This window comes from Pseudomonas sp. H1h, from assembly GCF_000633255.1.
Taxonomy (GTDB): Bacteria; Pseudomonadota; Gammaproteobacteria; order Pseudomonadales; family Pseudomonadaceae; genus Aquipseudomonas.
In genome coordinates, this window is sequence record NZ_AYMJ01000029.1 from 114181 (window position 1) to 171851 (window position 57671).

General features: G+C 60.9%; 40 protein-coding genes and 2 riboswitches (2 of these 42 only partly in view). Of the genes, 17 read left to right on the top strand and 23 right to left on the bottom strand.

The window, feature by feature from the left end; all coding sequences use genetic code 11:
• The 6 genes from U862_RS0122820 to cobW all read right to left on the bottom strand — a co-directional run.
• Positions 1-1270 carry the 5' portion of a TerC family protein gene (locus U862_RS0122820; protein WP_025112534.1) on the bottom strand. Its footprint begins 290 nt before the window's first position, so the window shows 1270 of its 1560 coding nt (coding positions 1-1270); its start codon is at positions 1268-1270; its stop codon lies beyond the left edge, outside the window.
• Between the two features lie 414 nt (positions 1271-1684).
• Positions 1685-3331: a phospholipase D-like domain-containing protein gene (locus tag U862_RS0122825; protein ID WP_025112535.1), complete on the bottom strand. Its 1647-nt coding sequence runs from the start codon at positions 3329-3331 to the stop codon at positions 1685-1687.
• A gap of 172 nt (positions 3332-3503) precedes the next feature.
• Positions 3504-4139 carry a VWA domain-containing protein gene (locus U862_RS0122830; RefSeq protein WP_029977795.1) on the bottom strand — a complete coding sequence of 212 codons (636 nt, stop codon included), beginning with the start codon at positions 4137-4139 and terminating at the stop codon, positions 3504-3506.
• Between the two features lie 23 nt (positions 4140-4162).
• Positions 4163-5161 (bottom strand): ATP-binding protein, encoded by a 999-nt coding sequence (locus tag U862_RS0122835; protein WP_025112537.1) that lies wholly within the window; start codon positions 5159-5161, stop codon positions 4163-4165.
• 166 nt (positions 5162-5327) lie between these two features.
• Complete coding sequence (cobN, locus tag U862_RS0122840) at positions 5328-9176, bottom strand: cobaltochelatase subunit CobN (RefSeq protein WP_025112538.1); 3849 nt, start codon at positions 9174-9176, stop codon at positions 5328-5330.
• A gap of 3 nt (positions 9177-9179) precedes the next feature.
• Positions 9180-10250, bottom strand: coding sequence for a cobalamin biosynthesis protein CobW (gene cobW, locus U862_RS0122845; protein WP_025112539.1), 1071 nt, complete (start codon positions 10248-10250; stop codon positions 9180-9182).
• Between the two features lie 97 nt (positions 10251-10347).
• Positions 10348-10559: riboswitch (cobalamin riboswitch) on the bottom strand.
• A 930-nt stretch (positions 10560-11489) separates the two neighbouring features.
• A riboswitch (cobalamin riboswitch) is annotated at positions 11490-11712 on the top strand.
• Positions 11713-11833: 121 nt separating this feature from the next.
• On the opposite strand from cobW, the gene U862_RS0122855 reads away from it, so the two are divergent.
• The 4 genes from U862_RS0122855 to cobM all read left to right on the top strand — a co-directional run bounded on the left by U862_RS0122855 (position 11834) and on the right by cobM (position 13982).
• Positions 11834-12031: a CbtB domain-containing protein gene (locus tag U862_RS0122855; RefSeq protein WP_003225486.1), complete on the top strand. Its 198-nt coding sequence runs from the start codon at positions 11834-11836 to the stop codon at positions 12029-12031.
• An 11-nt stretch (positions 12032-12042) separates the two neighbouring features.
• Positions 12043-12744: a CbtA family protein gene (locus tag U862_RS0122860; RefSeq protein ID WP_025112541.1), complete on the top strand. Its 702-nt coding sequence runs from the start codon at positions 12043-12045 to the stop codon at positions 12742-12744.
• Positions 12741-13154 (top strand): cobalamin biosynthesis protein, encoded by a 414-nt coding sequence (locus U862_RS0122865; protein WP_025112542.1) that lies wholly within the window; start codon positions 12741-12743, stop codon positions 13152-13154. The genes U862_RS0122860 and U862_RS0122865 overlap by 4 nt, the downstream gene beginning before the upstream one ends.
• 81 nt (positions 13155-13235) lie before the next feature.
• Entirely contained in the window at positions 13236-13982 is a 747-nt protein-coding gene (gene cobM, locus U862_RS0122870; protein WP_025112543.1) for a precorrin-4 C(11)-methyltransferase, read from the top strand.
• A 143-nt stretch (positions 13983-14125) separates the two neighbouring features.
• On the opposite strand, the gene nfuA is transcribed toward cobM, so the two are convergent.
• The 3 genes from nfuA to U862_RS0122885 form a co-directional block, all read right to left on the bottom strand.
• The gene (gene nfuA, locus U862_RS0122875; RefSeq protein WP_003225494.1) at positions 14126-14710 is read right to left on the bottom strand and encodes a Fe-S biogenesis protein NfuA; all 585 of its coding nucleotides are present in this window, start codon (positions 14708-14710) and stop codon (positions 14126-14128) included.
• A gap of 57 nt (positions 14711-14767) precedes the next feature.
• Positions 14768-15793 (bottom strand): acyltransferase, encoded by a 1026-nt coding sequence (locus U862_RS0122880; protein ID WP_025112544.1) that lies wholly within the window; start codon positions 15791-15793, stop codon positions 14768-14770.
• A gap of 184 nt (positions 15794-15977) precedes the next feature.
• Complete coding sequence (locus U862_RS0122885) at positions 15978-18272, bottom strand: fatty acid cis/trans isomerase (protein ID WP_025112545.1); 2295 nt, start codon at positions 18270-18272, stop codon at positions 15978-15980.
• Between the two features lie 155 nt (positions 18273-18427).
• Here U862_RS0122885 and metH point away from each other — a divergent pair, with 155 nt between their 5' ends.
• On the top strand, positions 18428-22138 hold the full coding sequence (gene metH / locus U862_RS0122890) for a methionine synthase (protein WP_025112546.1): 3711 nt from the start codon (positions 18428-18430) through the stop codon (positions 22136-22138).
• A gap of 57 nt (positions 22139-22195) precedes the next feature.
• Here metH and U862_RS31225 read toward each other — a convergent pair whose 3' ends face one another.
• Entirely contained in the window at positions 22196-23005 is an 810-nt protein-coding gene (locus U862_RS31225) for an NEL domain-containing protein (protein WP_256214732.1), read from the bottom strand.
• Complete coding sequence (locus U862_RS0122895; protein ID WP_256214729.1) at positions 23006-29317, bottom strand: leucine-rich repeat domain-containing protein; 6312 nt, start codon at positions 29315-29317, stop codon at positions 23006-23008. It abuts the gene before it with no gap.
• Between the two features lie 114 nt (positions 29318-29431).
• Here U862_RS0122895 and U862_RS0122900 point away from each other — a divergent pair, with 114 nt between their 5' ends.
• A complete protein-coding gene (locus U862_RS0122900) occupies positions 29432-29650 on the top strand; it encodes a DUF2970 domain-containing protein (RefSeq protein WP_025112547.1) in 219 nt (72 codons plus the stop codon).
• 6 nt (positions 29651-29656) lie between these two features.
• Here U862_RS0122900 and U862_RS0122905 read toward each other — a convergent pair whose 3' ends face one another.
• Positions 29657-30730: an ABC transporter substrate-binding protein gene (locus U862_RS0122905; RefSeq protein WP_025112548.1), complete on the bottom strand. Its 1074-nt coding sequence runs from the start codon at positions 30728-30730 to the stop codon at positions 29657-29659.
• A gap of 524 nt (positions 30731-31254) precedes the next feature.
• Between U862_RS0122905 and U862_RS0122915 the strand changes: the two genes are divergently transcribed.
• Both U862_RS0122915 and U862_RS0122920 read left to right on the top strand, forming a co-directional pair.
• The gene (locus U862_RS0122915) at positions 31255-32913 is read left to right on the top strand and encodes a nitrite/sulfite reductase (protein ID WP_025112549.1); all 1659 of its coding nucleotides are present in this window, start codon (positions 31255-31257) and stop codon (positions 32911-32913) included.
• On the top strand, positions 32897-33391 hold the full coding sequence (locus tag U862_RS0122920) for a DUF934 domain-containing protein (protein ID WP_025112550.1): 495 nt from the start codon (positions 32897-32899) through the stop codon (positions 33389-33391). Before U862_RS0122915 ends, U862_RS0122920 begins: the two co-directional genes overlap by 17 nt.
• A gap of 65 nt (positions 33392-33456) precedes the next feature.
• Here U862_RS0122920 and sohB read toward each other — a convergent pair whose 3' ends face one another.
• Positions 33457-34488 (bottom strand): protease SohB, encoded by a 1032-nt coding sequence (gene sohB / locus U862_RS0122925; RefSeq protein ID WP_025112551.1) that lies wholly within the window; start codon positions 34486-34488, stop codon positions 33457-33459.
• Between the two features lie 205 nt (positions 34489-34693).
• Between sohB and U862_RS0122930 the strand changes: the two genes are divergently transcribed.
• The gene (locus U862_RS0122930; RefSeq protein ID WP_025112552.1) at positions 34694-35404 is read left to right on the top strand and encodes a histidine phosphatase family protein; all 711 of its coding nucleotides are present in this window, start codon (positions 34694-34696) and stop codon (positions 35402-35404) included.
• Between the two features lie 64 nt (positions 35405-35468).
• Positions 35469-35786 (top strand): SCP2 sterol-binding domain-containing protein, encoded by a 318-nt coding sequence (locus U862_RS0122935; protein ID WP_025112553.1) that lies wholly within the window; start codon positions 35469-35471, stop codon positions 35784-35786.
• A 167-nt stretch (positions 35787-35953) separates the two neighbouring features.
• Here the strand turns inward: U862_RS0122935 and U862_RS0122940 are convergent, their stop codons facing one another.
• From U862_RS0122940 to U862_RS0122975, 8 genes are all read right to left on the bottom strand, one after another.
• Entirely contained in the window at positions 35954-37528 is a 1575-nt protein-coding gene (locus U862_RS0122940) for an ABC transporter ATP-binding protein (protein WP_025112554.1), read from the bottom strand.
• A 1-nt stretch (position 37529) separates the two neighbouring features.
• On the bottom strand, positions 37530-38552 hold the full coding sequence (locus tag U862_RS0122945; RefSeq protein WP_025112555.1) for an ABC transporter permease: 1023 nt from the start codon (positions 38550-38552) through the stop codon (positions 37530-37532).
• Complete coding sequence (locus tag U862_RS0122950; RefSeq protein WP_025112556.1) at positions 38552-39616, bottom strand: microcin C ABC transporter permease YejB; 1065 nt, start codon at positions 39614-39616, stop codon at positions 38552-38554. The genes U862_RS0122945 and U862_RS0122950 overlap by 1 nt, the downstream gene beginning before the upstream one ends.
• Complete coding sequence (locus U862_RS0122955; protein ID WP_025112557.1) at positions 39603-41453, bottom strand: extracellular solute-binding protein; 1851 nt, start codon at positions 41451-41453, stop codon at positions 39603-39605. The genes U862_RS0122950 and U862_RS0122955 overlap by 14 nt, the downstream gene beginning before the upstream one ends.
• A 171-nt stretch (positions 41454-41624) precedes the next feature.
• A complete protein-coding gene (locus U862_RS0122960; protein WP_025112558.1) occupies positions 41625-44267 on the bottom strand; it encodes a TonB-dependent receptor in 2643 nt (880 codons plus the stop codon).
• A gap of 317 nt (positions 44268-44584) precedes the next feature.
• Positions 44585-47506 (bottom strand): TonB-dependent receptor, encoded by a 2922-nt coding sequence (locus U862_RS0122965; protein ID WP_025112559.1) that lies wholly within the window; start codon positions 47504-47506, stop codon positions 44585-44587.
• 91 nt (positions 47507-47597) lie between these two features.
• Entirely contained in the window at positions 47598-48545 is a 948-nt protein-coding gene (locus tag U862_RS0122970; protein ID WP_025112560.1) for a FecR domain-containing protein, read from the bottom strand.
• The gene (locus U862_RS0122975; RefSeq protein ID WP_003225554.1) at positions 48542-49051 is read right to left on the bottom strand and encodes a sigma-70 family RNA polymerase sigma factor; all 510 of its coding nucleotides are present in this window, start codon (positions 49049-49051) and stop codon (positions 48542-48544) included. Before U862_RS0122975 ends, U862_RS0122970 begins: the two co-directional genes overlap by 4 nt.
• Before the next feature lie 295 nt (positions 49052-49346).
• On the opposite strand from U862_RS0122975, the gene U862_RS0122980 reads away from it, so the two are divergent.
• The 4 genes from U862_RS0122980 (at position 49347) to U862_RS0122995 (ending at position 54832) form a co-directional block, all read left to right on the top strand.
• Positions 49347-51065: a hydrogenase maturation protein gene (locus U862_RS0122980; protein WP_025112561.1), complete on the top strand. Its 1719-nt coding sequence runs from the start codon at positions 49347-49349 to the stop codon at positions 51063-51065.
• A gap of 578 nt (positions 51066-51643) precedes the next feature.
• Positions 51644-52507, top strand: coding sequence for a LysR family transcriptional regulator (locus U862_RS0122985; RefSeq protein ID WP_025112562.1), 864 nt, complete (start codon positions 51644-51646; stop codon positions 52505-52507).
• A gap of 112 nt (positions 52508-52619) precedes the next feature.
• The gene (locus U862_RS0122990) at positions 52620-53765 is read left to right on the top strand and encodes an SRPBCC family protein (RefSeq protein WP_025112563.1); all 1146 of its coding nucleotides are present in this window, start codon (positions 52620-52622) and stop codon (positions 53763-53765) included.
• Positions 53762-54832 carry an SMP-30/gluconolactonase/LRE family protein gene (locus U862_RS0122995; protein ID WP_025112564.1) on the top strand — a complete coding sequence of 357 codons (1071 nt, stop codon included), beginning with the start codon at positions 53762-53764 and terminating at the stop codon, positions 54830-54832. The genes U862_RS0122990 and U862_RS0122995 overlap by 4 nt, the downstream gene beginning before the upstream one ends.
• A gap of 418 nt (positions 54833-55250) precedes the next feature.
• On the opposite strand, the gene U862_RS30945 is transcribed toward U862_RS0122995, so the two are convergent.
• Together U862_RS30945 and U862_RS0123000 are read right to left on the bottom strand one after the other, a co-directional pair.
• Complete coding sequence (locus tag U862_RS30945; protein WP_177327365.1) at positions 55251-55415, bottom strand: hypothetical protein; 165 nt, start codon at positions 55413-55415, stop codon at positions 55251-55253.
• A 109-nt stretch (positions 55416-55524) separates the two neighbouring features.
• Complete coding sequence (locus tag U862_RS0123000) at positions 55525-55767, bottom strand: YdcH family protein (RefSeq protein WP_003225561.1); 243 nt, start codon at positions 55765-55767, stop codon at positions 55525-55527.
• A 205-nt stretch (positions 55768-55972) separates the two neighbouring features.
• Between U862_RS0123000 and U862_RS0123005 the strand changes: the two genes are divergently transcribed.
• The 3 genes from U862_RS0123005 to U862_RS0123015 form a co-directional block, all read left to right on the top strand.
• A complete protein-coding gene (locus U862_RS0123005) occupies positions 55973-56494 on the top strand; it encodes a DUF4142 domain-containing protein (RefSeq protein WP_025112565.1) in 522 nt (173 codons plus the stop codon).
• Positions 56495-56740: 246 nt separating this feature from the next.
• A complete protein-coding gene (locus tag U862_RS0123010) occupies positions 56741-57592 on the top strand; it encodes an STAS domain-containing protein (RefSeq protein WP_025112566.1) in 852 nt (283 codons plus the stop codon).
• A gap of 4 nt (positions 57593-57596) precedes the next feature.
• Positions 57597-57671: the 5' end (the start) of an STAS domain-containing protein gene (locus tag U862_RS0123015; RefSeq protein WP_025112567.1), read on the top strand. 288 nt of this gene lie beyond the right edge of the window; the window shows 75 of its 363 coding nt (coding positions 1-75); the start codon lies at positions 57597-57599; the stop codon falls past the right edge of the window.

Here is a 57671-nt window from a genome sequence, read left to right on the forward strand (position 1 = left end):
TCGACTCGAGGATGTCGGTCATGGTCAACACGCCGACAAAGTCACCAAACTCATTGACCACGAAGGCGATGTGGGTCGAGGCCGCGCGCATCTGTTCCAGCGCATTGAGGATCGAATAGCTGTCGAGCAGGTTGATGGTCTTGCGCGCCAGGTGTTCCAGGTTCGGCTCATTGCCGGCCAGATACTCCTTGAGCAGCTCCTTCTTGTGCACGAAGCCCAGCGGTTCATCCACCGCGCCGTGGCGAATCAACGGCAAGCGCGAGTAGGACGAATGCATCAGGCGCGTGCGAATCGCTTCGGCGTCGTCCGCCAGATCAATGGTGTCGACGTCGGCGCGCACGGTCATCAGGTTGCGAATCGGGCGCTCGGCCAGTTGCAGCACGCCGCTGATCATCACCCGCTCGCGACGGTCGAACAGCTCCGCGCCTGGCGCTTGACCATCGTCCAGCAAGTCGGAAATCTCCTCGCCGACTTCTTCCACCGCCAACTTGCGGCCACCCAACAAGCGCATCACCGCATGGGCCGTGCGCTCACGCATCGGGCGCAAGCCCTGCATCGAGCGCTTGCGACGGGCTCGCGCGATCTGGTTGAACACTTCGATCAGAATCGAGAAACCAATCGCCGCGTACAGATAGCCTTTCGGGATGTGGAAGCCCAGGCCTTCGGCCGTCAGCGCGAAACCGATCATCATCAGGAAGCCCAGACACAACATGATCACCGTCGGGTGCGCATTGACGAAGCGGGTCAGCGGCTTGCTTGCGACGATCATCAGGCCGATGGAAATGATCACCGCGATCATCATCACCGCCAGTTCATCAACCATGCCGACCGCCGTGATCACCGCGTCCAGCGAAAACACGGCGTCGAGCACCACGATCTGCGCCACGATTGGCCAGAACAGCGCATAAGCGGCGTTGGTCGAGCGCTGGCCGACGTGGCCCTCAAGCCGTTCGTGCAGCTCCATGGTGGCCTTGAACAACAGGAACACACCACCGAACAGCATGATCAGGTCTCGACCGGAGAAGCTCTTGCCGAACACCTCGAACAACGGCTGCGTGAGGGTCACCAGCCAGGAAATACTCGCCAACAGGCCCAGGCGCATGATCAAGGCCAGCGACAAGCCGATGATCCGCGCGCGGTCGCGCTGATGCGGCGGCAGTTTGTCCGCCAGAATCGCGATGAACACCAGGTTGTCGATACCCAGCACCAGTTCCAGCACAATCAGGGTCAACAAGCCTAACCAGGCCGTGGGATCCGCTAACCATTCCATAAAATGTCTCGATCTCTCTTCAGTGAATTCAGGCTGCCGGACACGGCAAAGCGCAACGCGAAGGCTCTGAAGCCGCGTTGACAACGATAGTCGGGAGTCGGAAGACCGGATGCTGCGAGTGAGTCAAGACCGCGCGATGGCGCGAGGAGAAGGTACGACTGGGAGGCTCCGAGAGGGTGTTCATGTAAATCCTGAATGAAAAATGGCCTTGGAGCGTACAGGCTCAAGGCACATTTTCTACAGCGGCAAATCATTTCAAAATCTGTAAGAACACAAAGAAAAGCGTTTCCTGATGGCCCTTTCGCGAGCAAGCCCGCTCTCACAGGGATTATTTGTCGGACACCGGTTCCGGGTTCACTGAAGATCCAATGTGGGAGCGGGCTTGCTCGCGAAGAGGCCATCAAACGCGCAACATCAACGCCCGGCAAAACGCAACCGCGACAACTGCCGCAAATCCCCCTCGACGTAGTAGTCATGGGTCCAACTATCATCCACCGCCAGCGGACTCACCTGTTTCAGTTCAAGCTTCTTCGCGAAATAGCGAAAGCGGTAATGCTCATAGAACCGGAGCAATTCCAGACCATAGCGGTCGGCCAGATCAGTGTCGCCACGAATGATAAGGAAGTTCTCGTCATTGCCATTGCTGGCCGAGGTGCTGAGGTTGTGGCTGCCGCTGATGATGGTCGGCGCGTCTGTGGTGAAGTCGGTAATCACGGCTTTGGTGTGCACCAGCAGGTTGCCCTTCTGGCCTTTCATGTTTTCCTTCAGCCAGCCTTCCAGCCCGGTGTTGAGCAAAGCCGTGGCGGCGAATTCGGCCGTACGGTCTGCGTGAAACCCCGTGATGCTGCTCGCGGTGTTTTGCAGGCCGTAACGCAGGATGTCGTCATGGGGCTTGCCGAGCAGCGCGTTGAGAATCGCGTCCGGCAAGGTAAACGCAGTGACGAACAACACGTCCTTTTTAGCCGCCTCGATGATCTCGACGAATTCGCGCAGGTCGGCGCCACCGCTGCGTGGCGAGAACCCGGCGAACAACGGTTGCGTGGGGTCAATGGGGTTGTTGGCAGTGATCCAGGTGCGCGTCGCGCCGACATCGGCGGGATTTGCCCAGACCTCTTCGAACGTTTGCAGATAACGCGCGGCGATCGTCCCGTCGTCGAGGGTGTGCACCACGTTGGCTTGGCGATACACACCATTGGCGGTGAAATTGGTGCTGCCGCACAACACGGCCTGCGGTTGCCGCTGCCCGGCAGCATCGACGCGGCTGAGGACAATGAACTTGTCGTGGAAGATCTCGTGGGTGATTCGACCGCGCTTGTTCGCTGCCGGCAATCTCGCCAGGTTGGTTTCGTTCAGTGCCGTATCGGCGTCATCCGGTCGGGCGTGATACAGCACACGCACTTGAACGCCTCGGGCGAACGCCGCGTTCACCGCATCGATGATCGCCTGCAACTGGTACTCGTAGATCGCGATATCCAGCGCCCACTGAGCGTCCACCGCACGCTCGATATAACCCAGCAAACGCTCCAACAGCCCGTTCTCCAGCCACAGGCGCGCTGCGTCGGGCCACGCTTCAATGGGCAGGTTCTTGTTGGCGCTGATCTGCGCGTCGAGGTCGGGGAACTTGCGCTGGAAGGCCTGGCTGGCGGCCACGGCACGATTGAAGATCACGCTCTGGTTGGCTGGGTGGCCATCGTCGGACGTGATGCTCAGCTCCAGCGACTCGCCCAATTGCGGCGCGTCCGCCGTGCCGTAGGCCAGGTGCACGCGATAGTGCAAGGTTGTGCCCGGGTTGACTGCGTAATCGGCCCAGCGGAATTTCTGCAGCGGCGCTTTATCGCTGGGCGTGGCGTGATATTGGGGAAAAGTGTGGGCCATGCCGGGAAACGTCAGGCTGTTGAACAGGAACTGCCACGGCTTGTCGCCCTGCTGCTTCTCGATGGCAAAGCCGAGCAAGCCTTTGCGTCGGGGCTCGGCCAGATCCATGGCGAGCAACACGCCGTTGGTGCCGGCGTAGGCTTTGACGCGAAAATCGTCCTGAGGATTGGCGACCAGTACCCGCATGATTCACTCCTTGTGATTGGGCTGGAGTGGAGCATAGAGCAGCGCTGCGAATTGTGGTTGGCAGATCTGCAACCGAGTGAACCTCTTCGCGAGCAGGCTCGCTCCCACAGGGGAAGCGGTGTTCAGCAACCTTATGGGAGCGAGCCTGCTCGCGAAGAGGCCCGTTCAGGCATCACAGATCATCGATATGCCGATACTGCGCATTCAGCGCCGCCGCAATTTGCCGCGCTCGGGCCAAGCGGATCGGCCCACGCTCAATGTCGATCAACAACCCCGGGCACTCCAGCGGCAGCAGCGGCGGCAAGGCTTTCAGGCGCCCGTCCGTGACCAGCAGCAATCGCTGCTGCTCGGCAGGAAAACGCTTTTTCCGCTGCGCCAGCCATTGCTGCGCCTGCGTCAACGCTGCCACCAACGGCGTGCCGCCGCCCGCCCCCAGCGCTTCCAGCCAGGTGCGCAAGCCACTCGACGCCTTCAAGCCCTGTACCTGCCATTTCGGCGCACTGCCGCTGGCAGTCAGTAATGCCAGACGGGCGCGCTGTCGATAGGCATCATCGAACAGTTGCGCGAGCAAGCCCTTGGCATCGCTCAGTGCCTGATGACGACGAGTCGATGCCGACGCATCGACGATCACCAGCCACAGCTCATGGGCCGAACGGGTGCGTAACTGGAACTGCAGATCTGCCCGAGTCTGCGGCCGACCGCTGAGCAACGTACCTGGCCAGTTCACCGAGCCACTGCGCGCGGCGTGGCGCTGACCCTGGCGTCCGTGGTCGAGTCGTCCGGCGCGGGGTCTGGCATTCGCCCCCACGTCGGATCGGGGACGAATGCCGGTTACTTTTTTGGCCAGCTCGGCACTTCACGGCGCGCACCGGTGGCCAGTGCCGGGGCAGGCATGTCACCCCACTGCCCCTGCCCTTCGCTCGGCCCGGCCTGCGCATGGGTCGAGTGCTGCGCAGGGGGCTGAGGGCTGGACGAAGGCGATTCACGACGGCGATGACGCAGCGCGAATTCTGCCACCGCGTCGATGTCCTGCTCGGCAATCGCGTCAGCACCGCGCCACGCCGTGTGGGCCCGGGCAGCACGCAGCCAGACCAGATCGGCACGCAAGCCATCAACACCGGCAGCAAAGCAACGTTCGGTGATCAGCGCCAAGGCGTCGTCGTCCAGGGGAATGCCCGGCAAGGCACTGCGCGCGTGTTCGCAACGCTCACGCAGGGTTTGCTGCTGCGTTTCCCACTGCGCGCAGAACGCTTGTGGATCGCTGTCGAAATCCAGTCGGCGACGAATGATCTGCCCGCGTTCGGCCGGTACCGTGTGACCGCTGAGAGCGACGTTCAGGCCGAAACGGTCGAGCAGTTGCGGACGCAATTCGCCCTCTTCCGGGTTCATTGTGCCAATCAACACGAATCGGGCCGAATGCCGATGAGAAATACCGTCGCGTTCAATCAGGTTGGTGCCGCTGGCCGCCACATCGAGCAGCAGATCCACCAGATGGTCGGGCAGCAGGTTCACTTCATCGACGTACAACACGCCGCCATCGGCCTTGGCCAGCACACCGGGGGAAAACTGCGCGCGCCCTTCACTCAACGCGGCGTCAAGATCGAGCGTGCCGACCAGACGCTCTTCGGTGGCGCCCAGCGGCAGCGTGACGAACTGACCGCTCGCCAGCAGATCGGCCAGACCACGGGCCAGGGTCGATTTGGCCATGCCACGCGGACCTTCGATCAGCACGCCACCGATTTTCGGGTCGATGGCGGTGAGGCACAGAGCGAGTTTCAGGTCATCGGCGCCGACCACGGCGGAGAGCGGGAAATGCAGGGTGTCGGTCATCTTCAATACTCAGTCATGGTCGGTGATCTATCGAAAAACATTGGGCGCTAACCTGATCCCCTGTGGGGGCGGGCTTGCTCGCGAAAGCGGTGTATCAGTAAAAGGTATATCGACTGACACGACGCCTTCGCGAGCAAGCCCGCTCCCACAGTTGATTTACAGCGCATCAGGTGTCTTCTTCTATATCCAGCAGCAGGTTTTCGAGGGCCTCTTTATAGGCGCCGGGTTCCTGCCACATTCCGCGCTGTTGCGCTTCCAGCATGCGCTCGGTCATGTCGCGCAGCGCATGCGGATTGTGCTCGCGGACAAAGTCGCGGGTCGCCGGGTCGAGCAAATAGGCGTCGGCCAGCAACGCATACTGATGATCGTCGATCAGTTGCGTGGTGGCATCGAAGGCGAACAGGTTATCGACCGTCGCAGCCAGTTCGAACGCGCCTTTATAGCCGTGGCGCTTGACCCCGTCGATCCATTTCGGATTGGCCGCCCGCGAGCGGATCACCCGATTCAGTTCTTCTTTCAGGGTGCGGATTTTCGGCAGATCCGGCTGGCTGTGATCGCCGTGATAACTGGCCGCCGCTTCTCCGCGCAGGGTTTCCACCGCCGCGAGCATGCCGCCCTGGAACTGGTAATAGTCGTTGGAATCGAGCAAGTCATGCTCGCGATTGTCCTGGTTTTGCAGCACAGCCTGCACCTGGCTCAGGCGCTGGACGAACTGCTCGCGGGCGGCGGTGCCCTCGTCGGACCCACCGTATGCGTAGGCACCCCAATTCAGATAGACCTCGGCCAGATCCTCGCGGCTCTGCCACAGACGTCCATCGATGGCGCCCTGCACACCCGCGCCGTACGCTCCGGGTTTAGCGCCGAAGATCCGCCAACCGGCCTGGCGCCGCGCCGCGTCTTCATCCAGCCCCGATTGCAGCAGAGCCTCGCGCTCGGCACGCACTTTCGCCGCCAGCGGGTTGAGATCGTCGGGTTCGTCCAGTGCTGCCACCGCTTGCACGGCCGCGTCGAACAGGCGGATCAGGTTGGCAAAGGCATCGCGGAAGAACCCGGAGACCCGCAACGTCACATCGACCCGTGGCCGGTCCAGCAGACTCAGCGGCAGAATTTCAAAGTCATCAACGCGCTGACTGCCGGTAGCCCACACCGGACGCACGCCCATCAGCGCCATGGCCTGGGCGATGTCGTCGCCGCCGGTGCGCATGGTCGCGGTGCCCCACACCGACAGGCCGAGCTGGCGCAGGTGATCGCCGTGATCCTGCAGGTGCCGTTCGAGAATCAGCGTGGCGGACTGAAAACCGATGCGCCACGCGGTGGTGGTCGGCAGGTTGCGCACGTCCACCGAGTAGAAGTTGCGCCCGGTGGGCAGCACGTCGAGACGGCCACGGCTCGGCGCGCCGCTTGGGCCGGCAGGGACGAAGCGGCCGTTCAGCGCATCGAGCAAGCCACGCATTTCGGCGGGGCCGCAGGCGTCGAGACGCGGGGCGACGACTTCGCGCAGGTTCTCAATGATTACGCTGACTTCAGCCCAACGCGGATCCTGTCGGAGTGAGCCTGCTCGCGATGGCGGTGGGTCAGATAAATCAATGTCGGCTGAAACACCGCTTTCGCGAGCAGGCTCGCTCCCACAGGGGATTTGGAGTGCCTGGGCGATCAGTTGGGTGGCGAACAGTTCGAGGCGTTCGCGGGTATCGCCGGCGCTGCGCCAGATTTCATCGCTGACGTTTTGCAGCGCCTGCGGACGCGGGCCATTCCACGGCTCGGCCAACGCACAATCCAGCGGATCAAACCCCAGCTCAAAGGCTTTCGCCACAGCCCGCAGCAAACTCGACTGTGCGCCCTTGCCGTCGCCACGCGGAATGCGCAGCAGCGCCAGCAACGTGTCGATCCGCAAACGTCCGGTCGGTGACTCACCGAAAATGTGCAGGCCATCGCGAATCTGCGATTCCTTGAGGTCACACAGATAGGTGTCCAGCCGCGGTAGCCAGATCGCTGCGTCGGCGTCGCTGTCCAGGCCGGCGTCGAGTTGCAGTTCACGGTCGATCTGCGTCTCGCGCACCAGTTGCAGGATGTCGCGCTGCAGCTCGCGGGCGCGGCGCGGGTCGAGCAATTGGGCTTCGTAATATTCGTCGGCCAACAGTTCCAGATTGCGCAGCGGGCCGTAGGTTTCGGCACGGGTCAGCGGCGGCATCAGGTGGTCGATGATCACCGCTTGCGTGCGTCGTTTGGCCTGTGCGCCCTCACCCGGGTCATTGACGATAAACGGATAGATGTTCGGCAGCGGCCCGAGCAGCACGTCCGGCCAGCAGTTTTGCGAAAGGCCGACGCCCTTGCCCGGCAGCCATTCGAGGTTACCGTGCTTGCCGACGTGAATCACCGCGTGCGCGCCGTAGGTGTTGCGCAGCCAGAAGTAGAACGCCAGATAGCCGTGGGGCGGCACCAGATCCGGGTCGTGATACACCGCACTCGGATCGACCTGATAACCGCGCGCCGGTTGAATGCCGACAAAGGTCAGGCCAAAGCGCAGACCGGCGATCATCATCCGCCCGTCACGGCACATCGGATCGTCTTGCGGAGCGCCCCAACGTTCCAGCACTGCCGCACGATTGGCTTGCGGCAGTGCATTGAACATCGCCAGATAAGCGTCCATCGCCAGGCTTTGCTGGCACGGGCGCAAATCGATGCTGTCGAGGTCGTTGCTGACGCCACCGAGCAATTGCTGGATCAGCGCAGTGCCGCTGTCCGGCAACTGAGCCGTCAGCGGAAAGCCTTCAGCCTGCAACGCACGCAAGATATTCAAAGCCGCGGCCGGGGTGTCGAGGCCGACACCGTTGCCGATACGACCGTCGCGGGTCGGGTAGTTGGCGAGGATCAGTGCGATGCGTTTTTCCGCGTTCGGCACCCGCGCCAGATCGCTCCAGCGCCGGGCCAGTTCGGCGACGAAATCCATGCGCTCCGGTTGCGCCCGGTAGCAGACCACGTCGGACTGACTGCGCTCACTGCGCCAGGCCAGATCCTTGAAGCTGATCGGTCGGCTGATGATGCGCCCGTCGAGTTCCGGCAAGGCGATGTGCATCGCCAGATCGCGCGGGCCGAGGCCTTGCTCGCTGTCGCGCCAGCCAGGCTCGTTGTCCTGCGCGCAGATCGCCTGAATCACCGGAATATTGCGCCGGAACGGCCGCAGATGTGGGGCTTCCGGGCTGGATTGCGCGAACCCGGTGGTGTTGAGAATCACCGCCGCCTCGACCTCGTCCAGCCAATCCTCGACCACGCTCAGGCAGCCCGGCTCTTTCAGGCTGGCAACCGCGATTGGCAGCGGATTGAGCCCCGCCGCCTGCAAGCGCTGGCAGAACACATCGATGAACGCAGTGTTGGCCGCCTGCAAATGCGAGCGATAAAACAACACCGCCGCGACCGGTTGACCGGGCAGCCATTCGGCTTGCCAGTCGCACAGCACAGCGGAGTTTTTCTGTGGCTGGTAAATCGCCGTACGCGGCAGCGCTTGCGGCTCGTCCCAGGCGTAGTCCCGCGCCAGCCAGCGGTTGGCCAGGCAATGGAAGAAGTCCAGCGCATTGCCCATGCCGCCCTGACGCAGGAACTGCCAGAGGCGGTCGCGATCCTCGGCGGGCACGGTGCTCAAGTCGCTGAGTTCAGGGTCGGGACGGTCATCGCCCGGCACCAGAATCACCTGCACACCGCGCTCAGCCAGCTCCACCAGCCGCTCGACGCCATAACGCCAATAGGCAATGCCGCCGTGCAACGAAATCAGGATCACCTTGGCGTGACGCAGCACCTCATCGACATACAGATCGACCGAAGCGTGATTCTGCACCTGCATGGGATTGGCCAGGCGCAGACTCGGGTAGTCTTCGGGCAATTGCTGCGCAGCTTCGGCGAGCAGCGCCAGGCTGGAATCGCCGCTGCACAGGATCACCAGCTCGGCGGGGGTTTGTCCAAGGTCGGCAATATTGTCATCCGACACGAAACCGCCGGGCTGGGTCCTGAGCAGGTGCATGGCTTAAACGCTGAGCGCGGCGCGCAGTTGCGCTTCGAGTTGCGCGGCGTCGAGTTCCTGGCCGATCAGCACCAGGCGCGTGACGCGCGCTTCATCGGTGCCCCACTGACGGTCGAAGTGCTTGTCGAAACGCGTGCCCACGCCTTGAATCAGCAGGCGCATCGGCTTGTTCGGGATCGCCGCGAAGCCTTTGACGCGCAGAATGCCGTGCTGAACCACCAGTTGCGTCAGTGCGTCGAGCAGCAAGCTTTCATCGGCCTGCGGCAGTTCGATGGAGATCGAATCGAAAGCGTCATGATCGTGGTCATCGTGGTCGTCATCACCGTCGTGGTGGTGATCGTGATGGCTGTGGCGGCTGTCGATGTGCTCTTCGGAACCCGCGCCAAGGCCAATCAACACGTCCAGTGGCAGACGGCCGTTGCTGGCTTCGATGATTTTCACCGCTGGCGGCAGCTCTTCAGCGACTTCCAGACGTACGCGAGCGAGGTCTTCAGGGCTGGTCTGGTCGGCCTTGTTAAGGATCACCAGATCGGCGCTGGCCAGTTGGTCGGCGAACAGTTCGTGCAGCGGCGACTCGTGATCGAGGTTCGGGTCGAGTTTGCGCTGGGCATCGACCTGATCCGGAAACGCGGCGAAGGTGCCCGCAGCCACCGCCGGGCTGTCGACCACGGTAATCACCGCGTCAACGGTGCAGGCACTGCGGATTTCCGGCCACTGGAAAGCTTGGACCAGCGGTTTCGGCAGGGCCAGACCGGAGGTTTCGATCAGGATGTGGTCGAGATCACCGCGACGGGCGACCAGTTCGCGCATCACCGGGAAGAATTCTTCCTGCACCGTGCAGCACAGGCAGCCGTTGGCCAGTTCGTAGACGCGGCCGGTGGCTTCTTCTTCGGTGCAGCCGATGGTGCATTGCTTGAGGATTTCACCGTCGATGCCCAGTTCGCCGAACTCGTTGACGATCACCGCGATGCGGCGGCCCTGAGCGTTGTCGAGCATGTGTCGCAGCAAGGTGGTTTTGCCCGAGCCGAGGAAACCGGTGACGATGGTGACAGGGAGTTTGGCCAGTGTTTTCATCGGATGCCCTTTGGCAAGGTGGCGGGCATACGGGACGAGATCCGCTGCGACCGAGCGCGCGGAAGAATTCGCCACCGGATCACCCCGCCCGGTTGTAGTGAGAAATCTGTCACGATGCAGGTCTCCTGGCTGACGGTGTTCAGGCTTTGGGCCTGGCATTCGCTGCGCCTTCCCGCTGGCTCTGGATTGAGTTGGCAGTGGCGTGGCAGCGAACAGCACCGTTCACAGTTGCGGGGGCAGCCGCGGCTTGGACCGCGTTCCCTTCTTAGCTTCGGTGTGGGCCGAAGAACCTCGAAAGCGCAAGGCTACGCATGGTGTGGGGATGGGTCAATGTTTGGATTGGGGGCATATCCGTTGTTGCGGTAACGGCCTCTAATGGTTCCGCCCTTACGGCGGGTCACTTTTGACAAACGCCTCAAAAGTAACCAAAAAGTCTTGCCCCGGCGTACGGCACTTCGCTGAGGCTCAGTGTTCCCTCGCTACGGTGCCCATCAGGGGGCATCGCCTACGGTTTGCTTCGCTGCACCTCCTCTCGATGTATGCGGCTTCGCCGCATGGCGCTGCGCGCCTCCCCCCTGATGGACACCTTCGCTCGGCCTGCCGATGGGGCTTTGAGATCAAAGGCAACATCAAAAGCCAGATCCAGATCCAGATCCAGATCCAGATCCAGATCCAGATCCAGATCAAAAGATCACAGCCTTCGGCAGTTCCCACAGGGGATTAGGTGTGTTCAGTTGGAATTAGTTGGTTGGCGGACCGCCTTCGCGAGCAAGCCCGCTCCCACAGTGGGATCGGGTGTGCTCAGTTAAAGATTGGTCGGCCGTGAGGCCGCCATCGCTGGCAGGCCAGCTCCCACAATTTTAATTCGTGCCCCCCATGCGGCGAAGCCGCCCCACTCAACACGATGAGCGTTAGCTCGAGTAAATCTTTTGATCTCAAGGCCCGTCGGCAGGCTGAGTGGAGGGATTGATCCGGGGGTGGGAGCGCAGCGACCGTTTGGCGCAGCCAGACACATCGAGAGGAGGTGCAGCGAAGCAAACCGTAGGCGATGCCCCCGGATCAATCCCGGAGCGAAGGAACCCGAGCCTAGGCGAGGGCCGAACGTCAGGGCATAGACCTTTTGGTTGCTTTTGGGGCGTTTGCCAAAAGTGACCCGCCGTCAGGGCGGAACCCTAAGCGGCCGTTGCCGCAGCACCGGATCCACCCACAAAATTGACTAAATTCCCCAACCCATGGTCTCCTACACAACTTGTTACGGGTGCCCTTCACAGGGTGAAACGGGAAACCGGTGAATCATGTGCTTTACTCAAGCCCATGTCAGTCCGGTGCTGCCCCCGCAACGGTAAGCGAGCGAAGCGTCAGATCCACTGTGCCAGTACGGCATGGGAAGGTGATGCTTGCAGGTCGGCCTGACGCCAACCCCTCGTGAGCCCGGAGACCGGCCCGCAACACACAGTGCGCATTGTGCGTCGCTGAACATAACAAACCCGCGGTGGGCGGGCGCTGTTCGAACCTCTGCGTGCCCGACTCGCAGGGGTCTTCATGCGCTCTATTCACCCGCTGACACTCCAGAGGGAAGCGCCATGTCGATCATCAGCAGCACCGGCAGCAACACCGATAAAATCTCCAGCACCGCCACGTTGAGCCAACGCCTGACTGCGGCGATCTTTGCCTCGATCCTGGGTGCCAGCCTCGTCTACTTCGCCGGTTTCTCGCACATCGAAGCGGTGCACAACGCCGCCCACGATACCCGCCACAGCGCCGCGTTTCCGTGCCACTGAGACCTTTCGACATGATCAAGCGAATTGCGCAAACCGCAGGGTTCACCGGCCTGCTGGCTGCCCTGCTCCTCACTCTGCTGCAAAGTTTCTGGGTCTCGCCGTTGATTCTGCAGGCGGAAACCTTCGAGAAAGCCGAACCTGTCGCCGTTCATGAACATGCCGATGGCGCCATGGCCGGGCACACCCACGACGCACAAGCCTGGGAGCCTGAAGACGGCTGGCAGCGCGTAGTCTCAACCACCGGAGGCAATCTGGTGGTGGCCGTCGGTTTCGCCCTGATGCTCGCGGGCCTTTACACCCTGCGTGCACCGACCAAAACCTCGCAAGGCCTGCTCTGGGGCCTGGCCGGTTACGCGACCTTCGTGCTTGCACCGACCCTCGGCCTGCCGCCTGAACTGCCGGGCACCGCTGCAGCCGATCTGGCTTCACGGCAGATGTGGTGGATCGGCACGGCCGCCTCGACCGCTGTCGGCCTGGCCCTGATCGTGTTCAGCCGTCACTGGCTGATGAAGCTGCTGGGCGTGGCAATCCTGGCCGTACCGCATGTGATCGGCGCACCGCAGCCGGAGGTGCATTCGATGCTGGCACCCGAGGCGCTGGAAGCTCAGTTCAAAATCGCTTCGCAGTTGACCAACGTGGCGTTCTGGCTGGCTTTGGGCCTGATCAGCGCCTGGTTGTTCCGCCGCAAAAGCGATGGTCAGTACCACGCATGACCGATGACAGCGCAGCGCCGACCTTCGTCGTCGGCCTGGGCTGCCAGCGCGGCTGCCCGGCCAGCACGCTGCGCGCGTTGCTCGACCAGGCCTTGCAGGCGCATCGCATCGACCTTTTAGCGGTCAAGGCCCTGGCCAGTATCGACTTGAAGCGCGATGAGCCCGGTTTACAGGAACTCGCCGCCCAACTGGCACTGCCGCTGTTGTATTTCAGCAGCGTAGAACTGGCGAGTTATCAGCAGCGTCTGAGCCATCATTCACAGATCGCCTACGAACGTACCGGATGCTACGGCGTTGCTGAAAGTGCTGCGTTGGCCCTCGCCGAACAGCTGATTCAGGCGCCGGCAAAACTGCTGATTTCCCGGCAAAAATACGCCCAGACCACGTTGGCATTGGCCGGCGCTGCGTAAAATCCCGATAATTCCCCTCTTTGATCATGAGCAATCTTCATCTGAAGCCTTGCCCTGCCCCGTTTTTCACAGGATTTCTTCATGACCGTCTACTTCATTGGCGCCGGCCCCGGCGACCCGGAATTGATCACTGTCAAAGGCCAGCGACTGATTCGCAGCTGCCCTGTGATCATCTACGCAGGCTCGCTGGTCCCGGCCGCTGTGCTGGAGGGGCATCAGGCCGAAACCGTGGTCAACAGCGCCGAATTGCACTTGGAGCAGATCATCGAATTGATCAAATCCGCCCACGCCAAGGGGCAGGATGTGGCACGGGTGCACTCCGGCGATCCGAGCCTGTATGGCGCGATTGGCGAGCAGATTCGCTATTTGCGTGAGTTGAATATTGCGTTCGAAATCATCCCTGGCGTTACCGCAACGGCGGCGTGTGCGGCACTGCTGGGCGCAGAACTGACCCTTCCGGACATCTCGCAAAGCGTGATTCTGACCCGTTACGCCGACAAGACTGCAATGCCGGCCGGCGAAGAACTGGGGAGTCTGGCGCAGCATGGCGCGACCATGGCGATTCATCTGGGGGTCAATCACCTGGAGAAAATCATCGCCGAACTGCTGCCGCATTACGGCGCGGATTGCCCGATTGCGGTGATTCACCGCGCGACATGGCCGGATCAGGACTGGGTGGTGGGGACACTGGAGGATATTGCCGCGAAGGTGCAGGCCAAGGGGTTTCGGCGCACGGCGTTGATTCTGGTTGGACGAGTGCTGGGCAGTGAGGTGTTCAGCGAGTCATCGCTGTATCGCGCGGGGCATGCGCATCTTTATCGCCCATGACGGCCCTTTCGCAAGCCAGCCCGCACCCGCAGTAGTAATGCGATCACATGTGGGGGCGGGCTTGCTCGCGAAGGCGTCATTGAATTTCACGCAAAAAAAACGGCGCTCACGGGGCGCCGTTTTTCATGTCCGCAGCGAACACCTTAGTAGTAGGCGTTTTCTTTCTGCGTGTGGTCGGTCACGTCGCGCACACCCTTTAGTTCAGGAATACGCTCGAGCAGAGTGCGCTCGATACCTTCCTTCAGGGTCACGTCGGCCTGGCCGCAGCCTTGGCATCCACCGCCGAACTGCAGCACGGCGATGCCGTCCTCGACCACATCGATCAGGCTGACCTGACCGCCGTGGCTGGCCAGCCCCGGGTTGATCTCGGTTTGCAGGTAGTAGTTGATGCGCTCGTTGACCGGGCTGTCGGCGTTGACCATCGGCACTTTGGCGTTTGGCGCCTTGATGGTCAGTTGACCACCCATGCGGTCGGTGGCGTAGTCGACGACGGCATCGTCAAGGAACGCTTCGCTGAACGAGTCGATGTAGGCGGTGAAGCTTTTCAGCCCCAGCGCGGTATCTTCAGGTTTTTCTTCGCCCGGCTTGCAGTAGGCAATGCAGGTTTCGGCGTACTGGGTGCCAGGCTGGGTGATGAAGACGCGGATGCCGATGCCCGGGGTGTTCTGCTTGGAGAGCAGATCGGCCAGGTAATCGTGGGCGGCGTCGGTAATGGTAATAGCGGTCATGGAAACTCCTCGCAGGCTTGGGCGCAGTTTACGCCAATCATCGCGCCGCACAAAGTCCTAGTATTTTTGTCGGGAAAGCTGGGAATCCGATTGAGCCACAGGTTCGCCATCGATCCGCGCTTTAAGCCACTGATAGCTGCGTTTTTCCACCCATTCGTAGCTCAACCAGGACCCTGCGCCAATGGCCACAGCGCAGACGACGAACATCAGGTACGGACTGATTCCATAATGTCGCGCGATAAAACCACCGGCCGACAGCACCAGCACGTGCATCAGATACACCGAATACGAACAATCGCCCAGCAGCTTGAGTAGCCGATTGCGCTCGACATAACGTTCCAGCGCCATGCAGGCCATCACCAGCACCGCACTCGCCAGCCCCCAGTTCAACAGTCGTGGCGCCGGCGTCAGGCAATAGATTGCCATCAACGCGGCGCCAATTCCCAGCAACGGCAACCACAGGCCCGGGCCAATCCAGCCCCGGCGGTACAGGATGCCGATGCCGATCCCCAGCAAGAACTCGTAAACGATGTCCGAACGATAGAACTCGCTGACCCAGCCAAACGCCTGGCAAGTAGCAAACAGCAACGCTGCGACCACCAGCAGACGCACCTGCCAACGGAACACCAGCGCACAGGCGAACAGCACGTAGAACAGTATTTCGTAATTGAGGGTCCAGCCGACATTCAAGGTCGGGTAGATCCCGTACCCGCCGGGGTTCTGCGCCGGAATGAACAACAGCGACAGCAGCAGATGCCCGACGTCCAGCCTCTGATCCGGCAACACCTGCCCGGCGACCAGCACCAGCAGCGCCATCAGCAGCGTGTAAAGCCAGTACGCCGGCACGATGCGCGACAGGCGGTACAGCAGAAATTGCCCCGGCCGCAGGCGCTTGTCCTCGGTGGACAAGAAGATCACCAGGCCGCTGATCACAAAAAAGATGTCGACCCCGACTGCGCCTTTGTCGATGAACAACTGGCCAATCGGGCCGCGCGCCTTGAAGTCGAAGAAAATCTGCATGAAGTGGTGACAGACCACCGTCCACGCGGCAAGCGCCCGCAGGGCCTGCACTGAAATCAACATTGAGCGCTCCTGTCCACGATTCCTGAAACACCACTGCCCCCTGTGGGAGCGGGCTTGCTCGCGAATGCGCTGTGTCAGGCGACATCCATTTCGAATGAGCTGACACCTTCGCGAGCAAGCCCGCTCCCGCAGTTGAGATTTGCGGTATTGCCAAGAATTGGGACAGCGGGTCCGTCTCAAACGATCAAAGATTCTCGTAGCGGTTCATGTCCAGCACGCCCTCTTCCACCGGGTCGGTTTCGTGGATGTATTGGCTCAGGTCGTGGAAATAGAACCAGAATTGCGGATGACTGCGGCGAATCCCCCAGCGTTCGACGATTTTCTCGAAGCGCTCGGCATCCTTGGCGTTTTCCATTGCATCGACAAACTCCGGTACTTGCTCGGCCGGAATGTTGAATATGAAGTTCGGATAACTGCTGAGCACGCCCGGATAAATCGTCAAGGTGTCGAGACCCGGTTGATAGCGCAGCGACTCGCCCAGCAGGAACGCGACGTTGCTGTGCGCACGGTTGCGCAGCAGGCTGTACACCTCACGTTTGCCGTTGCGGGTTTCGATGCGCAGCATGGTGGCTTCGGGCAATTGATCGATCACTTTCAGACCGGCCGCTGGACGCGAGGTCAAGCGACTGAGGGCCTGCTCGGCGTTTTGCAGCGCCGGGTCGATATTCGGCCGCGAGCAGTAGGCGCCAGCGCAGCGATTGATCGGGTCGGGCCGCGCATTGAGGTCGCCGTAACGCGCCAGCAACTGCATGGCGAAATCGTATTTCGGGTCTTTCGAATCGAGTTTCAGCGCCGTCGGCTTGTCGTCGTCAATGGCCTCGTAATCGAGCCACATCTTGAACTGGCCGCTGCTCTGGTACCAATCGTCGAGGTAATCCTCGCGGGAATCGGCCGGCATCAGACGCAGGAAGTTCTGCTCGGCGCCGTTGCGGATCAGGTCGAAATACAGACGGGTCTGCGCCTGATGCGAGACGTTGCCGAACACATCGAAGTTGACCGCCAACTGGTAATAGGTGCGCTCCAGCAACGGATAGTCGAACAGCCACAGGGTCTGTGGCACTTCGCCGATCAGGCCTTTGGTCACCGAGGCGCTGTCGAAGTGGCGGAAGATGCTCAGCAGCGCGTTGTCGTTGCCGGCCCACAAGGTAGACCAACTCGGCGGCGGTTGATCGGCGTAGCTGTCGCGGCGCAGGGCCTCGTATTCATTACGTTTGTTGCGGTAGTTGTGCCACAGGCTCAGGACACTGCCGACGTCGTCATTCTGCCCCGGCATCGCCAGCAATGGCGTGGCCTGCCCGCGATAGTTGGGGTCGGTGATGTACAGGTCATGCTCCGGGGCCTGGAACAGCGCCCAGAAGTTGTCGCGAATCACATCAGTCGCGATCTGCCCGCGGCACACCGGCCCGCGAATGAACGTACGCACGAAGTATTCGGCGTTATCGAGCATGAACTGATAACGCGCCTGGGCCGGAATCGCCTCGAAGGTGGCGAACGGGTTGGCGCGGCTCTGCGGGCCGTAACCCGGCAGCGCATTGACCTGCCAGTTTCCGCTGTAGAACAGGCTCTTGACCCGCGCCATCTTCGCCGCGCTCAGCGGATAGGTGATGTGGGTCTTGTGCACGATCACCCCTTGCACCGGCCACAGGCGGTAATACACCTGAGTGCCCGGGTCATCGTTCGGGCGACGGGTAGCGATCAGGTCGATCGGCTGGCCGCTCGGCGTGCGCGAACGCACCCACTGGAAGTAGTGCCCCGGCTCGCCGTCCTTGAAATAGATGTGCGCCAGGAACCAGTGCTCGAACAACCAGCGCCCGACCAGACTCTGCCGCGCTCCCGGGGTGTTGAGCAGGTTTTCCCACTGGACGATTTGCAGCTCTTCTCGGGCGCTCGGCGCCAGGCCTTGCTCGTCAATCGGCGCACCAGACGCCAGCCAGCGCTGCAACGTCTGGTATTGCTGATCGGTCAGGCCGGTCACCGCCAGCGGCATGCCTTCTTTCGGGTGGGCGCCGGCGTAGCCTTCAAACTCGGCGGGCATCGCGCACATGTTTTCTCGCTGCAGGCCAAGCACGATGTCTTCCGGCAGTTTGGCATTGGGAGTCAGCGGGGTTTTGTGCCCCAGTTCCAGCATCCGCGCCATCAGCGCCGCCTGACTGCCCTGGGCGTCGAGCACCGAATAGAAGCCCTTCTGCTGCCAGGCGCGTTTGCCGAAGGCGTCATAGAACAGTCGAGTGGTCGGCGCGGCCTGGGTCCGTTCACCGTCGTAGACCGGCATCTTGCTCGCGCCACGCCCAGCGCCTTCGCCGCTGCCCAGATTGAGCTGACAGGCGGAGTCGTAGCACGCGTGGCAGGCCACGCACTTCTCGGTGAAGATCGGTTGAATGTCACGGGTATATGAAATGGAAGGCGAAATCGAGGGCTCCTGCGCCACCGCGCCAAAGCTTGAGAACAGCAAGAAAATGCTGATGACGCGGTACGACATGCCCTTGATCCCGATCCTGAAAAAAACGCCGCAATTCTACAGTATGACGGCCGTACCAACATGAACGATATTCATGCAAAAGCGTGACATGCTCTAAAACCGCACAGGTTTGTTATGATCCCGGCCCTTCGTAATGGTCTTTTCGAGTAGTCCAAATGTCCGATCGCAGCGTCCGCCTTCAAGCTCTCAAGCAAGCCCTCAAAGAGCGCATCCTGATTCTCGACGGCGGCATGGGCACGATGATCCAGAGCTACAAGCTCGAAGAGCAGGATTATCGCGGCAAACGCTTCGCTGACTGGCCGAGTGACGTCAAGGGCAACAACGACCTCTTGGTGATCACCCGTCCGGACGTGATCGGCGGCATCGAGAAAGCCTACCTGGATGCCGGCGCCGACATTCTGGAAACCAACACCTTCAACGCCACGCGCATTTCCATGGCCGACTACGGCATGGAAGCGCTGGCCTTCGAATTAAACGTAGAAGGCGCGCGCCTGGCCCGCAAGGTCGCCGACGCCAAGACCGCTGAGAACCCGGCCAAGCCGCGCTTCGTCGCCGGCGTGCTCGGCCCGACCAGCCGCACCTGCTCGCTGTCGCCTGACGTCAACAACCCGGGCTACCGCAACGTTACCTTTGATGAGCTGGTGGAGAACTATACCGAGGCTACCAAAGGTCTGATCGAAGGTGGCGCCGACCTGATCCTGATCGAAACCATTTTCGACACCCTCAACGCCAAAGCCGCGATCTTCGCCGTTCAAGGGGTGTTCGAAGAGCTGGGCTTCGAACTGCCGATCATGATTTCCGGGACCATCACCGACGCCTCCGGCCGTACCCTGTCGGGCCAGACCACCGAAGCGTTCTGGAACTCGGTGGCGCACGCCAAACCGATTTCCGTCGGCCTGAACTGCGCCCTCGGCGCGCGTGAGTTGCGTCCGTACCTGGAAGAGCTGTCGGACAAGGCCAGCACCCACGTGTCGGCGCACCCGAACGCCGGCCTGCCGAATGAATTCGGCGAGTACGACGAGCTGCCGGTGGACACCGCCAAAGTCATCGAAGAATTCGCCCAGAGCGGTTTCCTCAACATCGTCGGCGGTTGCTGCGGCACCACCCCGGGCCATATCGAAGCCATCGCCAAAGCCGTGGCCGGTTACGCACCGCGGCAGATTCCGGACATTCCCAAGGCGTGCCGCCTGTCGGGTCTGGAGCCGTTCACCATCGATCGCAGCTCGCTGTTCGTCAACGTCGGCGAGCGCACCAACATCACCGGCTCCGCCAAATTCGCCCGCCTGATCCGTGAAGACAACTACACCGAAGCCCTGGAAGTCGCCCTGCAGCAGGTCGAGGCCGGCGCGCAGGTGATCGACATCAACATGGACGAAGGGATGCTCGATTCGAAGAAGGCCATGGTGACCTTCCTCAATCTGATCGCCGGTGAGCCGGACATCTCCCGCGTACCGATCATGATCGACTCCTCGAAATGGGAAGTGATCGAAGCCGGCCTCAAGTGCATTCAGGGCAAGGGCATCGTCAACTCGATCAGCATGAAAGAAGGCGTCGAGCAGTTCATCCACCACGCCAAACTGTGCAAGCGCTACGGCGCCGCGGTGGTGGTGATGGCGTTCGACGAAGCCGGCCAGGCCGACACCGAAGCGCGCAAGAAAGAAATCTGCAAACGCTCCTACGACATTCTGGTCAACGAAGTCGGCTTCCCGCCGGAAGACATCATTTTCGACCCGAACATCTTCGCCGTGGCCACCGGCATCGAAGAACACAACAACTACGCTGTGGACTTCATCAACGCCTGCGCCTACATCCGCGACGAGCTGCCGTATGCCCTGAGCTCCGGTGGCGTGTCCAACGTGTCGTTCTCGTTCCGTGGCAACAACCCGGTGCGTGAGGCGATCCACTCGGTGTTCCTGCTGTACGCGATCCGCGCCGGCCTGACCATGGGTATCGTCAACGCCGGTCAGCTGGAGATCTACGACCAGATCCCGCAGGAACTGCGCGACGCCGTCGAAGACGTGATCCTCAACCGCACTCCGGAAGGCACCGATGCCCTCCTCGCCATTGCCGACAAGTACAAGGGCGACGGCAGCGTCAAGGAAGCCGAGACCGAAGAGTGGCGCAGCTGGGACGTCAACAAGCGTCTGGAGCATGCGCTGGTCAAGGGCATCACTACCCACATCGTTGAAGACACCGAAGAATCGCGCCAGTCGTTCGCCCGTCCGATCGAAGTGATCGAAGGCCCGCTGATGTCCGGCATGAACATCGTCGGCGACCTGTTCGGCGCCGGCAAAATGTTCCTGCCGCAGGTGGTGAAATCGGCCCGCGTAATGAAACAGGCGGTGGCACACCTGATCCCGTTCATCGAGCTGGAAAAAGGCGACAAGCCCGAAGCCAAGGGCAAGATCCTCATGGCCACCGTCAAGGGTGACGTGCACGACATCGGCAAGAACATCGTCGGCGTGGTGCTGGGCTGTAACGGCTACGACATCGTCGACCTCGGCGTGATGGTCCCGGCAGAGAAGATTCTGCAGGTAGCCAAAGAGCAGAAATGCGACATCATCGGCCTGTCCGGCCTGATCACCCCGTCGCTGGACGAGATGGTCCACGTCGCCCGCGAAATGCAGCGTCAGGATTTCCACCTGCCGCTGATGATCGGTGGCGCGACCACCTCCAAGGCGCACACGGCGGTGAAAATCGAGCCGAAGTACAGTAACGATGCCGTGGTCTACGTCACCGACGCCTCGCGCGCCGTGGGCGTGGCGACCCAGTTGTTGTCCAAGGAGCTCAAAGCCGGTTTCGTCGAGAAGACCCGCGCCGATTACGTCGATGTGCGCGAGCGCACCGCTAACCGCAGCGCCCGCACCGAACGCCTGAGCTATGCAGCAGCCATCGCCAAGAAACCACAGTTCGACTGGGCCGGTTACACCCCGGTCAAACCGACGTTCACCGGCACCCGGGTGCTGGACAACATCGACCTCAACGTTCTGGCCGAGTACATCGACTGGACGCCGTTCTTCATTTCCTGGGACCTGGCCGGCAAGTTCCCGCGCATCCTTGAAGACGAAGTGGTCGGTGAAGCCGCCACCTCGCTGTACAAAGATGCTCGCGAGATGCTCACCAAACTGATCGACGAAAAGTTGATCAGCGCCCGTGCGGTGTTCGGCTTCTGGCCGGCCAATCAGGTGCATGACGACGACATCGAACTGTACGGCGATGACGGCAAGCCAATGGCGCGCCTGCATCACCTGCGTCAACAGATCATCAAGACCGACGGCAAACCGAACTTCTCGCTGGCCGACTTCGTTGCACCGAAGGACAGCGAAGTGACCGACTACGTCGGTGGTTTCATCACCACCGCCGGCATCGGTGCCGAAGAAGTCGCCAAGGCTTATCAGGACGCTGGCGACGATTACAACTCGATCATGGTCAAGGCCCTGGCCGACCGTCTGGCCGAAGCCTGCGCCGAATGGCTGCACCAGCAGGTGCGTAAAGAACACTGGGGCTATGCCAGGGACGAACAGCTGGACAACGAAGCACTGATCAAAGAGCAGTACTCCGGTATCCGCCCTGCCCCGGGCTATCCGGCTTGCCCGGATCACACTGAGAAGGCCGCACTGTTTGCGTTGCTCGACCCGGAAGCGGCCGAAATGCGCGCTGGCCGCAGCGGTGTGTTCCTCACCGAACATTACGCGATGTTCCCGGCTGCAGCGGTCAGCGGCTGGTACTTTGCCCATCCGCAGGCGCAATACTTTGCCGTGGGCAAGGTCGACAAGGACCAGGTGCAGAGCTACACCTCGCGCAAGGGTCAGGACCTGAGCGTCACCGAGCGCTGGCTGGCACCAAACCTCGGCTACGACAACTGATCAAACGGGTTGATCCCGGTGCCGGTTTAACCGGCGCCGGGCACTGTACTTTCAGTTTCAGACGTCGGACAGATGCCGTGAAGAGCCCGGGACAGGCGCTTTTACAGCATTGATTGCATCGATTTCCTGCTGCGAAAGCTCGATCATCTTCACGTTGCGTTCGGCCGTACGATCGAACAACCGGTTCAAGTATTCTGGATCGTCGGCGCTCAGCCCGTCATCTTCCCCGTCCTCAAGCAATTGCAGCTCGTCCAGTTTCCTGAAGACCTCGGGGTATTTCTCCTGGAGGTATTGCATCCAGTAATCGCGCTGAATCAGATCTTCCAGAAATTTGTCGGACCGCTCGGCATTGCTGACTTCCGTTCGCGCCTCGACCAGTTGTTGCGGGCCGATGCCCGAGGCATAGGTCATGTTTTTTGGCTGTCCTGGCAACTCCAGGCCGTCCTCCCAACCGGCGGTCAAACCGATTCGATAACCCAGGCGCATCTCGGCTTCATCGAAACCACTGCGTGATGCCGCCGCTTTCGCCAGTTCGTCGACCTGGTCGAGGCGAAACAATCGCCGCGACAGATTCAACAACACTTCACCTTTTGCGCCTGATCGATCGGACGGCAAATCAAGCAACGCGTTATGGGTGAATACCTTGGTTTCCAGACCGCTGAAGGTCAGGATCCGCCCGTCAACGCAAGTGCCGTGGGTGGATGAGCCGGCAAAAATGACTTCCCTGAGCTCGGTGTCGGCTGCGGCGGCTTCCATGACAGTCCAGACCCGTCGCGTCAGGTCAGCATTGGCCACCCTGAACTCGCGCGTGTCCTGCAGTCGCTCCAGCAGATGGAAGAACGCTGCGCTGTCCGGCTCTGCAGCCAGCTATTCCCACAATGCATCCCGATCCGCCAATTGTTCGGGAGCGAAATTGGCCAGCCATGGGGCTTTGTATTGCGCCTGCGATGGGTCAATCGGCACGATCTCGTCGGATTCAATGCTGTCAGTCGTTTCGGTCAACCCGCCCGCGCTGTCGTCAATCAGCTCTTCAAGATCAGCGCGTGAGAAACCCAATACCCGGTGACGTTCCCCCGCTACCTGATACGCCCGGAGCCGCTCAAGGCTTTCCTCGGACAAATTATAGTTGTCGGTCAAGTCAGTACCGTTCATCAATTGCTCGTGCGTACCGTCAAGTGCCTCCTCTGGCAGCGTAGTGATGTCGTTACGGCTCAGATTGAGCATGCGCAGATGCTCCGCCTGCAGCGCACCTTCCGGCCAGGCCAGCAGATTGTTGTTGCGCAGATCGAGCGCTTCCAGTCGCCCGAAATAATTGACATCGAACGACTCCAGGTTGTTGTAGCTCACGTCCAGCGAAGTCAGATGTTCCAGGCCGGAAAGGGACTCGTACAAGTGCTCGGGATCGTAGAATCGGTTACTGGATAGCTCCAACTGCTCCAGTTCAGACATGTTGCGCACCGATTGCGGTACAGCCTCCAACTCATTACCGCCAAGCGCCAGCGTTCGCACCTGGGTGAAGGCGTTGAGGAAACCGTTGGCCCCCTCGGCGCTCAGTCTGGTACCCGTCAGATTGAGCGTGCGGACATGCGCAAAATCTTCTGGTAGTGCCGGAATATCTCCCAGTTGCAAACCGTTCAGATCCAGCACCGCTTGCGTCACACCTTGCAGGTTGGGCAACCTTGCCCGCCAACAGGTGAGGATTCGCCAGGCCGCCAGACTGCGGGTCTGCGAAGAGATGACCCAGCCTGTTCCATGGGTCTCGCGAGTGTACAGCCAGCCATTCAATTGGCGCACCAGCGTATCAAACGTCTGGTTCCAGGCGCTGATCCGACCACCTGTTTCAGCATTCGTCGCTCCGCTGCCGCGCATCTGCTCAATCAACTGCGCCGCTTGTTCGCCACTGAAGGCCGGCTGCATGCGCTGCAGACTGTTGATCATCAATGTCTCACCTTCGCCTGTCGCCGCCTGGGGAAGTGGCAACAAATACCTGGCAATCGAAAAACCGTTCTCTGCAGGAGGAAAGGTCAGCGGTACCGGTTCGTTGGCAAAGGCTTCGAGTGCGCCCTCGGGCAGTCCCGTTTCAAACTCGATCCGCTGTTGCACAGCCCGCAGCGCTGCCGCCGTGGCTGGTGTCAAAGGGTTACCAGTCAGATTGCTGTTGATCACGGCATGGCTGTCCAGAAACGCTGGAGGCAGCGTGGTGATCTTGCTGCTACGCAAGTCCACCCAGGTCAGTTGGCTGAGCGCCTCAGCCCCCGCGGGCCAGGTTTGCAGATCGGTGCCTCGTAAATTCAGCGCCTTCAAGCGCGTCAGGCCAGCGACGCTCAATCCGGTCAAAGGATTGTTACGCAGATCCAGATATTCGAGGGCCGGCAATGACTCCAGGCCCTCCTGCAACCGGGGCGTATCAGTCAACAGATTGTCGCAGAGATCCAGGCGCGACAACCTCTTCAGGCTACCCGGCACAATGGGCAATTCATGCAAGGCGTTGTCACTCAGGTCGAGCGTCTGCACCTCCCGAAAAGCCGCCAGGAAGTCGCGCAGTTGCAGGACATCTACTCGCTGACCCAAAAGCAGCAAGGTGCGTACATGTGAGAACGCATCGGCAGGTAATTGCGGAAGCTCGCTGAGCATCAACCCTGACAAATCCAGCGTCGAGGCGGAAACCGTCGCACCGTAGCGTTTGAAAAGTCCCTTGCGCCAACTGGTTCTGATGGCATGCGTCGCGTTTGAGCGTCCGATTATTTCCCTGAGTGACTCCTGCGAGGCCGTGCTCGTTTGCAGCCAGTCAATAAGCTGCCTGTCGAGGGTTGCAAACTGCTCACTCAAGGCTTCGATGGCTGCGAATCGTTGCTGCTCGTCAGGCCATTGCTCAAAGAAACGCTCGAAGATGCTCTGCGGCGGTGTGCTCAAGCCTTCGCCCAGACGGTTCAACTCACCTTTGCAGTAGTCCCTGACCATCGCTTCGCGGTCAATAAGATGCTCGGGATGTGTCTTGACGTACTCATAGGCGAGCTTGAAGTTTTCGCGGGAGAACTTTGACCAGTCAAGTGACAACCCCGACCACAACTTTTCGTGCCCTGCGAGCAGCCCTACGGGCAAGGTGTTGATCCCGGTGTCCTTGAGGTTCAGACGTTCGAGATCAGGCAACTCAAGAACCCCGGCCGGCCATTCGAGCAAGGAATAGGCAGCGATCTCCAGTTTTCGAAGTTTGTGCAGTTGGCTGACGTCGAAGGCAATCGGCTGGTAACCCGACGAACAGACTGTCAGCTCTTCGAGCTGGGTCAGCCTGCCCAACCGTGCCGGCATGTCAGCGGCAAACGGGATCGCGCCATAAAGCGTCAGATGGGTCAGTCGCTCCATTCCCTGTAAGGCTTGCGGGACATTGCTGAACGTTTCCCCGGTCGCATTGATGGTCAGTTTTTCCAGATGCGGAAAAACGCCCAGCAGCGCGTCAACATTCGTATCGGTGATGCAGCGGCCGCGAACACTCAGTTCCCGTATGTGAGAAAAGTCTGCTGTCAGAAGCGGTAGCGCCTCATCGCAGACCAGATCCAGCTGTGCGAAGCGTGGATGAATCTGCGCCAGCGGTGAGGTGCGCCAGCTCTGCTTGATATTGCGCACGGTGCTGGACTTGCCACCGATCATCGATTGCAGCGTCGGTTCCGGTGTCGGCTCACCCTCCCATTCGGCCAGTGTCGCCTCAAGCGCCTGCCATTCGCGGGTACGCCTTTGCAGTAGCTCATAGATTTGTGCATCGCTCTTGCCCGACGCCAACTGCTGAAGAATGAACCCGCCCGCCTGCTGATCGGTGAGGGCTGGATAGACATTCTGCACCCGTGGCACCAGCAGCGGATTAACGCCCTGCCCGCGTCCGCTGGCGTAGTAACCGAGGCCATGCCCCGGCACGCGCAGCGGGGGCTTGAAGGATGTGCTGACGCCATGGCGCTTGCCGGCCAACCGGGCCAGTTCAGCGCGATGTAGATGGGCATGGTCAATCACCAGCCGACGCAGGGAATTGCTCTGACTGACGTCGGCCAGCCCCAGGGCCTGACGCGATTTGTCAGGCAGGGCATGCATGACCGAGGCGAAAAAGTTATCGCCCTGCCGAGCAATACCGTTGAGTTCCTCTGCACGTTCGTTGAAGGCCTGATAGGAAGGGCCACGTTTGACCAGGTATTTGAGCTGGCGGGAGTTCTCATCGCCGAGACTATCGATCAACCGCCCGTGGGCACTGCCCTCGCGCACCTCCAGACGTACATCGGGCGACCAGCCAGGCAATCTTTCCAGCACCCGCAGAGCCAGCCACTGGCTCTCGGCCGACGCCAGGTTTTCCATGTGCAAGCCGGCGATGGCATGATCGAAGCGCGTGCGCTGCGCATAACCTCGCGATGCCTCCAGCAACCTCAAAGGTACGCGCCCGCCGCTGTCCAGACGCGCCAGCTCCTCGGCATCAGCCTGCAGCAACACCCTGATGGCTGCCGGGCGGCCCAACCCGGGTGTCGCTCGTTGCAGTCTGGCAATCCGCGGATCATGCAGATGCGGTTCGGCATAGAGCTGCTCGAACATCGCCGGCTGGCGGCTCTTCAGGAAATCCGCCAACTGCTTTCTGAATTCGGCTGGTCGGTGTTCACTGACGCGGGCCGCTTCAGCCCCCAGCAACCGGATAATCTCCGCTTCATCCAGCGCATCCAGAATACGCGCAGGCATGTGCCCACTCAGGACATCGGCGCGAGTGATCCGGATCGGTGCCTTGATGCTTTCGCCGGGCAATGACAACTCAGCGCCATGCTTGACGCTTGCTCCGGACAACTGCGGCCCGTCGAAAATCTCAAATACGCGCCCGGCAGGCCATCGAGGCATTTGCGGCAGCAGTGGCAATGTCAGCAGGAACGGGGCGTCGAGGCTGGAGCCTTGCTCGATCTGGTCGATGATCCGGCTCACGCCTTGGTCAGCCTCGAACAGTCGCAAGGTGTCGGCCAATGCCAGAGGTGGCGGCAGATGATCCCTGTGCATCTGGCGCAGCGCGTCATCACTGACCCCGCTGACATCCGCGATGTTGAGCAATTGCTCATCGGCAAAGGCTTCGGTGCAATGGCCCATGCGGCGCAGCAGAGTCAATCGATCCCAGGTCAGCGGACGCTCCAGCGTATGCCGCCAGGCGCCCAGACGATTGTGTTCGAGGATGGGGCGATAGGCGGAGGTATCGGTCGGATGCAGAATGCGCCATTGCTTCGACTGTTCGTCGAATTGCGTCTGGTAGACCTTTCCCTGCTGACGAATGTACGTCTTGCCATTCAATCGATGCAGGCCTTGCGCATCAGGGACAGACGCTGGATTCAGCTCGACGGGGCTTTCATAGGACGCCAGGTCGGGGGTCCATAAACGCAATGCGCCATCGGGGCGCTCAATCAGTTCAGCCCTCTCGATCACCGCGACCGGCTTGGCCGCGCTCAGTCTGCCAAGGCCTTTTCCGACACCAGCCATGACCCCGATCAGTGCCAGGTTTTCCGCCACATCGACGAGGTGCGACTTGGCGGCCTGACGGTCACCTTCAGTCCATTCGACAGCCCCCTCGAGCGACTCATACAGCAATTGACCGGCCATGACCGTCATCATGATTTCGCCCAGCACCGGTACGAACATCGACACCATGTTCAGCGCGAGCATGCCGAATTCGAGCAGATGATTGAGCCTTTTCGCCCGGACATTCGCATCGACATCAGCCGTTGGTACGGCGTGAGCACGCGCATCGGTGATGAACTTGTCGCAGTGCTGCTCATAGAGGTACTGCCACAGATCAGTATTGGCAGCCCAGAGACCCGCCACGCCTTTGCGGACAATGCCGTACGGGTCGAGATAGGGATCCTCCTCCGGTTCACGTTTGCCCGGACGCTCGGGCGGGAGCTCCTTGATCTGTGTGAAAGCCGAAATCGGTGGAATCATCTGGATGACTTTCACCCAGATCGAACGCATCGGGTCCACTGGAGCATCCGCCGAAGGCCGGGTGAATTGGCTGAAGTAGTAAGGGCGGTCGGCATAGGCCACGAACTGACTGAAAAAGCGCTGATAGGCAGTCGACGCTTCATTCGATGGCACAGCGTCTTGCGCCGTGAATTTGCGTTTGAATACTTCGCGCATCTGCGCTGAGGTATAGCGTTTGAGCGGATGCTCCGGGTCATGCGGGATGTAGACAATGAACTCGTTGGTGTAGCGATAGCGTTCGCTGATGCTGAATACCACGCAACCGGTCATTCTGTGCTTCATCAGGCTCAGGTCGCGAAACCACACGGACTTCTCACCCAGGCGTGGATGGACCTCGCCGTCAACGACCGATAGCAGCATTCTATAGTCGGCCGGTTCGATGTCTTTCTTCGACAGGGCCAGCTCTGCGGCTGCGCGCAATGCGGTTTTCTGGCTGCTGATGAATTGCTCGCGCAATGCGCTGGCCGACTGAAAAAACGCTTTCACGCGAGCCTGGTAGCGGGCGCCAATATTCAGCGTACGACACAGCGACAGAAACTCGCTGACGGTGATAGCGGCCGTCACGGCCTGGAATGTACCGGGAGCCGACGTCTCTACGACGAATCCGGATTCGCGATGGAAGGCCCCTTCTTCACATTCCGATGCTTCGAAATTATGCAGGGCTGCCTGCACCAGTGAGAGTTTCAAGACTTCAAAACTGGACACTTCGATGTCCAGCGCACTGACTTCCAGAGCGTGCCTGAGGCACACCTGGGTTTTGTTGACGTCGAGCTCGACGTTGAATTGATCTTTAAGCGCCTTTATCAGTTGAGCCTCGGCAAATGCTTCGCTGCTCTCAAGCGCCGCCATCGTCTTGTCCAGCCGTGACTGGGCAAGAAAGCCTTCAGTGGTGCGCGCCTGCAAGTCGCCTAATTGCTCTGCAGACAACTGCTGATACCACTCCGGCAACTGCGTGCCGACACGTCTGATATGGGCTCGACGTTCGGCGCTGGCGTCGACCAGCCAGCCGGGTACCATCTGCTCAAGGCGTTTGCCGTGAATACTCGCGCTGGCCAAGACCTTCTTTTCAACAGGCAACGAGCTGCGGGAATTCTTCGCCGCTGCCGGCTGCGTCGGGGGATGAATCGACATTCTGTCGCTCCTGAAAAATGGAACGACAGAACACCATTTCCGCCTCGGTTGACTGCGGTACATAGTTATCGCATCGGCCACGAGTTGTTACCGACTGCGTCTACAGTGAGGCGGTGGCAACAGCACAATCCAACAGGTTGGCTATGCTCTAGGGGAACCTACACAGACGGGGGATTTATGGACGATCCAGTCGACAACAAACCGCCGAGCTTCTGGCAGATGCTGCACAGCGTGATGGCGGCGGCGTTCGGGGTGCAGAGCGGGAAGAATCGGGCAAGGGACTTCACGCATGGCAAGCCCAGCCATTTCGTGATCCTGGGGATCGGCTTCACCGCCGTGTTCGCCCTGACACTGTTTGCCATCGTCAAGCTGGTGCTGCATTTCGCCGGTGTCTGACGGCGTTCAGTGCATCAGGGTCTGCAGGTCGAACGGATAGCGATAGGAAGCGGGATGACCCTTGGCTGACAGTTTGCGAAAATTTACCCCATAGCCTGCCGGTGACCCCATGGCCAGCATCTGCCGGGCACGGTTTTTGTCGATCAATTGCAACAGCGGCAACTGTCGGTCGCGACCGCCATAACGGTCCAGATCGACGCCCTGTTGATAATCATGCAACTCCACCAGCGCCCAGCCGCCAAGGGTGAAATGCCCTCCCACCAGCGCGCTCAAGCGGCCATCGACCACCGCTTGCAACGCCTCGGGCGAGGTATTGACCGCACTGAACAGAGCATCCTTGCCCGGCACCTTGCCAACTTCGGCAAACGCACGCATCGCACCGAATGCCATCTCATCATTGGCTGACCACACCAGCGATACGTTCGGATAGCGCCTGAGCAGTTGTCGGGCCTGTTCGTAAGCGCGTTGTTGTGTCCAGCCGCTGTACACCAGTTGCCGCAACCGCACCTGCGGATGTTCGGCCAGGGCGCGCTGCATGCCACGTTCGCGCAACTGCGCCGACGGCGTGATCTTCAGACCGGAGAACGCCAGCGCCTCGATCGGCTCGCCGCGGGCCACGGCGGGATGCAGGCGAATCAGCTCTTTCATCATCAGGTAGCCGCCCTCCTCGTCATTGGGCACCAGACTGCCAATGCGATCGGCCCGCTCGCCAACCAGTGCCTGCTGATTGGGGGTCAGCACCGCGTTGACCATGAACAGCTTGACTCCGCTGCCTTCTGCCAGCCGCAGGATCTGCGGTGCAACGTACTGTTCGTTGACGAACATCAGGTAGTCGGGACGATTCGGTCCCTGCAGGGCAACCCTTGCCTGGGCCACGGTGAGTTCAGGCTGGCGCCGGGAATAGAGAATCTGCAAATCGATGCCCAGGTCTCGGGCAGCCGCCTGCATGAATTGCGAATAGCTGACCCAGAAGGCTTCCTGAGTCGAACCCGGATTGAGGAACAGCACCGACTCCGCTTGTGCCGCGGATCCGAAAACCGCGCCGAACAGCAGAAGGCTGAGGCGGACAAACTTCAACATGAATGATCCGGGCCCAAGGAAAAATGGCCGCGCATTATAGCCCTCGAACCAGCGGCTATTGACGCCTGATCCCGTTTTTTGTCCGACAATCGTCGGAAGCGGACCCGGATCGGTCGTTTATTGATGACTGACCCAGAATACCGCTGTCCCTACAACGAGAATGATCAGGAACAGAATGGCCCACGCATCGACACTGCTATCGCTCTTTCTTGCCTTGGTCGGATTGCTCATTGCATCGCCTCTTGTCGGTTTTATCGGTGATTGCAGAAAGACTCGATCACAGTTAAGACGATGATTGTCCCCGCGACAAATGTGGGTTAATCAACAACCATTCTCGTTAGGCGATTTGGTTCTTTACATATACTCAAACATCACTTTTGCGCATAACTGCAAACGGGTATATTGCCCCGGCTCCGTTAGGGAGTGCGCGGCCGTGCGCGCGTAATTGCAGAGGCACCATCGGACTCCAGCAAGCGAAAACGCAGCGTTTTCCGAGTAGCCCAAAGCCTGAGAACAGGACTTATATGTACGTATACGACGAGTACGATCAGCGGATCATCGAGGACCGCGTCAAGCAGTTCCGTGATCAGACCCGACGCTATCTGGCAGGTGAGCTGAGCGAAGAAGAATTCCGCCCCCTGCGCCTGCAAAATGGCCTGTATATCCAGCGTTTCGCGCCGATGCTGCGCGTGGCGGTGCCGTACGGCCAGCTGACTTCGCGTCAGACGCGCATGATGGCCAAGATTGCCCGTGACTACGACAAGGGCTACGCCCACATCAGTACCCGGCAGAACGTGCAGTTCAACTGGCCGGCGGTGGAAGACATCCCCGACATCCTCGCGGAACTGGCTACTGTGCAGATGCACGCGATCCAGACCAGCGGCAACTGCCTGCGCAACGTCACCACCGACCAGTTCGCCGGTGTCGCGGCCGACGAATTGATCGACCCGCGTCCGTGGTGCGAAATCGTCCGTCAGTGGACAACCTTCCACCCGGAATTTGCCTACCTGCCGCGCAAATTCAAGATCGCCGTCAACGGTTCGACCGCTGACCGTGCGGCCATCGAAGTCCACGACATCGGCCTTGAGCCGGTACACAACGAAGCCGGCGAACTGGGTTTCCGCGTGCTGGTCGGCGGCGGCCTGGGCCGTACCCCGGTGGTCGGCGCGTTCATCAACGAGTTCCTGCCGTGGCAGGACCTGCTGAGCTATCTCGACGCAATCCTGCGGGTCTACAACCGCTACGGCCGTCGTGACAACAAATACAAGGCGCGGATCAAGATCCTCGTCAAGGCCCTGACGCCTGAAGTGTTTGCGCAGAAAGTCGATGCGGAAATGGAGCACCTGCGCGGTGGCCAGACTACCCTGACCGACGCCGAACTGCAGCGTGTGGCCAAGCACTTCGTCGACCCGGACTACAAGGCGCTGGACAACCAGACTGCCGCTCTGGCCGAACTCGACAAAGAACATCCGGGCTTCGCCCGCTGGCGCAGCCGCAACACCCTGGCGCACAAGAAGCCGGGCTATGTCGCCGTGACCCTGTCGCTGAAGCCGACCGGCGTTGCCCCGGGCGACATCACCGACAAGCAGCTCGATGCCGTCGCCGATCTGGCCGACCGCTACAGCTTCGGTCAACTGCGCACCTCCCACGAGCAGAACATCATTCTGGCCGACGTCGAGCAAAGCCAACTGTTCACCCTGTGGGGCGAGTTGCGCGAAGGCGGTTTCGCCACGCCGAACATCGGCCTGCTGACCGACATCATCTGCTGCCCTGGCGGTGATTTCTGCTCGCTAGCGAACGCCAAGTCGATCCCGATCGCCGAATCGATCCAGCGTCGTTTCGACGACCTGGACTACCTGTTCGACATCGGTGAGCTGGACCTGAACATTTCCGGTTGCATGAACGCCTGTGGTCACCACCACGTCGGCCACATCGGCATCCTCGGGGTGGACAAGAAAGGTGAGGAGTTCTACCAGGTGTCCCTTGGTGGCAGCGCCAGCCGTGACGCAAGCCTGGGCAAGATCCTCGGCCCGTCCTTCGCCCAGGACGACATGCCTGACGTGATCTCGAAGCTGATCGACGTGTACGTTGAACAACGCACCGAAGACGAGCGCTTCATCGACACCTACCAGCGTATTGGCATCGACCTCTTCAAGGAACGCGTCTATGCAGCGAATCATTAAGAACAACGAGGTTGTCGACGAAACCTGGCACCTGCTGCCCAAGGACGCGACCCTCGACGGTATTTCCAACTGCGACGACCTGATCGTGCCGCTGGCCCTGTGGCGTGATCATGCTCACGCCCTGAAAGCCCGCGACGGCGGCCTGGGTGTGTGGCTGGACGCCGATGAAGAAGCCGAGGAAATCGGTGACGACGTCGCGCAGTTCCAGGTGATCGCCCTGAACTTCCCGGCGTTCACCGATGGCCGCAACTACTCCAACGCACGTCTGCTGCGCGACCGTTACGGTTTCAAAGGCGAACTGCGGGCGATTGGCGACGTGCTGCGCGATCAATTGTTCTACCTGCATCGCTGCGGGTTTGACGCCTTTGCCATTCGCGCGGACAAAGACCCGTACGAAGCCCTGGAAGGTCTCAAGGACTTCTCGGTGACCTATCAGGCCGCCACCGACGAACCGCTACCGCTGTTCCGTCGCCGCTAAGCTGTCAGGTTTACTGCGCACACAAAAACGCCGGTCATTGACCGGCGTTTTTTGTGGCTGACTGTTTACCAGAAACGCTGTTGCGTCAGGCGACTCCACCAGCTCAGCAGCACGCGATCGACCGAACCGCTGGCCGCCATGCCGATGCGCTCCTGCAGGCTTTTGCGTTCGGCGTAATGCAGGTGGTAAACCTCGGCTTTCTTCGCCCGGTCAGCCAGGTATTCGTCGCTGGTCTTGAGTTCATCGACCAGTTGTTTGTCCAGCGCTGCAACGCCGAGCCAGACTTCACCGGTGGCCACTTCGTCGATAGCCAGTTGCGGGCGATAGCGGGCTACGAAGTTCTTGAACAACTGATGGGTGATGTCCAGGTCTTCCTGGAACTTCTCCCGGCCCTTTTCGGTGTTTTCGCCAAACACGGTCAGGGTGCGTTTGTACTCACCGGCGGTCAGCACTTCGAAATCGATATCGTGCTTCTTCAGCAGACGGTTGACGTTGGGCAACTGCGCGACCACGCCGATCGAGCCGAGAATCGCGAACGGCGCGCTGATGATCTTCTCGCCAATGCACGCCATCATGTAGCCGCCGCTGGCTGCGACTTTGTCGATGCACACGGTCAACGGCACGCCGGCCTCGCGGATGCGCGCCAGTTGTGACGACGCCAGGCCGTAGCTGTGGACCATGCCGCCGCCGCTTTCCAGACGCAGCACCACTTCGTCTTTTGGTGTGGCGAGGGTCAGCAATGCGGTGATTTCGTGGCGCAGGCTCTCGGTGGCCGAGGCCTTGATATCGCCGTCGAAATCCAGCACGAACACCCGGGATTTGGCATCGGGTTTGTTCTTCTGCTTCTTCTCGGTCTTTTCCGATTTGGCCTGGCCCTTGCGCAGCGCCTTGAGCTGATCCTTGTCGAGCAAGGTCTGCTCCAGCCGCTCACGCAGGCCTTTGTAGAAATCGTTGAGCTTGCTGACCTGCAATTGCCCCGCCGACTTGCGCCGGCCCTTGCTGCGCAATGCAGCAAAACTGGCCAGCACCACCAGAATGGCGACCACCAGGGTTACGGTCTTGGCCAGGAAGCTGGCGTATTCGGTGAAAAACTCCACAGAGACTCCTTAAAACAATGCGCGGATGCAAAAACACGCGCGGGATGGTTCCAGCATACCCATGCGCCGCCTTGTCGGCCAGCCGTGAAACCTCTGGCAACAGGCCTGTAACAAGCATTTCAAACAAGCGTATGTTTTTTCATTGACAGCACTCCATCATCCTCATAACCTCGCCAAACCTTCAACGTACCGGGATGACGCGGACGTGGGCAGCATCTATCTGATTCGACATGGCCAGGCCTCCTTCGGTGCAGACGACTATGACGTCCTGTCGCCGATCGGTGTGCGCCAGGCAGAAATCCTCGGCCAGCACCTGGCCGAGCTGGGCATCAGCTTCGATCGCTGCCTGTCGGGCGAGCTGCGCCGTCAGCAGCACACGGCCACCAGCGCGCTGGAGCAATTGACCGCCAAAGGCCTGGCGGTACCGCCCCTGGAAACAGACGCTGCATTCAACGAGTTCGATGCCGAAGCGGTTATCCGCGCGCTCATTCCCGCCATGCTCGCGGACGAACCGGAAGCCATCGACATCCTGCGCAACGCCGCGCAGAACCGCGCCGAGTTCCAGCGCATCTTCGCTCTGGTCATCGAGCGCTGGCTGGATGGCACCTACGACACGCCGGGCCTGGAAAGCTGGCTGGGGTTCGTCGAGCGGGTTCAGGGCGGGCTGCAGCGCATCCTCGAACAGGCCGACGGCAACCAGAAAATCGCCGTGTTCACCTCCGGCGGCACCATCACCGCCCTGCTCCACCTGATTACCCAAATGCCAGCCAGACAGGCATTCGAACTGAATTGGCAAATCGTCAACACCTCGCTCAACCAGCTGAAGTTCCGCGGTCGCGAGGTGGCTTTGGCCTCCTTCAACAGTCATGCGCATCTGCAACTGCTGAAGGCTCCGGAACTCATCACTTTCCGCTGAGTCCGGATTACTGTGAACCTTGCTGTAATCACCCAGCTCCCATTACCCAAGAAAGGATCGAACCATGACCTCCGTAGCTGATGCCGTAAAAGCAATGCAAGCCAAGTTCAACCCAGCCGCCGCTGCCGGTCTGGATCTGGTCTTCGGTTTCAACATCACCGACGAAGACAAGCACTACGCGCTGATCGTCAAAGACGGTACTTGCGACATCCAGGAAGGTGAAAACGCCGACGCCAACTGCACCCTGGTGCTGGACAGTGCAACCCTGAAAGACATCGTCAGCGGTGAAACCGACGGCATGCAGGCGTTCATGGGCGGCAAGCTGCGCGTTGACGGCGACATGATGCTGTCGATGAAACTGTCCGAACTGTTCCCGTCGTAAGACGTCGCTCGGTTTGCAGAAAATCCCGCCCTGGTGGCGGGATTTTTGCGTTCAGGCATCAAGGATTTCACTGAAGCAACGACTGCCTTCGCGAGCAAGCCCGCTCCCACAATGGATCCGGTGGGAGCGGGCTTGCTCGCGAAAGCGTCAGCTCTGGCAGCAGGTCATCAACCGGCAAATGACGCGGCCAGCAGCTCCTGCGTATAGGGGTGCTTTGCCGCGCTGAAAAGATTGCCGGTCTCCCCGCGCTCCACCACCTGTCCTTCCTTCATCACGATCAGGTCATGTGCCAGCGCCCGCACCACCGCCAAGTCATGGCTGATGAACAGGTAGGTCAGACCATGCTCTTGCTGCAAGCGCCGCAGCAGCGCGACGATCTGCTTTTGTACCGTGCGATCCAGTGCCGAGGTTGGCTCATCGAGCAGGATCAAGTCCGGCTTGAGCACCAGTGCCCGGGCAATGGCGATGCGTTGCCGCTGCCCCCCTGAAAATTCGTGGGGATAGCGATGCCGCGTTGCCGGATCGAGACCCACTTCGAGCAACACATCAATGACCGCCTGCTCACGCTGCGTGGCATTCAAGTCGCTGTGTACCTGCAACCCTTCGGCGATGATCTGCTCGACGCACAGGCGTGGGCTGAGGCTGCCGAACGGGTCCTGAAACACCACTTGCAGGCGTTTGCGCAGCGGCCTCAGTTGCTTGCCGCTCAACTGCTCCAGCGCCTCACCGGCAAAGCGAATGCTGCCCTCGGCGTCGATCAGCCGTAAAATCGCCTGACCCAATGTCGATTTGCCCGAACCCGACTCGCCGACAATGCCCAGGGTCTTGCCACGTTGCAGGCTCAGATCGATACCCTTGACCGCCTGCAGGTAAGTCTTCGGCCGCCACCCACCGCCGCCCAGACGAAAACGCACATTCAGATCGCGCACCTGCAACAACTCTTCGGTCGCGTCGAAACATAAGGCATGCCCGCCAGGTTCGGCATTCAGCAACTCGATGCTGTAAGGATGCTGCGGCGCGCGGAACAGCTGTTCGCACGATGCCTGCTCGACGATCACGCCACCACGCATCACCGCCACCCGCTGGGCGATCGTGCGCACCAGATTCAAATCGTGGCTGATGATCAGCAGCGCCATGCCGAGCCGCTGCTGCAGCGCCTTGAGCAACAACAGAATCCTGCGCTGCACGGTCACGTCCAGCGCGGTGGTTGGCTCGTCGGCAATCAGCAACTGCGGTTCACAGGCCAGCGCCATGGCAATCATCACCCGCTGGCGCTGGCCGCCGGAGAGCTGATGCGGATAGGCCTTGAGCCGCTCCCGAGGCTTGTGGATGCCGACCAGCTCCAGCAACTCCAGAATGCGCTCACGGGCTTGCGCCCCCGCCAGGCCTTTGTGCAGCGCCAGGCTCTCGCCGAGTTGCCGTTCGATCGTGTGCAGCGGATTCAGCGAACTCATCGGCTCCTGAAAAATCATCGCGATGCGGTTGCCGCGCAACCGGCGCAGATAACGCTCATGCACGCCGAGCAGTTCCTCGCCGTCGTAACGAATGCTGCCGTCGATCTGCGTGATGTTCGGGTCGAGCAGCTGCAGGATGCTGTGGGCGGTCACCGATTTGCCCGAGCCGGACTCGCCGACCAGCGCCAGGCACTCGCCCGGACGGATGTCGAGGTCGATGCCGTGCACCACTGGCTGGCCGTTGAAAGCAACGCGCAGGTCGCGTATTTCGATCAAGTGTTCAGACATATCAAGTCCTGGGGTCAAACGCATCTCGGCAGGCTTCGCCGATAAATACCAACAGAGAAAGAATCAGCGCCAACGCAAAAAACGCGGTCAGCCCCAACCACGGTGCTTGCAGATTGCTCTTGCCCTGACCGATCAGTTCGCCCAGCGAAGCGCTGCCAGCGGGCATGCCGAAACCGAGGAAATCCAGCGCCGACAGCGTGGCAATCGCCCCGGTGAGAATGAACGGCAGGTACGTCAGGGTCGCGCTCATCGCATTGGGCAGAATGTGGCGGCTGATCACCTGCGCATCGCCAACCCCCAGCGCTCGCGCCGCTTTCACGTACTCCAGGCCACGGCTGAGCAGGAACTCGGCGCGCACCACGTCAACCAGGCTCAGCCAGGAAAACAGCGCCATGATCCCCAGCAGCCACCAGAAGTTCGGCTCGACGAAACCGGACAGGATGATCAGCAGATACAACACCGGCAGCCCTGACCACACCTCCAACAACCGCTGCCCGAGCAGATCAACCCAGCCACCGTAATAGCCCTGCAAAGCGCCGGCGACGATGCCGATCAGCGCACTCGCGGCGGTCAGCGCCAGCGCAAACAACAACGACACCCGCGTCCCGAAGATCACCCGCGCCAGTACATCCCGCGCCTGATCGTCAGTCCCGAGCAAGTTGCTCAGGCTCGGTGGACTCGGCGCCGGCTCGGTCAGGTCGTAATTCACCGTGTCGAAACCGAACGGAATCGGCGCAAACCACAGACGCCCGCCCTGCCCCTCGATCAGTTGCCGCACCTGCGCACTGCGGTAGTCCGGCTGAAACGCCAGCTCACCGCCGAAATCCTGCTCGGTGTAGCGCTTGAACGCCGGGAAGTACCACTGGCCCTGATACTCGACCAGCAACGGTTTGTCATTGGCGATCAATTCGCCGCCCAGGCTCAGGCCGAACAACAGCAGAAACAGCCACAACGACCACCAGCCACGTCGATGCGCCTTGAACCGCGCCCAGCGGCGCTGTCCGATGGGAGATAGAGTCAGCATCAGGCAGTCCTCGCGGTGAAGTCGATGCGCGGATCGACCAGCCTGTAGCACAGGTCACCGAGCAGTTTTATCAGCAGGCCGAACAGGGTGAAGATGAACAGCGAACCGAACACCACCGGGTAGTCGCGCGACACCGCCGCTTCGTAGCTGAGACGGCCGAGGCCATCGAGGGAGAAGATCACTTCGATCAACAGCGAACCACCGAAAAACACCGTCACCAGCGCCTGGGGCAGACCGGCAACCACCAGCAGCATCGCGTTGCGAAACACATGGCCGTACAACACCTGACGCTCACTCAGCCCCTTGGCCCGCGCCGTCACCACGTACAGCCTCGAGATCTCGTTGAGAAAACTGTTCTTGGTCAGGATGGTCAGCGTGGCGAACCCGCCGATGACCAGCGCGGTGACCGGCAACACCAGATGCCAGAAGTAGTCCGCGACCTTGGCCCACGGCGACAGTTCGGCAAAGTTGTCCGAGACCAGTCCGCGCACCGGGAACCAGTCCAGTGCACTGCCACCGGCAAATACGATGATCAGCAGCAGCGCAAACAGAAAACCCGGCATCGCGTAGCCAATGATGATCGCCACGCTGCTCCAGACATCGAACGCCGAGCCGTTGTGCACCGCTTTGCGAATGCCCAGCGGAATCGACACCAGATAGGTGATCAGCGTCGCCCACAGGCCCAGCGACAAGGTCACCGGCAGTTTCTGCCAGATCAGTTCGGTGACGCTGGCTCCGCGGAAAAAGCTCTGGCCGAAATCCAGCTGCGCGTAGCTTTCAAGCATCAGCCACAGGCGCTCACCGGCCGGTTTGTCGAAGCCGTACTGGCGCTCGATGTCTGCCACCAGTTTCGGATCGAGGCCACGGGTCGCGCGGGATTCGCCGCCGATGGTTTCCACATGACCACCGCCCACCGCAGCACCGACGCCGATGCCCTGCAAGCGCGCAATCGCCTGCTCTACCGGGCCCCCCGGCGCGGCCTGCACGATGACGAAATTGACCAATAGAATGGCGAGCAAGGTCGGCACAATCAGCAGCAGACGCCGCAGGCTATAACCCCACATGGGCGTATTCCTTTTGCTGTTGCTGCATTTGCGTGGCCGTCAGCGCAGTCGGGCTGATTTCCCACCAGGTGTCGAGCCCGGCGTCGTACAACGGTGCCGTTGCCGGGCGGCCGAAACGGTTCCACCACACGGTGGAAATCCCCGGCGGGTAGTAGTTGGGAATCCAGTAGTAACCCCACTGCAACACCCGATCCAAAGCATGTGCATGACGCAACAGGTTGTCGCGGTTGTCGGCCTGCACCAGCCCTTCAAGCAACGCATCGACCACGGGATCACGCAGCACCATGTAGTTGTTGGAGCCAGGATCGTCCGCACCGTCGGCGCCGAAGTAATTGAACATCTCGCGCCCCGGCGCCTGACTCACCGGATAGCCGACCACGATCATGTCGTAGTCACGATTGCGCACACGGTTGGTGTATTGCGCGGTGTCGACCTGGCGAATATCGAAGCCGATACCGATCTGCGCCAGGTTGCGCTTGAACGGCAACAGCAAGCGCTCGAAACCTTTCTGGCCGTTAAGGAAGGTGAACTGCAGCGGCTCGCCATTGGCGTTGACCAACTGATCACCTTGGGGTTTCCAGCCGGCCGCTTCCAGCAGTTTCAACGCCTGCAACTGCTCGGCGCGGACATTGCCGCTGCCGTCGGTTTTTGGCGCTTCGAACACTTGAGTGAACACCTCGTCAGGAATCTGGCCACGCCACGGTTCGAGGATTTTCAGCTCCTCGGCATCCGGCAACGCGGTGGCCGCCAACGCACTGTGCGAGAAGTAACTGCGCTGGCGCAGGTACATGCCGCGCATCATCTGCCGATTGCTCCACTCGAAGTCCCAGAGCATGGCGATGGCCTGACGCACCCGGCGATCCTGAAACAGCGGTTTTTGCAGATTGAACACGAAACCTTGCGAACCCTGCGCGGCCCCCGGTGCCAGGTGTTCACGGAGCAGCTTGCCCTGCTCCAGCGCCGCCCCGGCATAACCGATGGTGTAGCTGGTCGCGGAAAACTCGCGGTTGTAGTCGAAGCCGCCGGCCTTCAGTACTTGCCGGGAAACATCGGTGTCGGCGAAGAACTCCACGCTCATGTGATCGAAGTTGTACAGCCCGCGAGTGATCGGCAGGTCCTTGGCCCACCAGTCGACAACGCGCTGAAATTTCACGCTGCGCCCGGCGTCCACCGCGCTGATGCGGTACGGGCCGCTGCCCGGCGGGATCTCGAAACCGGCACCCTCGGCGAAGTTGCGCGTGCGCCACCAGTGCTCGGGCAGCACTGGCAGCGTCGCCAGATCCAGCGGCAAGGTGCGGCTGTCGTTGTTCTTGAACAGGAAGCGCACTTGCGTCGGCGATTCGACCTGCACCTCGGCGACATCACGAAACTGCTGACGGTATTTCAGGCTGCCCTGGGTGGTGAGCAGTTCGAAGGTGTAGCGCACGTCTTCGGCGGTGATCGGCGTACCGTCGTCAAACCTGGCCTCGGGATTGAGGTAGAAACGCAGCCAGCGGCGATCCTCATCCAGCTCCATCCGCTGCGCCACCAGACCATAGACGCTGTAGGGTTCATCCTTGCTGCGATAGGCCAACGGTGCGTAGAGCCAGCCGTCGACTTCGGCCACACCAGTGCCTTTGTCGATGTAGGGAATCAAGTGATCGAACGGGCCGCTTTCCAGCGACGAGCGCCGCAGCGTACCGCCCTTGGGGGCGTTGGGGTTGGTGTAGGCCAGGTGCTGGAAGTCGGGGGCGTACTTGGGCGCTTCGCCGTAGACCGTCAGCGCTGGTTGCGGGGTGGCCCAGCTGAATGAGGTTAAAAGCGAAACAGCGCTGAATAAAATGAGCCTGGAGAACATTGGCAGATCCTTTTACGCGGTGCTGCGACTGGCCTCTTGGCAGGCTTGCTCGCGAAGGCGTCGGCACAGTCACCAAACATCCTGCCTACCTGTGATGTGCAACAGGTAGGCGACTTTTATAGGGCGGACTTAGATCAATAAGTGACTAAAATCCGCCCGCACTGAGCGGATTCAGAACTTGTAGCTGACCCGCGTGTACAGCGTCCGCCCAAACGGATCGCCGTATTTCGGGTCGTAGCCGCTCTGGAATGTGTAGGTCTGGTTGCTGAACGGTGGCTCGCGGTCGAACAGGTTCTTCGCGCCGAGGGTCACGCTGAGGGTCTTGCGCCAGGTGTAAGTGCCAGCCAGGTCCCAGACGTTGTATGAGCCGACGTAATCGTGAGTCTCGCGGTCGGAGTCGTGGTAACCGCTGGTGTAGCGGTTGGTCAGGGCGACGCCGTAAGGGCCGTAATTCCAGCTGCCGGTCAGGCTGTGACGCCAGCGGGCTACGGCACCGGCCGAGGCGAAATCACCGCCACGGAAATCGCCAAGCTTGTCGATGTAGTCGCCCTTGAGTTGCTGTTGATACTCGTAACGACTGACGTACGTGCCTTGCAGGCCAATGCCGAAATTGCCATATGGAGTGCTCGGCAAGCGGTAATCGAAGCTGACATCGACGCCGTTGGTCTTGATCTTGCCGAGGTTGGCCAGGCCAGTGACGATGTGATCGATGGAGCCGTCAGGCTTGCGGATCAGGCGATCCGGGTACAGTTCGGGGTTCTCGAACACCGCCGACTCCGGGAATTCGGCGATCTGATTGGCAATGTTGATCCACCAGAAATCCAGCCCGGTAGTCAGGCGCTCGAACGGCTGATAGACGAAACCGAGGGTGACGTTACGCGCGGTTTCCGGGCTGAGGTCAGTGTTACCGCCAGTGCGACTGTAGAACTGCTGGGCGCAGTCGCGGTTGGCGATTCCGCCGTTGCTCGGGTTGCCACCGGCGCACAGCCGTGGATCGTTGTAGTTGGCGACAGTGAAGGTGGTGAAATTTGGGTTGTACAACTCATACAGCGACGGCGCGCGGAAACCTTCGCTGTATGCGCCACGCACCACCAGCTCCTTGAATGGCTGGAAGCGGAACGAATATTTCGGGTTGGTGGTGCTGCCGAAATCGCTGTACTTGTCATGCCGCACGGCGGCGGACAATTCGAGGCTGTCGAGCACCGGTACGTTGACCTCGGCGTATTGCGCCGAGACGCTGCGATCGCCGGCAACACTGGCATTCGGATCGACACCCAGGCTTTGCACATCGGCGGCGAACTGTGCGAAGTCCTGATGGAAATCCTCCTTGCGATACTCGCCGCCCAGCGCCAGTGCCGACGGGCCGGCACCGAACCAGTCGCCAATCTCGCGGCTGACTCGCCCGTCAATCGCCTTGACCCGCCCGACCGCCGTCGAGTAATCGCCATCCACCGCGTTGGCTGCCAGCAACGCCTGCCCGGCAGCCGTCTGCGCGCCAAACGGGTTGATGATGCCGTTGGCAATTCCGGCGCTCACAGCGTGGTCGTTGACGTAGCCAGCCTCGATAGCATTGACCACTTTGTTCTGGTTGTATGACGCGCCGACGTTGTAATCCCAGCCGATCACGTTGCCGTCGAAGCTCAACAGCAAACGCTGGCCGGTATTGTCGTCTTCATGTTGGCGAGCGCCGACCGCGGTTTCGCGCCAGTTCACATCCACCGGTTGCGTCGGGTCGAGGACAAAACCGTTGGGGCCTGGGGTAATGCCGTTACCGGGATAGAACGTCGTGCCGGGGCTGACCTGGTTGCCCATCAGCGTACCGGGACCGATCTGCGTACGGTTTTCGTTGCGTGCCCAGAAGTATTCGAGGCTGACGTTGTGATCGTCCGAGAGCTTGCCGGTGGCTTTGGCGAACGCCGAGGTCTTTTCGGTTTCCGGCACCAGATCGAGATAATTCCACAGGCTCTGGCGGCAGATGCCATTGCGCGACAGCAGGCCGGGCGCGTTGCAACCGGAACCGGCCAATGGGTTGGTGGCGTTGCTGCCCTGGCTCCAGTTGGCCGGCGATGCGGTGCCGGAGGTGTAATCGAGGCCACGCCCGGGCTGATAGTTGTAGGTGTAGCCGCGATCTTCGGCGGCCAGCCGTTGCTGCTTGTCATAACTGACTACACCGAACACGTTGAAGCGGTCATCCTGCAAATCACCGAAGCCCCAGCTGCCGCTGAAATTACGGCTTTCACCGCCGCCGGCATGGGTCGGTGTGTCGTAGTTGGTGCTCAGTTGGCCTTCGGTGAGGCTGGTCTTGGTGATGAAGTTGATCACCCCACCAATCGCATCGGTCCCGTACAACGCCGACGCGCCGTCACGCAGGACCTCCACGCGGTCGATGGCGGCGAACGGAATGGTATTCAGGTCAACGCCGGAACCATTGATCGCATTGGTTGCGTTGTTGCTCAGCCGCCGTCCGTTGAGCAGCACCAGGGTTTTGTTCGGGCCGATGCCACGCAAATCGGCATACGACGCCCCGCCGCTGCTCGAACCCACCGAACGACCGGAGCCGACCGAGGACTGGTTGGCGGAAATCCGGCTCACCAGTTCTTCCGTGGTGCTCACCCCCTGCTCGCGCAGTTCTTCAACTCGCAGGATAGTGACCGGCACTGCCGTTTCAGCATCGACCCGGCGAATCGCCGTGCCGGTGACCTCGACGCGTTGCAACTGAGTAGTGGGCTCGTCGGCAGCGACTGTCGGCAAGCTATTGATCGCCAGCAGCAAGGCCAGGCTCAAACGGGATCTAACGGGTGAAAAATGGATCATGAACAGCCATCCCTGCGTTTTGGTTTATGCAGGGATGTGCAATGGACAGCAGTGTTTTATAGAGGCCGGTTTAGACCGATGGGTGATGAGGTTATGCAAAAAAATGGCAAGGACACATCAAGCCAATGCGATGTCCCTCAGCAACCGCGTATCCTCGGCCCGAGACTGCCCCCCAAGGCGCGAGCTGCCATCTCCAGCACCAACGCGTACTGGTAAGCGACGACGCTCCGCATCGGGTAAAGCCGTACCGCTTTTCCTTCCTTCAGCAGTCGCCGTACGGTTCTGACAGACTTGCCGGTAATACATTAACTGCGCGCTCAACTACCGAAGTGATAACTCACATCCAGCCACCACTGCCGCCCGTAGGGGTCGTAGTTGCCGGTCGGGTAATACGGCCAGCCGGCCGAGTCATCGTGCTTGATCTGGTTGAGTACGTTGTTCACCGTCAACCCGACGCTGGCGCGCTCATTGAGCTTGTAGCGTGCACTGGCGTTGAACACCGTCCATGGCGACAGCCGCCCGTCACCCGCGCCGTTGGTGACCGAGCCGTAGCGAATGCCCATCAGCGTCGCCGTGGCCTTCTGATAATCCCAGGTCAGGCTGGCGTTGACCTTGCTGCGCCAGTCGTAGTTGGTGCGCGAAGTGCGCAAGTCCTGGGTCGGTGCCTCGTCCGACTCCTTGTAGAAATGCGACAGCACCAGCGTATAGCCCAGCGCCGAACTGAACGCGCCGTACTGGCCCGCGCCCCAGCGGATGTTGCTTTTGAAGTCCAGGCCGCTGACCCGCTCGCTGGCGGCGTTGATCGCGTTGACCCGCACCCGTTGCAACTGGTTGGGGTCGATGGCGGCATTACCCGGGTTGCGGTCGATGCGCGCCAAGGTGGATTGGCAGTTGGCCGAGTTGATGTCCTGGGTGCCGTTGCGGCATTCGTTCTCTTGCTGCAACAGACGGTTTTCGTCGACGGTGGTCAGCAGGTCGTCGATCTCGACTCGCCAGAAATCCGTGGAGAAATCGAAATTGCGCGACGGCGACCAGACAAAACCGTAGGTCCAGGATTTGCCGCGCTCGGACTCAAGGTCTGGCGTGCCGCTCTGGGTGTAATCGACCCGCCCGCGATCACACGCGCCCTGCACACCCTGGCTGCAACCGTAGTAATCGATTTGCGCGGGGTAGTAGCCGTTGCTGTCGGACTGGTAGATGTAGTTCAAATCCGGCGCGCGGAAACTGGTGCCATAGCTGCCACGCAGCAACAGGCTGCTGATCGGGCGCCATTCCAGGCCCAGGTTGTAGGTCTTCTGCTGTTCGCTACGATCGCTGAACTTGTATTGATCCCAGCGCCCAGCGGCTGTTGCCAGCACGGTGTCGGTGACCGGAATGCTGAACTCGCCACCGGCGGCATAACGTTTGCGCGAACCACCGGAACTTTGCGCCGGGCTCACGCCATAGAATGTGCCGTCATTCAGGCCGTCATCCGGGTCGACGCGGTATTCCTGTTTGCCCGCCTCCAGCACGCCGGCAAACCCCACCGGGCCGGCCGGCAAGTCAAACAGATCGCCGTTGATCGAAGCGTTGTAACTGGTCGAGACCGACTTGCTGCGCTGGGTCAGGTTACTGCGAAACTGCTCCCATTCCTGAGGCGTCAGCGGCCGGTCGAGGCGTGAAGCATCGGGGGCGAACACCGGGTAGCCGTCACGCGTGCCCAGTTGCGGGCCGAGGTAGAAGTCCTGAATCGAGGCCAGCGGCGTGTAGCGCGTGGTTCTGACGCTGCGGTATTCCGAGCGGTTGGCCGCCAGATCGTAACGCCAGCCGGTGTCGGCAATCTTGTCCGAGAGGCCGAGGGTGCCGGTCCATGACGTGTCGGTCCACTTGCTGTTGTTGCTGGTGCGACCACCGATTTCCTCTTCGCCATAACGCCGATACCAGCGCTCCAGATTGCCGCTGTTCTGGTTGATGAAATCCGGCGAGGTGAAGGTCGGACCCCGCGTGTTGTTCTGGATGTGATCGAGGCCATACATCAGGTCGGCAAATACCTGGCCGCTGTCACTGAAGTGCCAGGTACCGCGGGTGTAGCCGTCGTAGTTTTCCTTTTGCGTTTGAATGGTCCAGTAATCGTTGTACATCTGATCGGTGCGGCAGCGGCCAGCGTTGTTCAGCAGCTTGTTGTCGAAGGTGCCTTGATAAGCGCCGCAACCGGGGCCGAGGTAGCGGTTGTTGCTCAGGTCGCGGCGGTAGCCGACGTCCGCCAGCGGCCCGCTCTGCATGAAGCCACGGTCGTCGGCCCAGATCGGATCGCGGTTGGTCAGTTCCACGCCGAACAAGCCGTCAAAATCGCCCCAACTGCCGCCGCCGCTGATTTGCAGACGCTGGTTGTCGCCACCGCCGCGCTCGCTGGTACCGCCCTTGAGATTGACGTCGATGCCATTGATTTGCTTCTTGAGGATGATGTTGACCACCCCGGCAATCGCGTCCGAACCGTAGATCGCCGAGGCCCCGCTGCTGAGGATTTCGATACGGTCGATGACCGCCGATGGAATGTTCGCCAGGTTGGTGAAGTTGACCTTGCCATCGTACGGCGTCGGGTAATCGGCAACGCGCCGGCCGTTGATCAACACCAGTGTGTGGTTGGGCCCGAGGCCGCGCAGGTTGATCGCGCTGGCCGCCGGTTGCCAGGTGTTGCCGTAATCCTCGCCCTGGGTCATGCCGGTGTTTTGCGTTTGTGTGGCCAACGCGTCGTAGACGTTCTTGTAGCCGCGCGCTTCCATCTCTTCATGGGTGATGACGTTGACCGGGGTCGCGCCATCGCTCTGCGCCCGGGCGATTCGCGAGCCGGTGACGGTGACTTTTTCCATGCGGTAATCGGCACTGGTGGCCGGTGCCACGGCGCTGACTTTCGCCGCTACCGGCGTGCGCGCCTCGCCTTCGCGCACGCTCAGGCCTTGAGCGCTTTGCTCGACTTGCAGGCCGCTGCCGAGCAGCGCTTTCTCCACCGCCTGGCGTCCGCCCAACGCACCGCGCACCGCACTGCTGCGCTTGCCTTGCACCAGGTTCTGGCTGAAGGAAATGGGGACGCCGGTCTGGCGCGAAATGTCCAGCAGCACCTCATCGAGCGGCCCACTGGCAATGTCGAAAGTGAAAACCTGGGTCGCAGAATCCTGCGCGTAAACCGCGATCGGCCCAAGCCCCAACGCCAATGCGGCGGCGAGGGTCAGGCAAGGTAATTGTTGTTTGAGTGAGAGCATCGAGGGGCTTCCCTGTTGAAGGCGTCTGCAGGGAATGAGCAGCGGGCCGGCGCTTTTTATAGGGCGGCGATTAGGCCAAGAAGTTATGAGGCTATAACCGCGCGCCGATGCTGACCCAGTACGGGTTGTGCCAGGTAACGCGGATCGGCAGCGAACGCTCCAGCAGTTGCAGGGTGCGGTCACTGTCGTCGAGCGGATAAAGGCCGCTCAGGCGCAAATCGGCCACCTCGGGACTCAGGTGCAGGATGCCCCGGCGGTAGCGGCGCAGGCTGTCGATCACTTCACTCAGCGGCCGGTCACGCACTTCCAGGCGACCTTGCACCCAGGCGCCTTCCTGACCGTTGCTGCGTTCCAGAGCCAGAATGCCCTGCGCGTTGAACGACAGACTCTCCCCCGCCTCCACCACTTGCCGCGCACCGCCGGCCGTGACCACTTCAACCTGTGAATGCAGCATCACCAGCCGGGTAAAATCATCGCTCTGTTGCACGAGAAATTTCGTTCCGAGCGCACGCATCCGGCCGTGTTCGGTCGCGACCACAAACGGTCGCGAAGGATCCTTGGCCACGTCCACCAGCAACTCGCCACTGCGCAACGCCAACAGGCGCTGCTGCGGATCGAACTGCGCCACCACCCGCGTCCGCGCATTCAGACTCAGCGCACTGCCATCCTCCAGAGTGAAACTGCGTCGTTCACCGGTGCCAGTCGCCAGTTCCCCGGCCTCCGGCAGCCAGCCGTAACGACGTCCGAGCAACCCGGCCAACACGGCGACGCCGAGCACACTCAGGCTGCCGCTGAGAAAACGTCGCCGGCTCGATGGCGCATTCAGGCTGTGCAGCAGACTGTTGCGCGGCAACCCGCGAAGGGTCGGATGGCGCAACAGGCTAAGGCCGCCGCCCATCTGTTCGATGATCCGCTGATGCCGTGGGTCAGCCGCTCGCCATGCCTCGAACGCCGCGCATTCACCGGCGCTGGCTTCGCCGGACTGCAACAGCGCCATCCATTGCGCCGCCTCATCGATCACCGCTTCGTCCGGCCTCATGCCTGCATCGCCTGATAGCAACGCTTGAAAGCCTCAACCATGTATTGCTGCACGCGGCTGGTTGAAACGCCGAGGCGTTCGCCGATTTCGCTGTAGGTCAATCCGTCCAGTTGATGGTAGAGAAACGCGGCCTTGGCCTTGGCCGACAAACCGTTGAGCAAGCGATCGACCGCCAGCAGCGCCTCGATCACCAGCGCCCGTTCTTCCGGCGATGGATGCACCGGTTCGGGCGCCAGCGCCAGGCTTTCCAGATAGGCGCGTTCGAGGTCCTGGCGGCGCCAGCCCTCATAGACCAGGCGCCGGGCGATGGTGGTCAACAGTGCCCTTGGTTCACGAATGGCGGTCGGGTCCGGCAGGGCCAACACCCGAAGAAACGTTTCCGATGCGATGTCTTGTGCACTGTGTGGGCAACCCAGCGTGCGGCCAACGGCAGCGCACAGCCAGCGATAGTCCTTTTGGAACATTTGCCCAATCATCCGGTAATGCGGGTTCTGAACATCACCCATGCCTTGCTCCCTGAAACGGGTCCCACCCGCTGCGAAAAACCATCGTTCTGCCGGGATCGTCCGGCTCTGAATCAGGGGCGACTGTGCAATAGCACTGCTTACATTTGAAGTAATTAAAAATCAGGATAATCAAACTATTAAGAATAAGACGCGCCGTCGCCGCAAAAATATTGACTGACACAACGTTGACCCCGGTCAGTGGGACGCCCTGAAGCACTCACTAATCTGCGCGCTCCATCGAAAGCCAAGGACGGCTCACCGAGAGCCCGCGGCTGTCCCTTCAAGGAAGAAAACCATGCGATCACTGAAGATTATTCTGCTGTCCTCGGCATTCAACGGCCTGACCCAACGCGCCTGGCTGGAACTGCGTCAGGCCGGGCATTCGCCCAGCGTCGTGGTGTTCACCGACGAAGCATCGGTGTGCGAACAGATCGAACACAGCGGCGCCGATCTGGTGATCTGCCCGTTTCTCAAGGACCGCGTGCCGCACGCACTCTGGAGCAATGCGCGACGTCCGGTGGTGATCATCCACCCGGGCATCGTCGGCGATCGTGGTGCCAGTGCGCTGGACTGGGCGATCAGCAACGAGCTGACCCGTTGGGGCGTGACCGCCCTGCAAGCGGTGGAAGAAATGGACGCCGGCCCGGTCTGGGCCACCTGCGAATTCAACCTGCCGTCGGGTTTGCGCAAATCCGAGCTGTACAACGGTCGCGTCAGCGATGCGGCCATTCTGTGCATTCGCGAAGTGGTCGAGAAATTCATCGACGGCTTCACTCCGGTCGCGCTGGATTACGCCGACCCGAAAGTCCGTGGCCGCTTGCAACCGAACATGAAGCAGGACGATCGCACCTTCAGTTGGCACGACTGCTCGCGCTTCATCAAACGCTGCATCGACGCCGCCGACGGCCAGCCCGGGGTATTGGCGAGTCTGGCCGGCGGGCAGTATTACGTGTACGACGCGCACCTTGATCAGCGCACCGGCATTCCCGGCAAGATCCTCGCGGTGCATGACGACGCGGTGCTCGTCGCTACCGGTGACCACAGCCTGTGGATCGGCTCGCTGCGGCGCAAACCATTGCCCGGCGAAGAAACCTTCAAACAACCGGCACGGCACGTGCTGACCGGGCAACTGGCCGGTGTGCCAACCCTCGACTGGTCGATCGCCAACCAGCCGTTCAACGAGCAGGCGTATCAGCCAATCCGCTACCGCGAGTCCGGGCACGTCGGTGAGCTGACCTTCGAGTTCTACAACGGCGCGATGAGCACCGAACAGTGTCAGCGTATGGTCGAGGCGCTGCGCTGGGCCAAGTCCCGTGACACCCGGGTGCTGTTGATCAAAGGCGGGCGCGGCAGCTTTTCCAACGGTGTGCACCTGAACGTGATTCAGGCCGCGCAGGACCCGGGCGCCGAGGCCTGGGCGAATATTCAGGCTATCGACGATGTCTGCGCCGAACTGCTCAGCGCACCGCAACTGGTGGTCAGTGGCGTGACCGGCAATGCCGGGGCCGGCGGCGTGATGCTGGCACTGGCGGCCGACATTGTGTTTGCCCGGGCTGACATCGTGCTCAATCCGCACTACAAGAGCATGGGCCTGTATGGCTCGGAATACTGGACCTACAGCCTGCCCCGCGCGGTCGGCCCGACGATGGCCGAACAACTGACCCAGGCCTGTCTGCCGGTCAGCGCCACGCAGGCGCTGCAACTGGGCATGGTCCAGGAAATCGGCCCGCGCTGCCCGGACGAGTTCTCGCTGTGGCTGCTGCAACGGGCCAACGCGGCGCTGACCGATCCGACCTATGCCGCCGTGCGTGAACGCAAGTTGCGCGCTGATCAGGTGCTGATCGAGCAATGCCGGGAAAGCGAGCTGCAGGAAATGCAGGAAGACATGCTCTACAACCGCAACCAGTTCGCCGAGAAGTGCAGTCATTTCGTTTACAAGCGCAAAGCCTGCGGCACCCCGGCGCGATTGGTCGCGGACTGGGCGCGAGTGCGCAAGGTCGAATTGGCGGGTTGATGATGCGGTGACCGGGCGGGCCTCTTCGCGGGCAAGCCCGGCTCCCACAGGTTTCTGCATCGCTCACAAAATCCATGGCCACCACCGATCCCTGTGGGAGCCGGGCTTACCCGCGAAAGCGGTGGGTCAGTCAATGTTGGTTTGACAGACAGACCGCCATCGCGAGCAGGCTCACTCCTACAGGGGTTTGTGTCGGTCATAAAATCCATGGACACCACCGATCCCTGTGGGAGCCGGGCTTACCCGCGAAAGCGGTGGGTCAGTCAATGTTGGTTTGACAGACAGACCGCCATCGCGAGCAGGCTCACTCCTACAGAGGTTTGTGTCGGTCATAAAATCCATGGACACCACCGATCCCTGTGGGAGCCGGGCTTGCCCGCGAAAGCGGTGGGTCAGTCAATGTTGGTTTGACAGATATTCCACCATCGCGAGCAGGCTCACTCCTACAGGGGGGTTGTGTCGGTCATAAAATCCATGGCCACCGCAGCTCCCTGTGGGAGTGAGCCTGCTCGCGATGAACGATGACGCGGTGTCGAGCCGGCACTTACAATGCCTGCACCTCAGACACCGGCCCGCCCATGGACATCGACCTCGCCCGCACCTTTCTGGAAATCGTCCGCCACGGCAGCCTGGCCGCCGCGGCGCAGAAGCTGTTCGTCACGCAAACAGCGATCACCGCCCGGGTGCAGAAGCTCGAAAGCCAACTGGGCAGTACGCTGTTCGTGCGCAACCGCGCCGGCGCGAGGTTGACGGCCAATGGCGAGGCCTTCGTGGTTTACGCCAACCAACTGGTGCAAACCTGGGAGGCAGCGCGGCGTGACCTGCCGCTGCTGGACGGTTATCACAATGTGCTGCACATCGGCGGCGAAGTCAGCCTGTGCAACCCGTTGATGCTCAGTTGGGCGGCTGAACTGCGCGCGAAAATCCCCGGGCATGCGCTGCGCATGGAAATCCGCGACGGCGAAAACCTGCTGCGCCAACTCGAACTCGGCGTGCTCGATGCCGCACTGGTCTATCAGCCGGAATACTGGCCCGGCCTGCAAGTCGAGCAGGTGTTGGAGGAAAAACTCATTCTGGTACGTGCCCCGAATCGCCCGGATCCCTACGTCTACATCGACTGGGGGCCGGACTTTCGCCGGCAGCACGACGCCGCCCTGCCGGACAAAGCCAAGGCCGCGCTGAGCTTCAACCTCGGCCCGCTGGCCCTGCAATACATCCTCGAACACGGTGGCAGCGGCTACTTCCGCACCCGCGTGGTGCGCAGCTATCTGGAAAGCGGTGCGCTGGAAGCGGTGACCAAGGCCCCGGAATTCGGCTACCCGACCTATCTGGTGTACGCCCGCGAACGCGACTCAGCCACTCTGCAGCAGGCCTTCGATCTGCTGCGTCAGGTGATCGAGACCGATGACGACTGGTCGCAGCGCTGGAACCCGTTGAGCTGAATCGGCCGCTTTACACCGGAGCATGGCGCAACTGACCTCAAGGTCCGGCCTGCACAAGCAGCCGGATCGGCTAATCTGCCGGGTATAACAACAATACCCACAGGTGAACGCATTGAGGCAGACCACCGAGGCATTCCGCAGCCGCTACCGTGCGGCCATCCATCCGCTGTACAACCCGTGGCTGCACGGCGCCTTCGTGCTGCTGTTCGGCGTACTGGCGATTGGCGCGTTCTGGAGCAGCGTACAGCAGGTACGAGCGCTGGAATGGCTGACCGTGCCGCTGACCCTGCTGTTCTTCAACTTTGGCGTGTACATGGTCCATCGCCATCTCGGCCATCACAAAAAAACGTTCGCCAAACTGTTTTATGCGCGGCATGCCGGTGACCACCACAGCTTTTTCACGCCCGGGCACATGACCTATGACGGCGCCCGCGACTGGCGAGTGATCCTGTTTCCGGCCTGGCTGATCGTGGTGCATACGCTGATCATCACGCTGCCGCTGTGGTGGCTGTTTGCACAGGTCAACGCCAACGTCGCCGGGCTGTTCGGCGGCTGCATGGTGCTGGGCTACCTGACCTACGAGGTGTTTCACGCCTGCGAGCATCTGCCGCCGAATAATCCGCTGACCCGCCTGCCGTGGATCCGCCAGATGCGTCATCTGCATGAACTGCATCACCGCCGCGAGCGCATGCAGGAGCGCAATTTCAACATCGTGTTGCCGTTGATGGATTACCTGTTCGGCACCCTGTACTGGGAGCCGCAACCCGCCCCGCTGCGTTATTCGAGACCGCCCATGACCCGCATGCAGCATCAGATCGACATCGCTGGCGAGCCGATCGCCGTGCTTCGTTACGCCGCCAGCGTCCATCACTGGCCCGAATGGCACCCGTCGTCGCTGAAAATCGACGGCCCGCAAGGCCCGTTGCATGCCGGGGCGCGCTTTGAAGAAGACATCCATGCCGGCGGGCGCGCCGGTCACTTGAGCTGGGAAGTCAGCGAATACCTGCCCGGGCGGCGCTGGTGCGCACGGGCGCGGGGCGATCACGGTTTATCGCTGCTGCTGACCTACGAATGCACCGCCGAAGCCGCCGGCACGCGGTTTGTGCGCACCCTGGATTATCGGTTCGACGGATTAGGCATGCGCGTTGCCAATCTGTTGCTGTTGAAGCGGCGCATCGAGCGTGAATCGGCTACGTCGATGCAGGCCCTGCGCGACATGGCACTCAAGCACCTGGCGCTGACGGGGCATCATTCATGAAGCGACTGCTGTTGCTGCTGGTCATCCTCGTCATCGCCTTTTTGCTGTTGATGCCAACCAAGGTTCAGCCGGTGGCCTGGAAGCCGCCAGCGACACCCTCACTGAGCGAGGGGCCATACGCCGAAAACCAGCGGCTCAAAGCCGCCGAACAGGTCGGCCCCGGCGACATCGATGGCCCGGAAGCCCTGCTGCTGGAAGGCGATTTCCTGATCACCGGCCTGCATGACGGACGGCTGATCCGCACCAGCCTCGATGGCCAGTCACGCCAAGTCCTCAGCGACACCGGCGGCCGTCCTCTGGGCCTGGCGCGGCATCCCAACGGCTTGCTGGTGATCGCCGACGGGGTCAAGGGCTTGCTGTCACTCGACGCCCAAGGCCGGCTGATTGCCCTGACCACTGAGGCCAACGGCCTGCCGTTCGGCTTCACCGACGATGTGGCCATCGACAAGGCCGGGCATTACGCCTACTTCAGCGATGCCAGCAGTCGCTGGGGCTATGGTCATGACGGTGAGGCAATCATCGAACACGGTGGCGATGGGCGTTTGCTGCGTTACGACTTTCAGACCGGCAAGACCAGCGTGCTGCTCGACAAGCTGGAATTCGCCAACGGCGTGACCCTCGGCCCGGATGACGCCTATGTGCTGGTCAATGAAACCGGCGCCTATCGCATCAGCCGTTACTGGCTGAGCGGCCCCAAGGCGGGGACTCACGACCTGTTCATCGACAACCTGCCGGGCCTGCCGGACAACCTCGCCTTCAATGGCAGCAACCGCTTCTGGGTCGCGCTCTACGCGCCGCGCAATGCCTTGCTCGATGGCACCGCCGGGTATCCGCTGGTGCGCAAGATGATCGTGCGGGCACTCACCGTGCTGCCCAAGCCAGTAGAGAAACGCGGGTTCGTGCTGGGGCTGGATCTGCAGGGCAAGGTGATCGCCAACCTGCAGGACGCCAGTAGCGGCAATTACTCGCCGATCACCACGGCGCGCGAGTATGGGGACTGGTTGTACCTGGGGTCGCTGAAGGCTTCGCACATGGCGCGGTTGCCGTTGGCTGAGGCGCTGAAGTAATACTTGGCAAAGGTGCGAGCAGGCTTGCTCGCGAAAGCGCTGTGTCAGGCGATGATGATCTCGACCGGGTTGGCCTCTTCGCGAGCAAGCCCGCTCCCACAGAGGCAGCGCATTTCAACTGTGGGAGCGAGCCTGCTCGCGAAGGCGCTGTGTCAGGCGATGATGATATCGACCGGATTGGCCTCTTCGCGAGCAAGCCCGCTCCCACAAGTTAGTGGGTTGTCTGCAAATCCTGTTAACGCCACTGGGCCCTGTGGGAGCGGGCTTGCTCGCGAAAGCGGTGGTCCAGGCGAAAAAAATGCTGGATGTGCCGGGCTCTTCGCGAGCAGGCTCGCTCCCACAAGTTAGTGGGTTGTCTGCAAATCTTGTTAACGCCACTGGGCCCTGTGGGAGCGGGCTTGCTCGCGAAGGCGGTGTTTCAGTTGCCGGATCTGTCGAACTTGTCGGGGTCTTCGTCTTCTGGAAGATCCTTGTCCGGCTCTTCAGGCACGGTCGTGGTGTGCGCCGGGCTGTTGGGCTCCGGATGTGTTGGAACCGGGTCGAATGCGCCCTGCTCTTCACTGGGGAATCTGGGTTGGTTCATAAGGCACCTCGCAAAGAGTCGCTAAATGAAGACTCTGAACATTCGAGGTGCCGTTCGTGGTCGTCGTTCCCGTCGTTTCACCCCCCAGAGGCGGCGGCGCGACTGACGGTCAGGATCGAGCCTGCAACTGCGCAACAATCTTGTCTTTGACCTGCAGGCGTTTCTCTTTGAGTTTCTTCAATGTGTCATCGCTGGGCGCATCCGAGGTCGCCGTCTCGGCCTTGACTACTTCGGCGTCCGCCTGGGAATACTTGTTGATCAGTGCGTCCAGAAATGGATCCTCGGTGCGTTTTTGCTGGATCTCTTCCTTCGTAAGTTTCAAGTCCTGATACAGGTCATGGGTCACCGGCATGGAACACCTCCGTCAGTTGATCGGCAGCCGACGCGACCGATTGCGTCAGCCAGTATCAGAATGGCCTTGGTTGAGCCGTTCTGTCGACCACCTGTCAGACCAGCGGTGGCCGTTCGTCGCCCTGTCGTAAACGCGATCAAACCTTTGCCCGCTCCGTTCCCTCCATTGAGTAACGTCAACAAAAAACCTGCGTGGAGAAACACCAATGGACGGATTCAACCTGCGTCATCTCGTGTTGGCTGTCGCTTTGAGCAGCGGCATGGGCAGTGCCTTCGCCGCCACCTCGAACAATTTTGTCGACAATGCTGCAGCCGGTGGCATCTCGGAGATCGAGACCAGTCGCCTCGCCCTGGAAAAAAGCCAGTCGGCCGACATCAAGGCATTTGCCAACATGATGATCAGCGATCACGGCAAGGCCAACGATGAGCTGGCCGGCATTGCCAAGGCCAATGACATCAAGGTCCCGGACACCACCACCCTGGTCAAGCAGGCCAAGGAAAAGATCCTCGACATGCGCGATGAATCCTTCGATGCGGCCTACGCCAACAACCAGGTCAAGGCCCACGAAGAAACCATCGAACTGTTCAAGAAAGAAGCCAACACCGTCACCGACGACCAGGTCAAAGGCGCCACGGAGCTGAAAGCCTTTGCGCAGAAAATGCTCCCGGCGCTGGAAAAACACCTGGCCGCTGCCAAAGAGCTGCAGGCCAAACACCCCAGCAAATAAACCTGCCGCCCGCCGCCGCAAAGCCGCATCCCTCGGATGCGGCTTTTTTATTGCCAGGCCAAAGCTGCGCCCGCAAAAAAACGCGAACTGCAGCCATGCCGACTAGAGTTATTCGGGCGCTCCTTGCGCCAGATCAAAAATATCCTTTTGGCCACGAACAACTATTTCGAACGCCAAAGGTCACTGACTTCACGCCGGTCATTTTTTGCAGAACCGGCCCCTGATTCGTTACGGAGCAACAGGCACATGGCAGCACTGCAGAACAGCACACTCGATGCGATGAAGAACAAACAACCACAACTGCTGAGCGAATGGATCAACGGCCTGGAAGCCATCGGTGCCACCCGCAACCTCAAAGACCATGACGTGCAGCAGCAGACCGCAGAATTTCTGCAACTGGTGGTCAATGGTCTGGAAAACGACAACAGCACCAACATCAACGCAGCGGGCTGGGAAACCACTCGCCAGTTCCTCGAAAAACTGTCCCACAGCCGCGCCCTGCTCGGGCAGGATTCGCAACAGACCGCCAGCTTCATTTTTTCCCTCAAGGGCCCCCTGTTTGCCCTGCTGCAAAATCATTACCGCGAGCAACCGGCACTACTCGCCGAACAGCTCTGGGAAATCTCCGAACTGCTCGACGCCTTCGGCATGCACACCATTCGCACCTTCCAGAAATCCCGTGAAGCGGTAATCAAGCGCCAGCAGGAAGAACTGCTGGAACTCTCCACCCCAGTGGTCAAGCTGTGGGATGGCGTACTCGCACTGCCGATGATCGGCACCCTCGATTCGCAACGCACCCAAGTGGTCATGGAGTCGCTGCTGCAACGCATCGTCGACACCGGTTCGGAAATCGCCATTATCGACATCACAGGCGTGCCGACCGTCGACACGTTAGTGGCTCAGCATCTGCTGAAAACCGTCACCGCGATTCGCCTGATGGGTGCGGACTGCATCATCAGCGGCGTGCGTCCGCAAATTGCCCAGACCATCGTGCACCTGGGTCTCGACCTGCAAGGCGTGGTGACCAAAGCCAACCTGGCTGATGCACTGAAGCTCGCCCTCACCCGCCTGGGCATCAGCCTCGGCAAAGCGGTCTGAGCCGATGGAACGTATCCCGATCCTACAAATGGGCGATTTTCTGCTCGTCACCATCCAGGTCGACATGCATGACCAATTG

Bases quoted from the DNA above. Each gene is read 5' to 3' on its own strand.
- U862_RS0123000 (WP_003225561.1), bottom strand. From the start codon at position 55,767: ATGCCGGTGACCCATGACCTGTATCAGGACTTGAAACTTACGAAGGAA.
- U862_RS0122945 (WP_025112555.1), bottom strand. From the start codon at position 38,552: ATGCTGACTCTATCTCCCATCGGACAGCGCCGCTGGGCGCGGTTCAAG.
- U862_RS0122970 (WP_025112560.1), bottom strand. From the start codon at position 48,545: ATGAGGCCGGACGAAGCGGTGATCGATGAGGCGGCGCAATGGATGGCG.
- cobW (WP_025112539.1), bottom strand. From the start codon at position 10,250: ATGAAAACACTGGCCAAACTCCCTGTCACCATCGTCACCGGTTTCCTC.
- U862_RS0122825 (WP_025112535.1), bottom strand. From the start codon at position 3,331: ATGCGGGTACTGGTCGCCAATCCTCAGGACGATTTTCGCGTCAAAGCC.
- U862_RS0122915 (WP_025112549.1), top strand. From the start codon at position 31,255: ATGTACGTATACGACGAGTACGATCAGCGGATCATCGAGGACCGCGTC.
- U862_RS0122960 (WP_025112558.1), bottom strand. From the start codon at position 44,267: ATGATCCATTTTTCACCCGTTAGATCCCGTTTGAGCCTGGCCTTGCTG.
- U862_RS0122880 (WP_025112544.1), bottom strand. From the start codon at position 15,793: ATGTTGATTTCAGTGCAGGCCCTGCGGGCGCTTGCCGCGTGGACGGTG.
- U862_RS0122940 (WP_025112554.1), bottom strand. From the start codon at position 37,528: ATGTCTGAACACTTGATCGAAATACGCGACCTGCGCGTTGCTTTCAAC.
- nfuA (WP_003225494.1), bottom strand. From the start codon at position 14,710: ATGACCGCTATTACCATTACCGACGCCGCCCACGATTACCTGGCCGAT.
- U862_RS0122900 (WP_025112547.1), top strand. From the start codon at position 29,432: ATGGACGATCCAGTCGACAACAAACCGCCGAGCTTCTGGCAGATGCTG.
- U862_RS0122975 (WP_003225554.1), bottom strand. From the start codon at position 49,051: ATGGGTGATGTTCAGAACCCGCATTACCGGATGATTGGGCAAATGTTC.
- U862_RS0122965 (WP_025112559.1), bottom strand. From the start codon at position 47,506: ATGCTCTCACTCAAACAACAATTACCTTGCCTGACCCTCGCCGCCGCA.
- U862_RS0123010 (WP_025112566.1), top strand. From the start codon at position 56,741: ATGGCAGCACTGCAGAACAGCACACTCGATGCGATGAAGAACAAACAA.
- U862_RS0122865 (WP_025112542.1), top strand. From the start codon at position 12,741: ATGACCGATGACAGCGCAGCGCCGACCTTCGTCGTCGGCCTGGGCTGC.
- U862_RS0122895 (WP_256214729.1), bottom strand. From the start codon at position 29,317: ATGTACCGCAGTCAACCGAGGCGGAAATGGTGTTCTGTCGTTCCATTT.
- metH (WP_025112546.1), top strand. From the start codon at position 18,428: ATGTCCGATCGCAGCGTCCGCCTTCAAGCTCTCAAGCAAGCCCTCAAA.
- U862_RS0122995 (WP_025112564.1), top strand. From the start codon at position 53,762: ATGAAGCGACTGCTGTTGCTGCTGGTCATCCTCGTCATCGCCTTTTTG.
- U862_RS0122950 (WP_025112556.1), bottom strand. From the start codon at position 39,616: ATGTGGGGTTATAGCCTGCGGCGTCTGCTGCTGATTGTGCCGACCTTG.
- U862_RS0122980 (WP_025112561.1), top strand. From the start codon at position 49,347: ATGCGATCACTGAAGATTATTCTGCTGTCCTCGGCATTCAACGGCCTG.
- cobN (WP_025112538.1), bottom strand. From the start codon at position 9,176: ATGCACCTGCTCAGGACCCAGCCCGGCGGTTTCGTGTCGGATGACAAT.
- U862_RS0122855 (WP_003225486.1), top strand. From the start codon at position 11,834: ATGTCGATCATCAGCAGCACCGGCAGCAACACCGATAAAATCTCCAGC.
- U862_RS0123005 (WP_025112565.1), top strand. From the start codon at position 55,973: ATGGACGGATTCAACCTGCGTCATCTCGTGTTGGCTGTCGCTTTGAGC.
- U862_RS0122985 (WP_025112562.1), top strand. From the start codon at position 51,644: ATGGACATCGACCTCGCCCGCACCTTTCTGGAAATCGTCCGCCACGGC.
- U862_RS30945 (WP_177327365.1), bottom strand. From the start codon at position 55,415: ATGAACCAACCCAGATTCCCCAGTGAAGAGCAGGGCGCATTCGACCCG.
- cobM (WP_025112543.1), top strand. From the start codon at position 13,236: ATGACCGTCTACTTCATTGGCGCCGGCCCCGGCGACCCGGAATTGATC.
- U862_RS0122920 (WP_025112550.1), top strand. From the start codon at position 32,897: ATGCAGCGAATCATTAAGAACAACGAGGTTGTCGACGAAACCTGGCAC.
- U862_RS0122860 (WP_025112541.1), top strand. From the start codon at position 12,043: ATGATCAAGCGAATTGCGCAAACCGCAGGGTTCACCGGCCTGCTGGCT.
- U862_RS0122905 (WP_025112548.1), bottom strand. From the start codon at position 30,730: ATGTTGAAGTTTGTCCGCCTCAGCCTTCTGCTGTTCGGCGCGGTTTTC.
- U862_RS0122955 (WP_025112557.1), bottom strand. From the start codon at position 41,453: ATGTTCTCCAGGCTCATTTTATTCAGCGCTGTTTCGCTTTTAACCTCA.
- U862_RS0122835 (WP_025112537.1), bottom strand. From the start codon at position 5,161: ATGACCGACACCCTGCATTTCCCGCTCTCCGCCGTGGTCGGCGCCGAT.
- U862_RS0122885 (WP_025112545.1), bottom strand. From the start codon at position 18,272: ATGTCGTACCGCGTCATCAGCATTTTCTTGCTGTTCTCAAGCTTTGGC.
- U862_RS0122935 (WP_025112553.1), top strand. From the start codon at position 35,469: ATGACCTCCGTAGCTGATGCCGTAAAAGCAATGCAAGCCAAGTTCAAC.